The sequence below is a fragment of the Hydrogenophaga sp. genome (genome assembly GCF_025699295.1).
GTDB lineage: Bacteria > Pseudomonadota > Gammaproteobacteria > Burkholderiales > Burkholderiaceae_C > Hydrogenophaga.
This window is the reverse complement of record NZ_JAILWB010000002.1, coordinates 112,663-170,333: the sequence shown is the minus strand read 5'-3', so window position 1 is coordinate 170,333 and position 57,671 is coordinate 112,663. Positions and strand designations below refer to the sequence as shown.

Below are 57,671 nucleotides of genomic sequence, written 5' to 3'. Positions count from 1 at the left end.
AGAGAGTGCACACGGCGATTGCCGGCAAGGTCGTCAAGATGCTGGACTGGATGGCGGCCAAAGACGCCGTCTGAGGAACACGCTTGGGCACTCGCAAGACCTACGCGCTGGACCAGTGCCCCCTATACAAGCTTTCCAGCCGCAGACGGTTGGCACAAGATGTCTTCAACGTTGACTTGCCGTTCCTGGAGCGCCTCGCGGCCAATGAATGCAACTTCCGTGTCTTCACGATAAAGCAGGGTGAGAAGGACCGCCAAGTCGAAGTTCCCAAGGTCGTTCTGGAGCGAATCCACCGCCGCCTCTTTAATCTCCTTGAGCGCATCGAAAAGCCTGACTACCTCCACTCTGGCGTTCGAGGACGTTCGTACATTTCCAATGCGAAGGTCCACGTTGGTGCTGTTCCACTTGTAAAGTTGGATCTGAAGAGGTTCTACCCGTCAGTTGATGGCGCGCGCGTTTCAAGGTTCTTCACTGGCACTTTGCGTTGTAGTCCTGATGTGGCTGCACTACTGACGCGTCTATGCACATTCGAGAACCATGTCCCCACCGGGAGTTGCGTCAGCCAGTTGCTGGCGTTCTTCGCTGCGAAGCCACTGTTTGATGAACTGCACGCGCTGGCAGCAAGCGCGGGCGTACGAGACAGTTGCTACGTTGATGACCTAACTTGGTCCGGCCACGGGGCGACACCAGCCTTCCTTTGGGCAGCAAAGCAGGTGGTGCACCGCCACGGATTTGAGTACCACAAAGACCGCTGTTTCGCCGCTGGAGACCGAAAGCTCGTAACTGGAGTGATTTTGGACGGCAACCGCATTGCTGTTCTTCCCAGCAAGGAATTCGATCTTTGGAAGAACACTCAGGCCCTTGGTGGTTTTCGACCCCATGAGCGGATCTTGGCCGTCAACAGCCTTATCGGTTCGGCGGTAGCGGCTGGACAGATTGAGGCTCGGTTTCTGCGGCGACTACTGCGTCTGCGTCAAGTGAAGGCTGCGGCAATCGCCGAAGCTGCCCTGCCCTAAGCTGACTGTCGCAATCGGCGGCTTTTGGCCGAATCCTCCAATTCGCGGACGGCTCTGGAAGCAGCCGTTGGTCGGTGATGCGGTTAAGTCCAGGAGACCGCTGACGGGGTGCGCTGTGAACTCACAGAACCGGCCAGGAGCAGTCGCTCGTGACCGGCCGCTCTACTGCCGTCGATTTGACCTGCTCCCCACCAGCCGTACCAGCTTGAAGTTAGTGAAGTCCGTCAACCACCAGGAGAATGACGGACATGAAGAAGAGCAGATTCAGCGAGGAACAGATCATTGGCTGCCTCAAGCAAGCCGAAGCCGGCATGCCGATCAAGGAGCTGTGCCGCAACGGCGGCTTCAGCGATGCGACGTTCTACAAGTGGCGCGCCAAGTTCGGCGGCATGCAGGTCTCGGAGGCCCAGCGCCTGCGTGAGCTCGAATCCGAGAATGCCAAGCTCAAGCGGCTGTTGGCCGAAGCCCACCTGGACATGCACGCGCTCAAGAGCGTTCTGGGTGTAAAGCGCTAGCCCCACAGGCCAGGCGCGAGGCGATCCGGATCATGGTCAGCGAACACGATTTGTCCGAACGCCGAGCGTGCCGTCTTGTGGGGCTCTCCCGCGACAGCTACCGCCATCCACCGAAGACCGATCATGCCACCGTGGAACTGCAAGAGAAGATCGTGGAGATCGCCCACGTGCGTCGGCGCTTTGGCTACCGTCGTATCCACGACCTGCTGCGCCCGCAGTTTCCCGGCGTCAATCACAAGCGCGTGTATCGCCTCTACCGGCAGGCCAACCTTGCCGTGCGCCGACGCAAGAAGGTCAAACGGCCCGTCAACGAGCGGGTACCGCTGCAACTGGCACGCACGGTCAACGAGGTGTGGAGCATGGACTTTGTGTGTGACAGCCTCTCGGGTGGCAGACGTCTGAAGTACCTCACCGTGGCCGATGACTTCAGCCATGAGAGCGTTGAGATCGCCGTGGACTTCGGTATCTCAGGTCAGTACGTGACCCGGGTGCTGGACCGCGCTGCGCTGTTTCGTGGGTATCCGCAGGCGGTACGAACCGATAACGGCCCGGAGTTCACCAGCCGCGCCTTCATGGCCTGGGCGCAGGCGCATGGCATCCGACACATCCTGATCCAGCCGGGGCGCCCCATGCAAAACGGCTACATCGAGAGCTTCAACGGCAAGTTCCGTGATGAGCACTTGAACGAGTGCTGGTTCGAGACCTTGTACCAAGCCCGGGCAGCCGTTGCCATCTGGCGTCAGGACTACAACGAGGTCAGGCCACACAGCAGTCTGGGTCGCATGCCACCGGCTCGCTTCGCCGAGCTGCATCGCCAGCGCGCTGGCGATGCAGCTCAACTCACATCAACCCCCAAACCCATCGAGTAATCTTTAACCCGGACTTCCACTTTTGATTGGTACGTCTACAGGGGGCAGGTCAGATTCAGATGACCAGGCCGGTCCATCGGTCGGTCCAATGGGTGCCGGTTTGCGTCCCGCAGCCTTTCCCCGGATGTTCTATGTAGACCACTGGTCGTCACATGATGTCCTGAATCAGATCGCACGCACTCTATGCTCATCCAATCATTGCCGCTGCGCGCAACGCTGCGATGGCGAAGCATGCGCCGGCCAGACGATGTCCACGATGTCGCACGGTTTGCCTGATGATGGTGCCCTTGTGCTGATCCACAGGCTGGATCAGCAACTTCCACCGCCTGTTCAATCTGAAGGATCCAATGTCTGATTCAGTTCAAGCCTTCGCAGAGCTTCTGCACGCCGGATCACCGATTAACCCTAGGAGCTTGCCGCTAACCAACGTCACATTCTTCCTCGGTGCCGGGTTCTCCAAGTCATGGGACGAGCGCTTTCCGGTTGGTAACGCGTTGTTCTCGTTCACCTACAAGGAGTGGCAGAAGCTAGATGGACCCCTCGAGGAGTTTCTAAACCTCATCAACTACCGGGTCCTCAATCTCGACATCGACGCCTCGATGTTCAAGGACATCGTCTACCAGATCGGCATGATGAAGAAGTACCCGGATATGCGTCCGCGGTACATCGACGACCAGAACCTGGCGCTGGTCGAGAAGCATCTGCGCTTCATGGTCCGGAAAAAGTTCGAGGCGACCGCCCCCCTTTACTTCGAGCAGGAGGAGAAGCTGCATCTGCCGGGCAAGCGGACGAAGGACCAATCAAAGGTCCTGAAGTTCTTCAGGAAGATGGAGCAGGCGAGCGATGGTTCGCGCGGGCTCCCGGAGGGCTTGCGGGCGAATTACTTGACGACGAACTATGACTTCGTCATCGAGGCCATTCTGGATGCCACCGTGGGGAACGACGACAGCTACCGGCTCTACAAGTACCGCGGCATCACACCCACGCACTATTGCGGCCGGGTCCCCGAAACGGCCGTCCACGACAACTTTCTTGTGGGAAACCTGCTCAAGATCAACGGGGGGTTCGAGATCTTCAAGACGAGCGAGGGTTTCGAGTTCGACTACCGCAAGTCGTCAGACGAGCGCAGGTTGCGCGAGAACCCGCCGCAACTGATGCTTGCGTCCCGTGAGCAGGACTACACGCAGGCATACTTTCGGGCGATGTTTCCGAAGGTGATTCGGCTTCTGCAGGAAACTCGCCTACTGGTGGTGGTCGGCTACAGCCTCCCCGAAGAAGACGCGCTGCTTCGACTGATCCTGAGGCAGTTTGCCGAGGATCGCGCCGATGGGAGCCTTAAAGCGGTCTTCTACATTGACCTATCCACCAAGGTCGAACAGGCGGCGAAGGTCAAGGGCGTCTTTCCGCACGCTGAAGAGTTGCACGGCCTGACGGTGTTCCCTTACTCGGGTTCCTTTGCAAGCTGGTGCGGCAAGGTCGTCGCGGCGGTAAGCAAGATGGACAAGGCGCTCTGAGAGGGGCACTAAGCGCGTGGGGTTTCTTCTGTGTTCGGACGGTGATCCATGAAGGTGCTCGCTTGAGAACTTCCCGGGTCTCGACGGCTTGCCAACACGACCATTGCAGCCGCCACGATGTCTTTACCACGCCGGCGCAGCTTGTGGCTGACCGCTCCGCGTCGGCGAGTTCTGAACTTTGTGCGGCTACAACGGGTCGAAACTTGCTGCTCGCGTCAGAAGTGAAGCTGTCACCGGCCGATGGCCGCCTGCAGCGCCCGGTAAGCAGCGAACGCAGCGAGTGTGGCTTGGTCGGGTGCACCGTAGTCGATAACCTTCAGGGGCGTCTTGGCCAACCAAAGCGATTGCGCCGTCAGCGTTCGATCCGGGTAGTTGAGCAGTCCGACTTGAAGCTGAAATGCCAAGTCGTTGAGCGATCCGAGGACTCTGCGATTTGCCGTCTTTCCAACTGCCCAACGTTGCATCGCATAGCGCTCGGCAGCGGCCTCGTCCGCTGAAACGCCGATTTCGGTGAGGATCGGCTCCAGGACCTTGCACAGTCGCTGAACGAGGGTTCGACTATCCCGTGCTGGTACCACTACGGGCAGCAAGCTTCGTTCGCTGACAGCGAGCACAACCTGGATTCGGCCAACGCGCCCTGATGGCCACCCCAAACTGCTCCACTTATGGCCAGTCAAACTGCTCCAGGCAGGACGGTCGGATGGGAACTATACGGGCGCGACGGCGATGCGTGAGGCGGCCTCCTTCAGTCGGTAGCTCTTGCCCTCGAACTCCAGCATCGCGCATCGGTGCATGAGACGGTCCAGGATGGTGGTGGCCATGGTGGCGTCACCCAGGTATTTGCCCCAGTCCTGCACCACGCGGTTGGATGTGATGACGATGGCGCGGCGCAGCTTGTAGCGCTGGTGGACGATGACCTGCAAGAGTTCGGCACTGATGTCGGCGATGCGCCGGGCCAGGAACAGATCGTCTAGCACCAGCAGGTCCGGCTCGACCCAGGCCTTGAGCTGCTCAGCCTGCTCTTGTGTGCTGGCCAGCCCGTAGCGGGCGAACTCGGTATCGGCCTCCACGTAGCGCACGTCGTAGCCTTGCAGCGTGGCCTGGTAGGCCACGGCCTTGGCCACATGGCTCTTGCCGGTGCCGGGCTTGCCGATGATCAGCGCGTTGGCGCCCTCGCCGATGAACTTCAGGGTGTGCAACTCGAAGCAGGCGCTGCGCGGCAGCTTTGGGTTGAAACGCCAGTCGAAGTCCGCCAGCGAGGGGCGATCATCCAGACCCGAGCGTTTGAAGCGGCGCTCGGTCAGGCGAGAGCGGCGCCGGTCCAACTCATCTTGAAGCATGGCGGCGAAGGTCTCCAAGAAGGGTTGCTGGGCGGCCTGTGCCTGCATCACACGGGTGGACAAGGTCTCGGCGATGCCGGAGAGGCGCAATTCGCGCAGGGCGCGTTCGATCTCGTTCATGTTCATGGCTGGGTGCTCTCGCAGGATTGGGTGGCGGTGGCGGCGTGCGTGAACAGGTCGCCGTATTCATCGGCACTGCGGATGAGTGCGTGTTGCTGGGTCAGCGTTGATGCCGAGGCCGACGGTGCTGGGCAGACGGCTTCCAGGGCCGCCAGGGCATCGGCGACGAGCCGCTCGGTCAGCGCCTTGACGTGGCGGTAGCTGTGAACCCCTTGCTCCATGGCGGCGCCACAGGCCGCGTCGATGAAACGGTGCGGGTAGCGACGCGCCAGGTTGACGACGCCCCAGAGCTTGCGCTGGCCGACTCGGCCTTCGATGGCGAACAGCATCTCGCACAGCCGTGCTGCCTGGGGGCCGATGGCCCGCGCCTGGCTGAGGATGAAGCGGGTCTCGCGCGAGGGGTTGAACACGCGCTCGGCCATGGGCAACACCACAGTGCCAGGTCGCTCCACGCGGGCGTGGGTGCGCAGCAAAGCCTGGGTGCGCAGGTCACGGACCTCGATGCGCCGCTCAAAGATCCGCACCAGCACCTTGGTGCCAATCACCGCCGGGCGGGCTGCGTAGCTGCTGTGGTCGATGCGCACGCAACTGTCGTCGCAGACCGTGCGCTGCACCTCGCTGAAGTACTGCATGCCGGTCAAGGGCAGTGGCTGCAGGTGGGCGCGCTCCTCCTCGAACATGGCCTGCACCTGGCGGCGCTCGGCGCCATGGATGCGAGAGGCCGCCCACTTCGCTTCCCAGTGCTCCAGAAAGGCGTTCTGCTCTTCGATCGTCTCGAAGCGCCGGCCCTTGAGCGCGGTGGCCTGGGTGTGCTGAATAGCGTTCTCCACCGTGCCCTTGCGGTTGGGGTCACGCACCCGAGCCGGGTCGGCCACCACCTCGTAGTGGGCCAGCGTGGCGGCATAGACCGGATTGAGTGAGGGCTCGTACAGGTCGGGCTTCAAAACACCCTCCTTGAGGTTGTCGAGCACCACGTACCGGGCAGAGCCACCGAAGTAGCGCCAGGCCTGCTCGTGCAGCTCGGCCCAGACCTGCTGGCCGGAATTCCAGACCACACGGCGGAAGCTGCGCCGCGAGTAACGCAGCGTGGCCACAAACAGGCGAGGTTTGCGCCAGCGCTCGGTGCCGGGCACGCGGGTGGGCGCGCCCTCGCCGTAGTCGACCTGCATCTCTTCGCCGGGAGCGAACGAGAGGCGATCGAACTGCTCGGGCTCCTTATGGCGCAGTCGGGCCACGAAGCGCTTGACGGAGTTGTAGGCGCCATCGAAGCCGTGCAGGTCCACCAGGTCCTGGTAGATGGCGGTGGCATTGCGCCCCAGGCGCAACTGGGCATCGATGAAGGCGCGATGGGGTTCGCACCGGGAGGTGGCCACCGGTGTTGCAACCGGCGTCGGGGTCGGTGGCCAGGGTGGAGCAGTTTGACTGGGAGAGTCGGTGGCCACCCCGGGGCAGTTTGCAGGATCGGCGGCAAAGCGCTGCTGATACGAGCGGATGGTGTGGCGCGAGATGCCGGTGATGCGTTCGATCTCGCGCTGTGTGGCGCCGCCCTTGAGCAGCGTCCAAATGGTGGTTTGTAGATGTGGCTTCAAGACGTTCAACCTCGGGCTCCCTCGGGATAAGGGAGCAGAAAGTAACGTCCTGCCTGTCGGGCCTCACGGCGCCCGACGCACCGGGCTCAATGCGTCAGATCACCGCGGCCAGGTGGAGCAGTTTGGGTGGCCATAAGTGGAGCACTTTGGGTGGCCGCCGGGGAACGCGGATCAGATTGGCGTACCAATCGCCGAGGACTGTGTCCGGCGGTGCCGTCTCAGGATCAGGCTTTGAACTCAGCCGGTCAAGTAGCTTTTGGGTGCAGCGAAGGACAAACACAGTGCAGAGACGGAGAGAAAAATGGAAAGTATCGAGGCTGACCAATGTTTCCTTTCGGCGGTAGTGCAGTCGTACCTTTCCTGGAGCATCGAATGGCTGCTGATGAACGTCACCACCGCACATGACTCAACATCGAGTGGCCCAGTACAGCCTCAAGCCGGCATAGCCAAGTCATCGGCCGCTCCGCAGCGATTGCTGTCGGTCGACGGAGGACGCCAATTGCGAGGTCTCGACTTCAATACGGTCATTGAGCTATCTGCGCATTCCACTGATGGCGGACAGTGATTCCATTCCCATCGCGGACAGCGTTCCATGCGATGGCGGACACGTTGCGCGGGTGTCCTGAGTGACGCTACAAATCGTAGCCGAAGTGTCCGCCATCAGCGTGGAACGGCGGTCGGCGCGGCCGGCTCAAGCGGTCTTGGCGAGCTTTCTCATCGACTCGCCCTTGAGGGCTATCTTGTGCGAGCCGTGCACGATGCGGTCCAGGATGGCGTCGGCCAGCGTAGGCTCGTCCAGCCAGGCGTGCCAGGCCGTCACCGGCAACTGGCTGGTGATGAGCGTCGAGCGCGTGCCTACGCGGTCGTCCAGCAACTCCAGCAGGTCGTTTCGCTCGTGCGCGGCAATCGGCGCAATACCGAAGTCGTCCAGGATGAGCAGGTCCAGCCGCGCCAGTTGCGCCAGCCGTTTGCCCAGGCTGCCATCGCCATGGGCCACGTGCAGCTCCTGCAGCAGCCGTGGCGCGCGGGTGTAGAGCACCGAGAAGCCCAGGCGCGCAGCCTGCTGCCCCAGTGCGCAGGCCAGCCACGTCTTGCCGCAACCGGTGGCGCCGGTGAGCAGCACGTTGTGACCATGGCGCAGCCAGTCCCCGCCGGCCAGGCTGGTGATGACCTCCCGGCTCAGGCCCCGGCTGGTGCGCCAGTCGATGTCCTCCAGGCAGGCACTGGAGACCTTCAGGCGCGCGGTCTTGAGCAGGCGCTCCAGGCGCTTGCTGTCGCGCCAGTCCACCTCGCGCTGCACCAGCAGCGCCAGGCGTTGTTCAAAGGGCAGTTCGCTGGCTGTGATGTGGGTGGCTGCGTCGTTCAGGGCGGCCACCATGCCGTCCAGGCGCAGGGCGCGCAGTTGGTTCAAGGTCTGTTCGTTGAGCATGGTCGTTGGTGCTTTCTTTGTCTGTATCGGGGTGTCAGTGGTAGTAGCCCGGCCCGCGCACGTTCTCGTGCAGCGGCAGGTTGGCTTGCGTGGCGATGGGCGCATCCAGCGGCCGCTGGTCCAGGCCGCAGCCGAGGATGGAGGCGATGCTCTTGTAGGACGGTGAGCGAATCGACTGCGCCCGCGCGCAGGCCGCCTCCAGCCGGTCAGCTCCATACTCACGGCCCAGCCGCATCAGGCCCAGACAGGAGCGGTAGCCCTGCTCGGGGTGCTGGCGATGCTCCATCTGCCAGCGCACCACGGCGGCGGTGGCCGCACCCACACGCTCGCCCCAGGCGATGAGCTTGGCCGGCGTCCACTGCAGGTGCGCCCGGTGCGAGGCCGGCATGTGCTCGGGTGTGGTGGTGTGTGCACCCCGGCGGGGATTGAGGGCGTGGGCGGCCACCCGTTTGCTGGCGTGCAGCACTTCCACCGTGGTGGCGGTGATGCGCAGTTCCACCATCTGGCCGACCAGGGCGTGGGGCACCGAGTAGTAGTGGCCATCGAGCTCGACGTGGTAGTCGATGTTGACGCGGGCGGGTTTGAAGCGGGCGATGAGCATGCGCACCGCCGGCAGGGGGCGCAGGGCTGGCCGGTCGAGCTCGGCAAAGGCGCTGGCGCGGTTGCCCGGCAGCTTCTTGAACGCGCGCTGGTTCAAGTCCACCAGCAAGGCGGTGATGGCCCGGTTGAGCTCGGCCAGGCTGAAGAAGCTCTGGTGGCGCAGCCTCGCCAGAATCCAGCGCTCGACCACCTGCACGGCGACTTCGACCTTGGGTTTGTCGCGTGGCTTGGCCGGGCGTGCGGGCATCACGGCCAGGCTGTAGTGCGCCGAGAGTTCTTCGAGCAGGCGGTGCGCGGTGGGCTCGTAGCGGTCGGGGCGGGCCATGAGGGCGCGCGGCTGGTCGGGCACCAGCAGGCGGGGCACGCCGCCGATGAACTCCAGCGTGGCGATGATGCTAGCGGCCCAGTCGGTGGCCTTCTGGCTGGTGGTGGCGCAGGCATAGGTGTAGTTCGATGCGCCCAGCACGGCCACAAAGACCTGGGCCTGGCGTATCTCGCCGGTCTGGGCATCCACGACGGGCACCGTCTGGCCGGCGTAATCCACAAAGAGCTTGTCACCGCCCGTGTGGGTCTGGCGCATGGAGCGCTGCAGGCGCCGGGCCCAGGCCTTGTACTTCTCGCAGAAGGCGCTGTACTTGTACGCCTGCCCGCCGTGCTGCTGCTGGTATTCCTCCCAAAGCAACTGCAGGGTCACGCCGGGTCGGCGCAGCTCGCGGTGGATGTGGGCGTGGTCGGGTTCGAGGTGGCGCGACTCGCGTGCCACCGGTGGCCGGTACAGCCGCGCCTGCAGTTCTTCGTCGCTCAGGCTCTGGGCCAGCGCCCAGTCCACGCCGGCGGCGCGGGCGTAGCTGGCAATGTCGCTGACGGTGGACTTGGAGATGCCGAGGGCGGCAGCGATTTGACGGGTGCTCAAGGCCCCGCCGTGCAGCAGTTGCAGTGTGTGTCGTAGTTTGCTCATGGTGACCCTGGGTGTGGGCATCGCTGGTTCCGGTCAAAAAACCGGGCAGCGTATGCCGCGTTCGGGTCACTCAGAACACCCCGCAGGTGTCCGCCATCAGTTTGGAATGCTGTCCGCCTTCAGCGTGGAACGGTGTCCGCCATCACGCTGGAACACTGTCCGCCATCAGCATGGAATCGTGTCCGCCATCGCGTGGAATACGCAAGCTATCCACCCAATTGCGGTGCCAACAACCGGAATCCAAGGTGTTACCGACATTGCCCAAGTCGGCGTGCGGTAGCCGACATGGAGCGCGACCGTACCAAAACAAAGACAGACTCGGTCGCTTGCGCTTTCCTCATATTCTCGTCTGCTCTGAGATCTCAAGAGCATCATCGACATCGTTGCCGAAGTACCTTACCGTCGAGTCCAGCTTGGAGTGCCCGAGGAGCAGTTGCACGGCGCAAGGTTCTTAGTGCGCCGATAAATCAATGTCGCCTGCGCCCGGCGGATCGAGTACATGCCATCGTCGGCGCGGTCCAATCCTAGGTCATCAACCCAGTGGTGAAGGACCCTGTGCGTACTGCCGGATTGCGAGATGAGGCGAATCGTGGAGCCCGCTGGGGAAGAGAAATCGAACTGCAGGGGGCGCTGTGTCTTGTGCTGCATGACAGTAGCGCGCGTCGCCCCCATCTCCAGGCAGGCATCGACCCGAGGTGAAAGTGGATTTGCACCACCTCCAAGCCCTGAGAGGCCGCATCGCTGGCGCGCGCTCTGGAAGAAGAACTCTCTGTGGATGCCGCTCGGGTAGCGCACCAGCACGCACGGCCGGCCCCCGCGCCACGCAAGTCACCGTCGGCCACCGCAATGTGGTAGCTCACAAGCTCCAGCTTGGTGATCGCCGCGCCTCCGGATCAAAGCTTGGTACTGTTTGTCACGCGAAGTCGCGGCCGTTGACACGTCACGTCATCTTGGGCGTGTGCCATTTACACAAGCTTCGCATCTGCCGAGCGCACAAGCGTAAGGCAATGTCGCCACTGGGCACATCGCCTGCCTACCGCAAGTAGAACTCCGGCTCGAGCGCGGCAACGTGCAATCTCTATGCATCCGCAATCATCCTCTCACGAGCTGAGGGAGCTTTCGCTTCAGAACTTCAACAACAAATCTCGCTGAGAGCGTGCACGCGGTGGCGTGTAAAGCATCCGCCTTCCCTTGGTCGCCCATATCCACGACTGCTTTCGCGCCAAAAAATAGCGGCTCGACTACCGATTGCGAGGCAGCCTCGTACAGAGAGTACATCTCCATTTCGAGGGCTGCCCATTTCCTGTGCTGCTCACCAATCTCTGTCATGCGCGCAGAATCTGCGATCACTACTGAGCCGGACGATATTGGAGCAACATGGACTCCGCTTTCTTTAAGTTCCGTGTCGAATAGCCCCTGCTTCAACCCGGTAACGAAAGCAGGCTGCTCCGCTAGCTGTTCGAGTTCGGTCTTGAATAGCGATTTCATGGGGACTTGATAAGGCTCCTGCTTGAACTTCCCGTCCTTGAATTTGCCGGTCTGATATTCCCAGCATACTTGGCCTACAACAATGTCCAAGTATTTTGACTCGCCTAAAACCCCCGCACAAATGCCGCTCATTGCAACAATCTTTGGGCGGAAAAGTTCGATCGCTTTAGTGCACGCGATGGCCATGTTTACCAGTCCCATACGCGACGGCGTGATGCACATGCCTTGGTAGTTACCCACCGAAAGCTCCTGGCAGTTCAAGCCGCCGATCTGCATGTGCTCACCGAGGTCGGCTTCTGTATTTTGATAAGCGCTGCGCTCCTTGGTCAAGGCGCAGAAAACAATAAAATCCAATCTTCGAGAAGACTGAATCTTCCTCACTTTCTGAAGAAGACTTTCGCGCCATTGCCCATCCGATTCCGAGAATTCCACAACGGTCACGCCGTTGTCATTAAACAGTCGAGATCGCTGCAGACCCCGGTCGGAGTACTTCGTAACAGCAATAGCCTCAGCGTGATAGTTTCTGCTGCGCGCAAAATCCGCAAGGATTTCACTCGAGACGTCTTGCTCCGACTCCCCTTTGGTCAACGGTAAATAGATGTCAAAAATGATGAGTTCGTACTCATTGACCAAGAGGCGATGTCGGGCTTCGCCAAGGTTGTCGACGCGATCTATCTGCGCCGCGTCGTCAATACTTCTTAAATACGCTGAAATCTCGTCGGCCTTTGCGTCGAGATCTTCGATTAGCAAGTACTTCATATCGGTAGCAGCGCTCCTCTAAGTTTTACGCTCCAATCTGCTGACTCATTGTCGTAGTATATGACTTCTATGCGCTCCATTCCATAAAGCTCGCGTATAAGTTCTTGGGACTGCGGTATTGAATAATATTCATCCTCGATCTCAACGTTTGGATATTGAGTGAGAACCACTATGTGAATATCGGTCTTGCCTAAGAGTTTGAGTTCCATGATGACTTCGATGCCACCCGCAGGCATGGAGACGGGACTACCCTGGCCGGCCACCAGAGAATGGCTTGGGAGCGACATGTCTAGGATGACTAGATCTGGTTTTTCGCTTCGTAAGTAAAGTACAGCGCCATGCACACTATCCTTGTGAATGAATTCACTCTGGGCAATCAGATCCTGCAGGAATGCCCGGACCTTTGAGTACTTATAAGAATCGTCTTCGACGATAAGTATTTTCATCTAGTAGTCCAAGGCAAAGGAAAATGAGGCGATGACCGTGCGGGGAGAGAAGGTATACGATACGTTCCTGATGTAGCCCGCTTGCTCCATCCGGCGGAGCTTCTTTATGCCGCTGCGGCCCTCAATAACTAGCGCATCCTCGCAATCCTCCTGAAGCGCCGCATTGATGGAGTGTGCTACTTTGCTGATCTCTTCACCAGGCATGAGCTCGGACTCCACCCTGATATTGATCAATTTCTTCCCATCCGCTTCATTCAAGTCGAGATCCATTTTTAAGGTGCCGTCGGCCTTGCCCTTTTGCGCGGCATTATAGATTAGGATAAACAGCGCGTCGTAAATCACATGGTACACGCCCCCATTTAGCATGAACCCCTGGTCATCCACGGCGAGTGCTGGGTGGAAATCGGGAAACTGGCCTTTGATCTCCGAGACGACTGCCTTGAACAATAAGGCGATGTCCGCGCTCGGGGAGGCAATGGATGGTTTGTTGAACCAGAGTTCAATCGTCCGAAATCGTTCGACAGCTACCGAGTTGAGTTCTTGAGAAAAGTCCTGCAAATCACGATGTCTGATCTTCTGAGACGCTGCGATCGGTGCCCTGAACACTCCATACTGCGCCTTCTTTTCCATGACAAACTTACGAATTGCGGCGAGATCTTCCTCGACAATTCGCCAACAGTACTCCAAGATGATGTACGGCAGTTCTACAGCAGAGTTGTTCACCGCGAAGGACTTCAGGATGTCATGCAAGAGATGCGTCGCTGCGAGCCGCTTTCCGCTTGAGGGGAAGTCGAGGAAAATGAGACCGTCCGGTTTGGTCTTGGTGTGGATATATAAGTATTTGTCTCGAAGATCATCAAGAACTTGTTCGTAGTTCCGGAGCCAGTCACGATAAGCAGATGCAAACTCATGTACCTCGAAAAGCTTTGCAAACCTCTCGTCGTTCTGAAATTTGACTACATCGTTGTAGCTGGTGTTCTTTAAGGTGCCGTGGCGAATACGTCTCCCAAGGTATGAAGAAATCCCGTGTACCTTGTTGGAGCAAAACTCCTCGTAGCACTGAACAATAAGGCTGCCCAGCTGCTCGTATGTCGTAACTCCTGTCTTTACCTTGTCCCATGCCAAGGGCACGAGCTGTGGCTCGATCGGCTTGGGGAGGGATTCAAGCAAGATCGCGAACTGATCTAGAACCTGATTGCTGACCCACTGGGTAAACTTCAACGGGTCGACGTATATTCTGGAGTCATCAATTGTCCCGCGCTCCTTGTTAATCTGCACGTCAATGCGCAGGTTTTTCGCGCGGTCTAAATACCCCGTGTCTCCTGTCTTATTTCCGTACCACTCCAAGATGCTCGCCCGCTCTTCAATTGCGGCATTAGGGCTCCCCATAATCTGAAAGAGCTTACTCAAGAACGTCTCGTCGCTAAATTGCACGAGATGCTCGGCAACTGCGGGGGAGATGGCATAGACATGATTGAGCAATGCCGTGTATTTACCGGAAAATTGGTTCGCTGCAGCAGCCTGGAGCACAGCCCGAAGTTCGTGTTCCTTGAGCTGACTCCGCTGCTTAATGTGCGAAAGGGCGCACGCAACAATCTTCAACTCTGCCGTTTGTGCATTGAACTTAATATTTTCAAGATGCTGCTGCGGGCAAATGATCCCGATATCTCTCGTTCGCGACATCAGTCTGACGAAATCTACTTCATTGTGATTTATGTCGCCATCTTGCCGTTCAAGCAAATAAATCAAGGCAGTCGAATTTTGAAAGTGGCAGGCCTCCGTTCGAACATATCTGTCCGTGCGGAAATCTGGAGAGACGGTTTCGCTCCCGATGTCGGCGATGGTGTTTACTGCTGCGAAATAATTAGCAAGCAGTCGCCTCTCATATGTGGTGCGGGCGTCCTCCTTCCGCTCTACCGTGTTGAATAGAGCACCGTGCACGGTGCGGTAGAGGAATAATGCGTTTAATTCCGGCAGTAGAAAACTCTCCCGGAAGAGATCCAAGCCTGCCGCCAATTGATCGTCCTTGAATAGCTGCGTGACGTCGAGCTGTATTTCGTTCAGGGCGAGAAAGCGGTCGAATAGCGACCCATTCAAACCGGGGCTGAATGAGAGTTGCAGCTGCTGAAGTCGAGCCATGTACAGAAACGCGTCGAACAGAGACACGTAGTAGTAGCTATTGAGCGCGGCCTCAAATTCGACGGGAGATCTCGGTATCGGATCGATAAAAGTGCGAGCGATAGTGACGCTGACGCTCAAGTCTGCCTTCCGGATGCGATTCGTGATGTTAAAGTAGTCTGTCTTGCTGCTGCTCAGCTCTCGAATGACTGTGGCGATGTATTTGACATTTTCAATTGAGGCGTCGAGAAGGATCTCATCAACGTGCTGCATCAGATCTTGATTCGAAACAACGCGGTTACGGATGAAATGAAGGTACCGTAGGGCGGCGACTGAGGCGCCCCCGTTTTTAAAGAGTTTGCGGCATTGCTTGATTGCACCCGAATAATCGTGGGCAGAGATGAGGCGGAGGATGTCACCAGAAATGCTCACAAGCTCTGCAAGCCGGCTAGCTTTCGCCCCGATCTTTGACAAAACATCTGTCGGTTTGATAGTTGAGGCGACAGCTCCATTCACTAGCCGTGGAAATTCGCGATTGAAGTCGCGTCCAATTGCGCTCTGGCGAAAAATCTCGCTTTCGCGGAGCACTAACAAAGCTTGGCGAAATTCGGCCTCCGAGCATTTCGACCGGATTTTCTCGAGTGCTCGCAAGACGTGCGCTGGATCGGGGTTGGAAATCATCCCTCGCACCAGATTGCGCGCCTTCGCAGTTGCCAGACTAGCTATCTCAGTATTGCTCTTCACCACGTGTCCTTCTTATGAACTTCAGCTGACGCTGCATTATGTGGCCGGTGTTAACGAGCAGTACCGCTCAAGCGAGAGGGCGGCGATGAGTACCTTCGCCGAGACTTCACCTCGCGGCATTCGATTTCTGAGTCGGCGCTCTAGTGTCCGGGATGCTGCCTGTTGGCCGCCGGGCGGCACCACCCTGAACAGACCTATAGGCCTGCTGCAGCGTCCGCATCTAGCTTGCCCCGGCGAAGATGGACACGATGACGACGGCTTCTGGCCAGTCGCGATCACTCACCTCGCACGTTGGCCAATGTCAGCTATCGGCGACTTCCGTCATTGGGTGGCCCAACCTGACCGACAGCACCCAGCCTAAACCGGACTCACTGCCTCACATCGACCAAATCTCTCAGCTGCATATCTGGGCGGCATTTCACCAGCCAAAAGAAAAGTGATCCAAAGATTTTTCAGACACATATCACGGCAATGAGTCTGAACAACTCTCCTGCTTGCTCACTCTTTACGAGCATCTTCCAGCAGACTCATCACGACCTCGTGTGAAACCCGAGGGTTTAGCAGCATTGCCCACAAAGGCATATTCAGTGCCTCTGCCAATTTCTCCATGTTGGACAGCGACACATTCCAGCGGCACCTCTCCACAGCAGAGACGTATGTGCGATCCAGTTCGCACTCCAGAGCTAGCCGCTCCTGCGACCACCCCTTCTGCACCCTCTTGAGCCGGATCCAGTAGGCAAGCACCTCCCGGGTGCTTGCCTTGGCACTGGGCAGGTGATCGGGTCCGACGGGTTTTCTTGACACCACCTCATGGTGTCTTTTTGATATATTTACATCTACGGAGTTTGCTTCACATATTGATTCCCATCTGTATCTCTCATCTCAACCTTTATCCACAACCAACAAACCCAATGATTTGCTCACCATGACAGAAAACCAACGTTTCGCCCTGATCTGGGGCTCAGTCGCCTTCGCCATAGGCTCCTTCATGATGATCTTCAACGAAGCTCCACGGGTCTTACTGGCCAGCTTCTTCACCAAGGCCTTTGCGGTGCTCCTCGGCACCGCGCTGGGCATCGTCGGCGCGGCCATTGGGGAGTCCATTCGCCGCTTTGCCCTGCCCAGTGGTTTCTTCACCACCGGTGGAATGACCTCGATCATCAAAACCAAGCTGTTCTGGATGATCGGCCCTCAATTCATCGGTATGTTCATCGGCATGGGCCTGGGCATTGGCTTCGTGATGAGGTGAGGATCGCGATCATGATGACCCCACAAGCTGCCGCCTCCCGCTGGCCCAAGCTCGTATTGCCCGTTGCGCTCTCTTTGACCTTGCTGGCCTGCAGCAGCCAGGAAGATCGAGAAGCCAAGCTGATCATGAGCCAGATCAAGAATGGCTGTACACAAACCGGCGCTCCCAAAGCCATGTGCCAATGCGTGGTCGAAGAGCCCAGGCTGATCCGATCAGCCAAGCTGCTCGCAAGCAACCCAAGCGATGAAGAACGGCGCCTGACCTTCGTCAGCCAGGTCCACGCCCAAACCATCCACTGCGCTGAGAGCGTGCTGGGCATCAAGCCCACCAACAGGGAGTTGCCGCCAGAGGCGCAGCGCCTGTTTGACCAGCTCGTTCCTCGGCAATAACTCCCGGGGACATTCCCCGCTGGGACACATACGCCTCGCGTCTGTCCCTCCCTCCGCAAAGGCCCTTCATGGGCCTTTTTTCATTTCTGTTCAGAAAGGATCCCCATCCATGCACAACATCCCCTCCCCACTGGATCACCTGGCGGCCTTCGTCATGGTTTTTGGTCTGGGCGTGCTTGCGGCCTGCCTCTGGCAAGCGAGCTTGCGTCTGCGCAAACGATCAGCGTGCACAGACAGCATGGCGCCAACAGCGCCCGCGCCAGCACATTGCCCTGCCCTATGAGCACCGGTGATGGCCTTCTTGAGCGACCGTCATCCAAGCCCGCCTGCGTCTTGGCCCGATACCCCCTGCCCTCTGTGCAACAGCCCCCAGACCTCACCCCGGTACATCGCCCGACGTGTCGGCGGTGCGCTGGGGGCTATGGCCGGCGCGGCCTGTGGTGCAGCGGCTGGCTGCGTGAACGGGCAAGCTCGATCCGAGAGCGAGCTTCCCAGCGGCTGGCTGGCGGTGCAAACCGTCGCTGGCGCCGTGATCGGGGCGTTGGCCAGTGCAACAACGGGTTGCCGCATCGGCTCCGCGCTGGGTCAAGAGCTCGATGACCGCGTGCTGCAGCGGTGGCTTTGCCACTCCTGCGGCTTCAGTTTCGGGAACAGCGCCAGATCTCCACCATCGATGGACAGCCTCGATGACGAGGACGGCACCAGACAAGGCTGGTCAGACCATCGCGCCGACCAGTTCAGCGAGTGATGGGCCCTACAGGCGTAGCCCCCTGCCCTCGCTTCACATCTCAGCTTCAACAGGCCTCTTCGGAGGTCTTTGTCGTTTCTGGGGCCTTGTGACTGCCATTTCCGCTCTCTCGCTCACCCCTTTCCTTCATTGCGGTGCATCCGCTCTATCCGCTCTTTCTCCCCCCTCTTCTCAGCAATTTTCAACATCCAAAGGAGTTCTTTCTCATGGCTCATCAGATCCATTCCATGGCCTATGTCGGCCAAGCACCCTGGCACGAGCTGGGTCACCAATTGCCCCCCAAACAATCCATCGACGTCTGGGCCGAGAAGGCCGGCATGAACTGGTCCATCTGCCAGACACCCGTGCGCTACATGGCCCAGGAAGCGGGATCGCTGGGTTCGATCATGTCCTTTGACGATCAGAAGGTGCTCTACCGCAGCGACACCAAGTCGGCCCTATCCGTGGTCAGCGACCGCTACCAGGTGGTGCAGCCCAAGGAGGTGTTGGAGTTCTACCGCGATCTCACCGAAGTCTCGGGGTTTGAGCTGGAGACCGCCGGCGTGCTCAAAGGTGGACGCAAGTTCTGGGCACTGGCGCGCACCGGCAAAGAAACCGCGCTCAAAGGCAACGACGTGGTCAAGGGCTATCTGCTGTTGGCCACTTCGTGCGACGGAACGCTGGCCACCACCGCAACGCCAACCACGGTGCGCGTGGTGTGCCACAACACGCTGTCGGTCGCCCTCAACGGCGCAGCCCAGGCGATCAAGGTGCCACACAGCACGAGCTTCGATGCGCAGGCGGTCAAGCGCCAGTTGGGCGTGGCCGTGACGCAGTGGGACAGCTTCATGTACCGCATGAAGACGCTCTCGGAACGCAAGGTCAAGACGCACGAGTCGATGAACTTCTTTCTGAAGGTGCTGTGCCAGCCCGAGTTGCAGACCGATCCGAACGCACGGCTGACCAACGAGCGGGCACTCAAGAAAGTCCAGGCCCTTTTTGATGGGCACGGCCGCGGTGCCGAGCTGGCGGCTGCGCAAGGCACCGCCTGGGGGCTGCTCAGCGCGGTCACCGAGTACGTGGATCACGAGCGCCGCGCCCGCAACGCCGAGTACCGGCTGGACAGCGCCTGGTTCGGCCAGGGCTCGCTCATCAAGCAGCGCGCCCTCGATCAGGCCTTGCAACTGGTCAGTTGAGCACCGTCACTGGCCACTGAAGACCGGCCTACGGCTTGAGCCGGCACAAACCCCATCCGGCCGGTGCAGGGCCGGATGGGGGCTCTCTCTCGTCTGACCCATGACGCCATGGGTCGTCCTTTCTTCATCTTCCTTTCTTCAGCTCACCCCTTTCTTGTCTGCGCTCTGTGTGCAGCGTTCTTTTCATTCACAGCCTTCGATGCGAGGGCATCCACCGAGGAGTTCTCTCATGCCATATCCCGACCCACACGGATCCCCCGATGTGCAACCCCGTCCTGCGCGCAGCCGAGCGGCGCTCAGATTGGTCAAGACAGATCAGATGCCCCGTGAACAATGGTTGCAGGTGCGTCAGCAAGGCATTGGCAGCTCCGACGCCGCCGCAGCCGTTGGCCTGCATCCCTACAAATCGCCCCTGCAACTGTGGCTGGAGAAGACAGGACGATCTGCCGGCAACGCATCGGCCAACACCTCGGACCGTGCATCAGATGCCACTCCAGGTAACGCACCATCCGACGAAGAGGGTCCGCTGTACTGGGGCACGCTGTTGGAGCCCATCGTCGCTGCCCACTACACCAAGCGCACGGGCAACCGGGTGCGCCGTGTCAACGCGGTGCTGCAACACCCAGACCACCCCTGGATGTTGGCCAACATCGATCGTGAGGTGCACGGCGCCCCGGATGTCCAGATCCTGGAGTGCAAGACCGCGGGCATTCAAGGCTCGCGCCTGTGGCAAGACGGCGTGCCCGAATACGTGCAATTGCAAGTGCTACACCAGTTGGCCGTCACAGGCAAACAAGCCGCGGATGTGGCCGTTCTGCTCGGCGGACAGGAATTGCAGATCCATAGGATAGAGCGCGACGAGGTAATGATCCGCCACCTGATCGACCTGGAGGCCGGTTTCTGGCGCCATGTGAAGGAAGACCGGCCTCCGCCTGCGGATGGATCCGAATCTTCGGCCCATGCCTTGCTGACGATGTTTCCCTCGGACCGTGGTGCGACGCTGGATCTCTCCGGCGATTTGGTGTTCTCAGCGTTGTTCTCGGACTTGCTGGCCGCGCGCCAACAGGTGGGCAAGTTCGAAGCACTGGAAGCCCAACTGCGCCAAAGTTTGCAGCAGCGCATGGGCGAGGCCACCAAGGTGCTGTTCGAACAAGGTTCTGTCACCTGGAAGAAGACCAAGGACAGCTCCGTGATCGATGCGCAGCGCCTGGCACGCGAGCACCCGCAGATCGCCCAGCGCTACCGCAAGCCCAAGGCGGGTGGGCGGCGCTTCATGGTGCAGGCCCATGGCCTCTCACCCGAGGGCACAGAGACGCAGGTGTCACAGTCTGAAAAGACGGAGGTCATGGGCGAAGCGAAGACAGGCGTCTCGCAAGGGGCAACCGATACCGACGCACCCATGCCGCCAGCGTAACCACTGGCGACACAGATGAGACAGCTCCGTTGGGACCACTTGCGAGCCGGCTGACACGTTGAGCCACGGTCGTGGGGTTCTATTCACAGTATGGGGATGCAACAGTAAAAATTTCCCGACAAAGCCTGAGCGCCACCCTCGGTGTTCGCCACCAACGGCTGCTTCGATCTTCCCTCTCAATCCACCGCCATCCCGTCACACCCGCCCTGCCCCCGATCTCCCCGTGTGGAGGTCGGGGGTTTTCTTTTGTTGTTCCCACCTTCGGCCTGGCGTTCACGTGCTGGGCCTCCTAAGTTTTTTTAAGGATTTTTGTCATGCTCAAGGGTCTCGCCCTCACACCCCCCATCCTCGGCCGCATCAGCATCGGCCACGTCCTCGAGCGCAACGGCAAGCGCCTGCCGCAAAAGGACGACGGGTTCACCATCACCACCCAGATCCAGGGCAAGGACGGCTGGCTGCTCCATCCGCTGGACACCAGCTTGCGCAAGACCCCGGAGCACAAGCTGCGCAGCATTCCCATCCGGCTGCTGTTCGACAACCCGGACCTGAGCTTCCGGGCCAACTACACCCTCTTCGATCGGCGTTCAGGCCGCCCAGTGTGTGTCGGGGATGGGCAAACCTGCCGGCGCTCCAGCTCCGCCGGCATTCAGTCCCTGCCCTGCCCGACACCAATGGGCTGCCCGCTGGGTGTCGAGGGCAGTTGCAAGCCCTACGGACGGTTGCATGTGCGCATCGGCGATGACGATGACCTCGGGTGCTTTGTGTTCAGAACCACCGGCTTCAACAGCATCCGCACCTTGATGACCCGCCTGCGGTATTTCCAGGCGGTCTCGGGCGACAGACTCTCGTGCATGCGGCTGGAGTTGAAGCTGCGTGGCAAGAGCACCGCGCTTTCGCACCGGGCTCCGATCTACTACGTGGATGTGACGATCCCCCAAGGCAACACGCTCATGGAGATCGTGCAGGAGGCTTGTGACGAGAAAACACGGCGCGTTCAGGCGGGTCTGCGACAAGACCTGCTCGACCAAGCTGCACTTGAGGGCCTAGCGCTGGGTGCGTTTGAGGAATCCGAGGAAGAAGGCATGGCCGTTCTCGAAGAGTTCTACCCCACCAGCGAAAAACCTGAGCAAGAAGATCGAGCCGCATTCAGCAACGACTGCGAACAAACAGTCCTGGCTGGGCAAGCAGTCCTGGCCAACAAGCTGCAACGCAAACACCAGCAGGTGAACACGCGCCCCTGATGCTCGTCCAGCGAACCTCGTTCATTGTCGCGAGGAATTGCTCCAGCCAGAAGCTACGGACTTTATAGATCCATCTGATTTCACCGCAGGGGCTGTCTTTTCAAGACAGCTCACTGCTGAGTGACAGATATTTTTTTTGGATAAATTCACCGTGAATTAATCGCCATAGGCTCTCAATTCGAAAACCCACCATCAATACTATGCGTCATAAATACGCACAACAACCCAGAACAAGGATTCTCAACAATCAAAGACTATTACTCACAGCAGTTCTTTTTAAACAACAACCATGACGATCGATTCAATATTGCTTTATATGAAATACAAAGAACATCAAGAATAAACGAACCCAAAGACTCCAAGACAAGCATCAACCTAAAGAGCCATAGACGCCACCCATATCTTAAACACCTTACAAAGATTAAAGTTCAATACACAATTTATCATGAAAAGCAAGAAAGAAATTTCGGATTTCTACATCAGTCTTCAAGAAGATCATCACGTTGAAAAATCAACAGTCAACGAAAAAAACAGGATCATCATTCATGAATCCAGACACCCTATTTCCGCACTCTCTACCATTGAATCCTTTGTGGATGAAATCAATCAATCCAACAGCGTGGCTTTTGATGATTCAAGTACAATCATAAAAACAGCTCCAGCACGAGGCAACCGTCTGGAAGGCTACTACTGGAAAATCAACGAATGCCTTGATGCCTACTCAGAGAGATTCGTTTACAGCCCGAAGGTGGAGGCTTTCTATCAAGCTTGCGAGAAGATCGGCATAGACCCTCGATTCATGAGCTTTGGAAAATCCACTGAAGTCTGTCTTCCTGATGGCAAGACAACGAATGCTCAGGTCTTTAATGAACTGATCAAGGTAATACGCAGCATCTGCCATTCGAATTCGTACCAAAGAAAGCTACAAGGACATCAGCGCAATGCTCTTCGAAGAAAGGCAAAGGTCCTGACATGGGAGTCAGAACTGTTCAGATGGCGATCTCGGCATTTAGTGATTTCATTGACCCTGAGCTACAAAGAGCAGTTTAGATCTGTGACCACATTGGAGTTGATACAAGAGCATCTAAAAAATCTGCTGAACAACAGACGAAACAATAAGCTTCTGAAAGGCATCAACGGGTATGTTTGGAAAATTGAAGATGGAATTTCCGTGGGGCTGCATGTTCATCTGTTGATCGCTTACTCAACACAGACCAATCAAGACATCTTAGTCGCAGAGAAGATTGGTCAATATTGGGAAGCTTTCATCACAGATGGTCAAGGGCAGTACTGGAACAGCAACAAGAACCCCAAAAGATATGAGACACTGGGACACGGCATCGGCGTTGGACAGATCAATCACAACGACGCCGAGAGGCGCGATGCTTTGAGAAAAAACCTTGAATACCTGATGAAGGCAGATCAGCATCTCAAGCAAAAGGGCTGCGCGAGAACTCACACAATAGCTATGAGTCGAATACCAGAAAGATCTAATGCAGGAAGAACTCGAAAGGATATAAACCCATGTCAGGAAGCACGATAGAAATCGATTCAATCAACAAACTTTATCTGGAAAAAATCGAAGAGATCCGGGATTTCCTTCTTCGAATTGAATTGATTTCAAAAATTAATGACAAGCATTTCGGAGTGACTTTTAGCTACTCTGCAGATCCTTTCGAGCCAGCTATTGATTTAATCAATATTGAAAAAGAAATTGAGATTTTTGAGAGCTACAAATCAGGCTATCACTGGTATCGATCGAAGAAATCCGTTTTTAGAAACGTACCTGACGCCATTGCAAGCGCTGCACGGCTCAGTCGATATTACTGCCTCCACAAAGTTGATCACAAGGAAGCCTTGCGTTGGCTTCTTCAAGCTCACGAGAAGAAAGGAATAGTTGAATACCAACTAACACGAACTCAATCAGAAAAATATAAAGATGCCTTCAAAAAAACCTCACAACTCTCAACAGACTCGACCAAACAGGCTGTTCTCCTTGGAGTTTACGGGTTCACCCCTTCTGAGCAACATATGTCACGATCAAAGATTGTTGATGCATGCATACCAGAAATACAAAAAATCATAGAGGATGGAAGAATTCAACCATCATGCGAAATAGAATCCATCATCAATAATGTCAATCTTTGGATTCACAGGGATGATGAGTTCAAGAAACACTTTTTAGCGCTCGAGGAAGTTATAAGAAGAGGAGAATCCCCAAAAAAATCGGGTTTTAACGTCCCATTTCTAGAGGTATTTACACCGGCAAACAGTGAGGAGGAAGAGAGTGACGAAGAAGACGATGATGACTTTTAAATCTCGTGGATCAACCCCAGTCACTCCCATCTGAGAAATTCATAGGCTCGATATAATCTGCCGATGAGGCAAATGGTCCAACCCGTATCGTTCTCGTTACGACAGATCGAGGGCCCTTGCAACTTGCAGCGTCTTCCGGATCGGCTTGTTCAAGTGACTTCATTTTCAACGACTGCCTGAGTTTCGCATCAGGGGTCTGCTCCAGGTAGCGCTCTAGGGATGTCATCCGTTTTGCAGGGCGTTCAACCTTGGACTGTGAGTGCCCAAAATTGCGTCCTCCACGGATGACGTCTGGCCGCAGCACAGAGTCCAAGAGCAAGCGGCGACCAATGGACCTCCAAAGCAGCCGCCTTTTCGTATCAGCATCATTCGACAAATAGCCGATACCATTTTCGAGAACACGGCCTTTTATGCGGTTGAGGCACATATAGACCCCTTGCCCATTATTTATAGCATCTACCCATATCTGCCCCATCGCCATTCCATCTATAACGTCACCAATACCTGAACGTGCATGCAAGAACACATGTACATGAATCACATAACCTCGCTGTGGAGAGTACTCTATTCTCCAGAGGCAACCAATCCATTCACCTCGATATTTGGCCTTTATTTTTCTTACCCATTTTTCACGATCAGCCCGCACAGTATTTTCGTTCAACCCACTTGCATTCAACTTTCCTTGGGTGTTCAGGGATCGGTCAGGATCTGGGTTTTTATACCCCAACTCCAACTGAATAACTTGCAGATTGTTCAGGCTCAATTTATTTACAAAATACCGAGCTGACCTGATATTTTTCTTTGCAGCAGATAACCAGTTTTTGTCTGATCTCTGAACTGAAATTTCGCTCAGTTCATGCCGGATTTTATCCAGCTGTTCGTTCATCCGCCTGACATTCGACAGCACTGCGTCATGCGGCAAATATGCACCTGTCAATGTGAAATATCCACTCATATTACTGGAGATTTTTAGAAACCTCTCCACAAGTGGAGAAAACTCGCAACCGCCAAAAATTCCTCTAATTCTCTCCAAGGTGTACACATCCAACCCTAGAACATTTTTGATCAAGTCCGACGCCAAAATTCTTAATACAGGTCGCCGACCATACCCTCTTATTTCTTCGCATCCTACTTTTTCATACTGACCATGCTTCAGAAATTTCCTTAAATTATTATCTACGTGCTCAACCGCGTTCCAATAGTCAAACTCTTCTGATATTTGACACATGAACCCACCATGATCGTTCATCTCGTAATACGCACGTTTTTCTTCAATTGCTTCCCTAAGAGTAATCGACCCAGAAAGGCTGAGGGGAACTCGTAGAAAAGCACTACCGTCTTTAGATCGACGCCAATGGGTACGGCTATTGCTATTCACTTTGCCCTCTCTTTAACGGTTCTTTTGGTCGGCAGTTTACGCTCGGTTTTTTGACGCTTAATCTGCAACCACTCGTTGAGTTCACACTCCAAAAAGCCCGTCGCTCGCGCAGAAAGCTTGATCGGCTTGGGAAAGTCTGGATCAAACAAAGGGTCTGCGGGACTGAGCTTTCTGTAAAGCAGCTGTCGCGAAATCCCCAGATGTTCGGCGGAGGGGGTCACACGCAAGATTCGATTTTCAGAGGTGTCCGGGGGCCGCCGGACTGGTGAGCTGGACATTTTTTTGAACTCCTTCATCACCCCACCATGGGGTGCCCCTGAACTGTAGGGAGCTCAGCACAGCCACGCGATTTCAAGCTGCTGTTTTTTTTTACATTGGGATGAAATATAATGGTTTACCATTGTTTTTATTTAACATTTTCTCTTTCACCAAAGAGACCCCGTGAACTGCTGTGACATCACTCCTGATCGACTCCAGCACGTCGTCCATCACACTGCAGCGAGGCCCGGTCGCTGCCGTTTAGAGCGGTGGTCGCGACTTATGCCCAAACAGACAAGCCAATAGAAGCACCGCCGTACTCCGTCACCAGCGATGCACTGATGCACTCGCAGCCGTCGCATGTGCAGACGAGGCATAACTTCTTGCCTTGCATAGCTTTTTTTCCAACCCGAGGAACCAGCAGAACCAAGTCGACCCAGACGGGGGACTTATGTCGAGGTAATGCGCATGTGATTTAGAGTCCGGCAACCAGGTCGATTGTGAGCGCCGTGCATGCTTGCCATCAGCAAGAGACCTCTATTGCCACATACTGGTACGCTGCGCAATACCAGCCGCTTTTCGCCGAAAAAGAGAGAATTGGGTACGCGGGAAGTTTTCCACTTGACCCCTCTTCGCCAGCTATTGCCCGAACTATCAGTACTTCGGTCCTCCGTGTGCCACCAAGAAAACTTATGAAGTTCCGCACCCAAACGCTATTACCAAGAGCGATGCTCAACAGTCCAGAAACTCACGCCGCAGGTGCAGGGGATAACTGCGCTTGGCAGCATTGCTCCACGGCCCACTCACGAGTGAATTAGCCCCCCAAGAACGCACCGCTAAACGTTTAGGTAATTTGTCTTTATCAAATTCAGTTTGAAGCTCACAAGAGATGGCCTCTGGAAGCTCAATCCTTTGTATATATCTTATTTATGCACTCACTCAACGGACCTACGCGCATCGAGAGAAAAAATGAGTTGATATATTAGGCATCTTGCGCCTTGCAGAATTTGGGCAATGCAATATCGAAAAACCTGGAAATCTTCGATGAGTACAGCAAGGCACACCCACACCAATCCTTGAGTGCGCTTTATTCAGAAATGAAGTCACTCCTCTTTCCCTTCGCGCCTCCCCTAACCAAGGACATCGAGTTGCATGAATAAATGAGTCAAAGAGTCGAGGGGTTATCAATTTTTCTGAACGCTGCAATCTATCCGGCTCGCGCAAGTAGCGGAACAACGGTCGCCCCTACACGCAACCTATCCAGGTAGTCAGCCCACTGCTGGATCTGCGAGAAGCGCTTTTTTAGGTACTGAGTGCGGTTGTAGCTCCGACCATTGGAGTCTTTCACAGCGTGGGCCAGATTCGCTTCAATCGCGAGTGGATCAAGATCCAACTCGTCAACCATCATCGTGCGAGCACTGGCCCGAAAACCATGCCAACTCTGATCCTTACCGAAGCCCAGGCTATAGAGTGCACTGCGAACCGAGTTATCGGACATGGGACGGTCATGATCACGCTGCCCGGGAAACACAAAACGGCCATGACCAGTCAAAGGCTGCAACTCTCGCAAAAGCGTCACGACCTGGATTGGCAGGGGCACCACGTGCGGCTCGCCATGCTCCTTTTCATCAACAGTCCGCTTCATCTTGACGCTGGGAATAGTCCACACCGCGGCATCCAGATCCAATTCGGCCCACTCCATCATCCTCAAGTTGCCTGGGCGCTGGTACAGGATGGGGGCAATCAGCAACGCCGTGCGCACGACCAACCCGCCTTTGTAGGCATACATGGCCCTCAGCAACTCACCAAAGCGTAAAGGCTCCACGATGGCAGGGAAATTGGTTCCTCTGTACGGAGTAAGGCGCTTCTTCAATCCCTCGGTGATGTTGCGCTGCTCTTTGCTGGCGGTGGGCAGCCAGTACTCGTAGATCTGCCGGACCAGCATCAAAGCTCTATCAGCAGTCTCGACCGCACCACGTCCCTCGATTTTCTGCAGCACCGCCAGCAGTTCCATGGGCTCGATAGCAGCCATGGGTCGAGCGTTCAGCCAGGGGAAAAGATCACGCTCCAGCTGTCGCTTGGTTCGATCCGCATGACCTGGACTCCATTTCGGAAGCTGTTTGACATGCCATTCAAGCGCAACTTCTTTGAATGTTGCTCCGTCCAGGCTCACACCTTTGAGCCTTTCGATCCTTCGGGCTTGTACTGGATCAACCCCATCAGCCTTTTGCAGCCGGGCAGCATCCCTTGCTCGCCGAGCAGCCATCAAACCAACGTCTGGATAGCTCCCCAGAGCCAACTGCTTTTCCTTGTTCTGCATACGGTACTTGTAGAACCATCGCTTGGAGCCAGCAGGACTGACTTGCAAGTACAGCCCACCAGAGTCAGTGAAGCGCGCCTGCCTGCGATCTGGCGGGCACTTGGCATTACGGCATTGCATGTCTGTCAGCACGGGGAAAGCTCCAAAAAAGGGGGTACATCTTGGTGGATCTGGAAGCGTATCGCAGTTTGCACCCCCTGTCACACCCCCTTCAAGCCATAGCTCTCATTGGACATCCATGGACAAAAAACACAGTAAATTGTTGATTTTCCTAAGAAAAAAGGCGTTCACTGGACTTCAGTGAACGCCTTTGGACGTTGTAGTGGTGGAGCTGGGGGCATCGCGATCGCCATCGGTGCGATGGTGGACGCTGCGGTGGTGATGATCGAGAACGCGCACAAGCACCTGGAGCGTTGGGGCCATGAGCACCCGGGGCAGGTCCTCTCGGGCGAACCGCGCTGGCGCGTGATTGGTGAGGCGGCCGCAGAGGTCGGGCCCGCGCTGTTCTTTTCTCTGCTGATCATCACGCTGAGCTTCATCCCGGTGTTCACGCTGCAGGCGCAAGAAGGAAGGCTGTTCGCTCCCCTGGCCTACACCAAGACCTATGCCATGGCGGCAGCGGCAGGGCTGGCCGTCACGCTGATCCCGGTGTTGATGGGCTACCTGATACGGGGCCGCATCCCCGATGAACACTCCAACCCCTTGAACCGGCTGCTGATCGCGCTCTACCGCCCCTGCCTGAACGCGGTGTTGCGGGCACCGAAGCTGACGCTGGTGGTGGCCACCGTGCTGCTGCTGGCCAGCCTGTGGCCGCTCAAGCACATCGGTGCCGAGTTCATGCCCCGGCTGGACGAGGGGGACCTGCTGTACATGCCGACCGCGCTGCCCGGTCTGTCGGCCGGCAAGGCCGCCGAGTTGCTGCAGCAGACCGACCGACTGATCAAGACCGTGCCCGAGGTGCTCAGCGTCTACGGCAAGGCGGGCCGCTCGGACAGCGCCACCGACCCGGCACCGCTGGAGATGTTCGAGACCACCATCCAGTTCAAGCCGCGCAGCCAGTGGCGCGCCGGCATGACGCCCGACAAGCTGGTCGAAGAACTGGACCGCACGGTGCGTGTGCCCGGCCTGTCCAACATCTGGGTACCACCGATCCGCAACCGCATTGACATGCTCGCCACCGGCATCAAAAGTCCCGTGGGCGTGAAGGTGGCAGGCACCGACCTGGCCACCATCGACCGCCTCACAGGTCAGATCGAGGCCGCCATCAAGCAGGTCCCTGGGGTCAGCAGCGCGCTGGCCGAGCGCCTGACCGGCGGGCGCTACATCGACGTGGACATCCGGCGCGATGACGCGGCGCGCTACGGCCTGAACATCGCCGACGTGCAGGACGTGGTCGCGGGTGCGGTGGGTGGCATGGAGGTCGGACAGACCGTCGAAGGCCTGCAGCGCTATGCCATCAACCTGCGCTACCCGCGCGAACTGCGTGATTCGCTGGAGGCCCTGCGCGCCCTGCCCATCGTGAGCCCCAGGGGCCAGCGCCTGGTGCTGTCGGACGTCGCCCGCATCGCCATCTCGGACGGTCCGCCCATGCTGCGCAGCGAGAACGCCCGGCTGGCCGGTTTCGTGTACGTAGACATCCGTGGGCGCGATCTGCGTGGTGCAGTGAAGGAGATGCAGCACGTGGTGGCCGAGCAGGTGGATCTGCCGGCCGGCTATTCGGTGTCGTGGTCGGGTCAGTTCGAGTTCCTGGAGCGGGCCGCCGCCCAGCTCAAGCTGGTGGTGCCGTTCACGCTGCTGATCATCTTAGTGCTGCTGTACCTCACCTTCCGGCGCTTCGACGAAGCGCTGCTGATCATGACCACACTGCCGTTCGCGCTGGTGGGCGGCGTGTGGCTGCTGTGGGCACTGGGACACAACCTCTCGGTGGCCAGCGCGGTGGGCTTCATCGCGCTGGCCGGCGTGGCGGCCGAGTTCGGCGTGATCATGCTGCTCTACCTGAAACAGGCCTGGGCGGCACGCGAGGCCGTTGGTCAGGACACCGATGCCGATCTCCTGGACGCAATCCGCGAGGGCGCGGTCCTGCGAGTGCGCCCCAAGGCCATGACCGTGGCCGTGATCGTGGCGGGCCTGCTGCCGCTGTTCTGGGGCAACGGCACGGGCAGCGAGGTGATGCAGCGCATTGCCGCACCGATGGTGGGAGGGATGATCAGTGCGCCGCTGCTGTCCATGCTGGTGATACCGGCGGTGTATCGGTTGATGCGGCGGCGCGGGAGGTAGCCGACTCGGTTGTGCGCGAGCATCACTTGAGTCTTGATGGCATCGAGTTTGATGCGCGCGCACCACAGGTTTTTGCACCCTGAACAACTGGCTTTCTCCAGGAGAAACAGAGCACCAAAAAGGTCATCGTCCGCTATAGAGTGGCGACTCTTGTCGTCAAACCACACGCAAGGTTTGACCAGAGCGGGCTCTATTTACTGTCGAGTGTTCACAAAGGACTGATCATGATTTCTGGCTTCACGAAGGCCGCCATCCTCAGAGCCGTACTAAACGGATCGACCCTTGCAGAAGCAGCTCGTCAAGAGCACATCACAACCGCGCGCGGGCGCTCCGCCCTCCAGCAACTGTGCCGCCGACTTCGTTTACCTGCCGAGGCCTCCGAGATTCAAGCGCACGTTGTCTGTGATTTCACAATGGTCTCTGAAGGGTTGAACAGTCCCTTGAGCATCGACAAAACGGTGGAAACCCCTGACGCATTCAAGGCAAGTATGTGTCCAACCCAGTCGCCCCGAGGCGTTAAACCGGGTGTTGCTTCAGCCTACAAGTTCATACCTTCTGCATCGTGCGCCGCGGCATCGATTTTCACCTTGCCCCTGACGATGACCTCCCTCGCGGTTTCGCCGCGCATCCAGCAGTCCACCATGTCCGCCCATACCTGCATAAGGACCCGCCGAGGCCCGGAAAATCGAGCATGGTTGTAGGCGGCAGCGACTTGGTCCTTTTTCTGGTGGGCCAGGCAGGCTTCGACCAAGGCCTCCGGGAAGAGCGCGTCGTTGAGCCGTGACGAGAATGTTCGGCGCAGATCGTGCACTGAGACCGGCAGAAACAGATCCTGACTGGGTGTTCGATCCTTGTTGATCCGATCCACCGAAGCGGCGATCGTCCGGTTCAGCGTTGCCTGGCTGATCGGCTCGGCGGAGTCATACCGGCTTGGATGGAGAAAGTTGCTCGACGGGAAGCAGGTTCGAAGCGTTGTCAGGATGTCCAGGGCCTGCTCTCCCAAATACACCGTGTGCGGCTTGCCAGCCTTCATCCTCTCAGCTGGGATCAGCCACTGTGCCCGTTCCCAGTCCACTTCCGCCCAAGTAGCTCCGATGAACTCACCTTTGCGCACACCCGTCAGCAGCAAGAACCTGACTGCCAGCCGTAGTGTCGGCGCAGTGCCAGTCATCTCCAGACCGTCGAGCAACGTCTTGATTTCATGGCGGTTCAAGTTGCGCTCGCGCGGGACAAACGTCGCGTAGGCCTTCCGAGCGAGCGCTTCCGCCGGATTGGCGATATCGACGCCTTTGCCGTTGGCAAACCGGTAGACCTGCAACACGAGTTCCCTGGCGTGCACAGCCGGTCCTGGGCCTCGTTCAGTCTTGACGCGGTCGAGCAACTCACCCAGCGCGACCGGCTTGATCTCGTCGAGGTTCAGCTTCCCGAACGGACCGACCAGGATGCGGTCATAGATCGAACGCCGCAACGCCAGCGTGCTGTCGGCCAGCCGCTCGGCGCCGCTTTTGGCGTCGGACTTGAACTCGAAGTACCGTACCGCCCAGCGCCCAAAGCTCATGGCGTCTGCAACTTCATTGCGCCGCTCAACCTTGGCTCGAGCGGGAGATCGCCCGGAACTGACATCGACACGCGCCCGAGCCAGCAGCAGGCGCGCCTCTTCCAGCGTCACATCCATGCCGTAGGCAAGGTGAGATCGCTGGGCATGGCGGGCAACCGGTTCATGTCGTCCGATGGTCAGCGTCTCGCGTCGGCCGCTCAGTCGATAGTCGTAGCGGAAGGACCTGCTGCCACTGGGTGAGACGACGACGTAGAGACCATTGCCTCCGTCGCTGACCTTGTAGGCCCGCTCGCCCGGCAGTAATTCTCGCAGTTTGGCTTCCGTCAAACCGTGGCGTGTTCTCGCGCTCGCCAGCCCAACCCGCGCCCGTTCCATCAAGGTGTTCATGAGATCTCCGATCCGTTGCTTGTCGCAGGACCGAGGTACCGTCATGGGGTCTGACGGTATCGCTGCAGGCCTGCCAGCTTAGGTGCCCGGATACCGTCAGGTCAACCGTCAGAACGCATGGGACGCCCTGGGATTCGATGGGACGCCGTGGGACGCTAAGTCATTGTCCCCACAGCAAAATCGGGTTTTCCTGGGATGTTCCGAAACACCTTGGGACGATCTTGACTCATTCCCACTCGATCGTCGCCGGCGGCTTGGAGCTCACGTCGTAGGTCACGCGGTTGATGCCGCGCACCTCGTTGATGATACGGCTGCTGACCTTCTTGAGCAGCGCGTACGGCAGCTCGGCCCAGTCGGCGGTCATGAAGTCGCTGGTCTGGACCGCGCGCAGGGCGACCACGTAGTCGTAGGTGCGGCCGTCGCCCATCACGCCCACGCTCCTGACCGGCAGGAACACGGTGAAGGCCTGGCTGGTGAGTTCGTACCAGGTCTTGCCCGAGTTGGGCTCGATCGTCGAGCGCAACTCCTCGATGAAGATCGCATCGGCGCGGCGCAGCAGATCCGCGTATTCCTTCTTCACCTCGCCCAGGATGCGCACGCCCAGACCCGGGCCGGGGAAGGGGTGGCGGTAGACCATGTCGTGCGGCAGGCCCAGCGCCACGCCGAGTTCGCGCACCTCGTCCTTGAACAGGTCACGCAGCGGCTCCAGCAGTTTCAGGCCCAACTGTTCGGGCAGGCCGCCCACGTTGTGGTGGCTCTTGATGGTCACGGCCTTCTTGCTCCTGGCACCGCCGGACTCGATCACGTCGGGATAAATTGTCCCTTGCGCCAACCACTTGGCGCCTTTTGTTGATGCACCACTTGAAATGAGTTTGGCTGCTTCGGCCTTGAACACCTCGACGAATTCGCGGCCGATGATCTTGCGCTTGGCCTCCGGCTCGCTCACGCCGGCCAGGTGGCCGAGGAACTGGTCGGCCGCGTCCACCCGGATCACCCTGGCGTGCAGCTTGCCGACGAACATGTCCATCACCATGTCGCCCTCGTTCAGGCGCAGCAGGCCGTGGTCGACGAAGACGCAGGTGAGCTGCTCGCCGATGGCGCGGTGGATGAGCGCGGCAGCCACGGACGAATCCACCCCGCCGGACAAGCCCAGGATCACCTCCTCGTCACCCACCTGCTCGCGAATCTTCTGCACCGCTTCCTCGATGTGGTCGCGCATCACCCAGTCGGGGCGCGTGCCGCAGATCTCCAGCACGAAGCGCTCCAGCAGCGCGCGGCCCTGTACGGTGTGCGTGACCTCGGGGTGGAACTGCACCGCGTAAAAGTGGCGCGCCTCGTCGGCCATGCCGGCGATGGGGCAGGAATCGGTGCTGGCCATGAGCTTGAAGCCGGGCGGCAGCTCGGTGACTTTGTCGCCATGGCTCATCCACACCTTGAGCATGCCGTGGCCCTCGGGCGTGTGGAAGTCGGCGATGTCCTTGAGCAGCGCGGTGTGGCCGCGGGCACGCACCTCGGCGTAGCCGAACTCGCGGCTGTGCGAGCCTTCGACTTTGCCGCCGAGCTGCTGGGCCATGGTCTGCATGCCGTAGCAGATGCCCAGCACGGGCACGCCCAGTCCGTAGACCGCATCGGGCGCCTTGTCGTCCACCTCGTACACGCTGGCGTGGCTGCCTGAGAGGATGACGCCCTTGAGCTGCCCGTCGGCCGCGAATTCGCGCACCCAGTCGCTGCTGACGTCGCAGGGGTGGACCTCGCAGTAGACGTGCGCCTCGCGCACACGGCGCGCGATGAGCTGGGTGACCTGGGAGCCGAAATCGAGGATGAGGATTTTCTGGTGCTGCATGGAAAAGTCTCGGGAGCGTCGGGCGATTGAAAAGAAAAAGGCCGTCTCGCTGGACGGCCTGTGGGGTGGACCTGCTCAGTCCGCCCGGTAGTTCGGGGCTTCCTTGGTGATCTGCACGTCGTGCACATGGCTCTCGCGGATGCCGGCCGAGGTGATCTCGACGAACTCGGCCTTGTGGCGCATGTGCTCGATGCTCGGGCAGCCGCAGTAGCCCATGGCCGCGCGCAGGCCGCCGGCCATCTGGAAGATGATGGAGACCACCGAGCCCTTGTAGGGCACGCGGCCTTCGATGCCCTCGGGCACCAGCTTGTCGGCGTTGGGGTTGCCGGTGCTGCTTTCCTGGAAGTAGCGGTCGGCGCTGCCTTGCTGCATGGCGCCGATCGAGCCCATGCCACGGTAGCTCTTGTAGCTGCGGCCCTGGTACAGCACGATCTCGCCCGGCGCCTCTTCGGTGCCGGCGAACATGCCTCCCATCATCACGGTGTTGGCGCCCGCCGCGATGGCCTTGGCGATGTCGCCGCTGTAGCGGATGCCGCCGTCGGCGATCATGGGCACGCCCGTACCCTGCAGGGCACTGGCCACGTTGTCGATGGCCATGATCTGCGGCACGCCCACGCCCGCCACGATGCGGGTGGTGCAGATCGAGCCCGGGCCGATGCCGACCTTGACCGCATCGGCCCCAGCCTCCACCAGCGCCATGGCCGCGCCACCCGTGGCGATGTTGCCGCCGATCACGTCGATCTGCGGGTAGTTCTGCTTGACCCAGCGCACGCGGTCGATCACGCCTTTGCTGTGGCCGTGCGCGGTGTCCACCACGATGGCGTCCACACCCGCCTTGACCAGGGCTTCCACACGTTCTTCCGTGCCCTCACCCACGCCCACCGCCGCACCCACGCGCAGGCGGCCGGCCGCGTCGCGCGCTGCATTGGGGAAGTTGAGCTGTTTGGTGATGTCCTTGACCGTGATCAGGCCCTTGAGCTCGAAAGCGTCGTTGACCAGCAGCAGGCGTTCGAGCTTGTGCTTGTTCAACAGCGTCTTGGCTTCGGCGGGCGTGGTGCCATCGGGCATGGTCACGAGGCGTTCGCGCGGCGTCATGATCTCGCTCACCGGCAGGTCGTAGCGGGTCTCGAAGCGCAGGTCGCGCCCGGTGACGATGCCGACCACCTTGCCGCCGTCGACCACCGGGAAGCCGGAGACGCCCAGGTCGTCGGAGAGCTTCATGACCTGGCGGATCGTGGTCTGCGGGGAGATCACCACCGGATCGCGCAGCACGCCCGACTCGTAGCGCTTGACCTTGGCCACCTGGGCCGCCTGCTCGGCTGGCGTGAGGTTCTTGTGAACGATGCCGATGCCGCCTTCCTGGGCAATCGCGATGGCCAGGCGTGCCTCGGTCACCGTGTCCATGGCCGCGGAAACCAGCGGCAGATTCAGCTTGATGTTGCGGGAGAACTGGGTGGCAAGCGAAGTGTCCTTGGGCAGGACCTGGGAGTACGCTGGCACCAGCAACACGTCGTCGAAGGTGAGCGCTTTGCCGAGGAGGCGCATGGGTAAAGCTCCAAAAGCGGCAATTGTAGCCGGGCCTCCCTGGGGCAAACCCGCGCGCGGACTCTTCGTCGGTGTACCGCTCAGACTGCAAAAGCCACCGTTCCAGCGGCTTGTGGGGGCCGCTGGCGAAGATGCCTCATTGGCGGCCCCGGCCCGCCGCTACACTCGCGAAATGGCTCAAAAATCCTCCTCCATCCCGCTCTGGCGCGCCGCCGCCCTGACAGGTCTGCTGCTGACGACCAGCATGGCCGCCATGGCGCAATGGCAATGGATCGACAGCACAGGCCGCAAGGTCTTCAGCGACACGGCACCGCCTGCCAGCGTGCCCGACAAGAACATCATCAAGAGCCCGGGCGCACCCCGCACGCCGGTCGCTGCGGCGCCAACCGCGGCCCCTGAAGGGGACGCCGCACCTCCTGCAGCCATTGCAGCGGCACCGGCACCTGCAGCGCCCCAGTTGCCCGCGGTCGACAAGGAACTGGAGGCGAAGAAGAAGCAGGCCGAGCAGGCCGAAGAAGCCCGCAGGAAGGCCGAGGAACAGCGCATTGCCAAGGCGCGGGCCGACAACTGCGCGCGTGCCCGCAAGGCCAAAGGCACCATGGACTCGGGTGTGCGCCTGGCCACCACCAATGCCAAGGGTGAGCGTGAGGTTATGGACGACAAGACACGCGCAGCCGAGACCCGCCGCATGGAAGAGATCATCCGCAGCGACTGCTGAGCGGCGCGCTCAGTAGCCCGCCTTGGAGCCCGGCCGGCGGCGGGCGAACAGCCCCGTGGCGCGCGCGCCCTGCCCCACGAAGCGCTCACGCCGCGCCACCTTGGGATCCACCCGAAGTCCGCGCAGCACTTCCACCCGGTCGTTCTCGCGCAGCACCCGATCCCAACCAGCCTTGCGGCCCCAGACACCCAGCGCGAGTGGCTCGGCCTCGATCTCGGGAAAGCGCCGCAACCAGCCCGCCTGTTCCAGCGCGGCGCGCAGCGTGCAGCCTTCGGCCACGTTCAGTGCCGTCTCGAATACTTCGCGAGGGGCGCTTGCGTACATCAGGATGACCTTCATGGGCAAGAGGCTCAGTCCACGCCGTAGACCTGGTCAGCGCGCTTCACGAAGGCGTCCACCAGGCTGCCGGCAATGCGGTCGAACACCGGGCCCACCAATGCCGCCAGCGCGGAACTCGAAAAGCCATAGCTCAACTCAAATTCCACCTTGCAGGCGCGCTGGGTACCGTCCCCCAGGGGCGTGAATTGCCACACCCCGTCGAGCCGGGAAAACGGCCCGTCCACCAGTTCCATGCAGACTTTGCGGTCCTCTTCGTGGGTGTTGCGGGTGGTGAAACTCTGGCGCAGTCCACTGATGGCCATGCCCACCCGGGCGACCATGCTTCCGTCCACCTGTTCAAGCACCTCACCCTGGTCGCACCAAGGCAGGAACTGCGGATACCGCTCGATATCGGTGACGAGGGCGAACATCTCGTGTGCGCTGTGCCAGAGCAGAACGGACTTGTGGATGGTTTTCATACAATCGAAACCATTGTATTGGCCTCAAACGGCCGCATCTCACGCCCCATGGCCACCAAAAAAAGCACAGAAGCATCCGGCAAAGGCGTTGACAGCCGCATTGCCGACAACAAGAAGGCGCTCTTCAACTACGCGATCGAGGAACGCTTCGAGGCGGGCATGGTGCTGCAGGGATGGGAAGTCAAGGCATTGCGCGAGGGCAAGGTGCAGCTCACCGACGGCTACGTGGTGATCCGCGATGGCGAGATGTTTCTCATCGGCTGCCAGATCAACCCTTTGCACACCGCCTCCACCCACGTCAGCCCGGACTCGGTGCGCACCAAGAAGTTGCTGCTGCACAAGGAGCAGATCCACCGCCTGACTGCCAAGGTCGAGCAGAAGGGCTTCACCCTGGTGCCTCTGAACCTGCACTGGAAGACCGGGCGCGTCAAATGCGAGGTCGCGCTGGCCAAGGGCAAGGCCGAGCACGACAAGCGCGACACCATCAAGGACCGCGAAGGCAGGCGCGAGGTGGAGCGGGCGATGAAGTCACGCAGCCGCTGACGGCGCGCAGCCGGGCCGTTCTCAGCCCAGGCTTCGCAATGGATGCGCATCCGCCGCCCAGGGGCTTTCGAAAAATGCCGCCACCTGCTCGGGCGTCACGTCCTCGATGCGGGCCGGATTCCACTTCGGCGCATGGTCCTTGTCCACCGCGAGAGCGCGGATACCCTCCACCGTTTCGCTGGCCGCGCCGGGGCGCAGGTGGAAGCAGCGGTGCACCATGTCGCGCTCCATGCGCAGGTCATCGGCCAGGCCCATGCCGCGTGCACGGCGGATCTGCTCCAGCACCACGTGCAGCATCAGCGGTGAGCGCTGGCGCAGCGTGGCGGCAGTGTGGCGTGCCCAGTCGCTGTCGGTGGCTTCCAGCGCGGCGATGATCTGTTGCACGTCGGGCAGGCCGAAAATGCGTTCGACGTCTTTGGCGGGCCAGGGCGCAGGCGCGGCAACGGTGTTCAGGTGGCTCGCGCACCAGCGTTCCACCGAGGCGCCGTTCTCGAACGGAGTTTTCTCCAGCGATGTCCACAGACCGGGCAGGCGGCCCGAGTCGATGAAGCCGTCGGCCAGGCCTGCCGTGAGCGCTTCGCGCCCGCCCAGCACCAGACCGGTAAGGGCCAGGTATTCGCCCAGGCGACCGGCGCAGCGGCTCAGGAAGTAGCCGCCGCCCACATCAGGGAACAGGCCGATGTGGGTCTCGGGCATGGCCAGCTTGCTGCGCTCGGTGACGATGCGCAGGCTCGCGCCCTGGCTGATGCCCATGCCGCCGCCCATGACGATACCGTCCATGAGCGCGATGTAGGGCTTGGGATAGGTCTGAACAAGGTGGTTGAGCGCGTATTCCTCGGTGAAGAAGTCTTCCAGTGCGGCATCGCCCGCGAGCGCGGCCTGGTGAAAGAAGCGGATGTCGCCGCCCGCGCAGAAGGCACCGAACGGCCCCTCCTTGCCGACACCTCGGATCACGACCGCCAGCACCGCATCGTCATCCTTCCAGGCCCGCAGCGCCCGCGTGAGGTCGCGGATCATGCCCAGCGAGAGCGCGTTCAGCGCCTTGGGCCGGTTCAGCGTGATGCAGCCCACGCGCCCCCGGAGTTCGGCAATCACATGGGTTTCTTCGGCGGCGGGGGCGTTCATCGTCGTGTTTCCGTTTCAATCGGTCATTGTGGCTGTTTGTCCACCGTCTGGATACGCGGTGTGCCGGCGCGCGAGCGCCAGCCCAGCAATTCGTTGAGCATGAGGGCGGTGATGACCACGCTGCCACCCATGAGTACCTCGGTTCCCGGTGCCTCGCCCGCGCCAATCCACGCCAGCAGGATGCCGAAGATCACTTCCAGCAGCGCCAGCAGCGACACCTCGGGCGCCGTGAGCGAACGCGCGCAGACCACCGCCAGTGCGCAGGGAATGGCCAGCTGCACCAGGCCGAGCAGGGCGAGCCAGGCAACGTCCGTGGCGGTGGCGGCAAACGGAAGGGCCAGCGGGAGCGTCATCAGCGACGACAGCACGCCGCCGAGCAGCACCGAGGGAACGAGGTCGATCTTCTCGCCGAGCGTCTGGCCGCGCTGCACCACCGTCCAGTTGATCGCGCCGGCCACCGGCACGCAAAGCGCCACCAGCGAGCCCGCGATCAGGCCGCCGGCTTCCAGATCAGGACGGGAGAACGCCTGCAGGAACTGGCTGCCGTACATGTACACGATGCCCGCGCCGGCGGCCAGGATGGCCAGCCAGGTGCGCAACGCCAGTTGCTGGCCGATGGCCACGCGCGCCACCAGCGCGGTGAACAGGGGCCCCACCGCCATGATGATCAGCACGTTGGCCACGGTGGTGAAGGTCAGCGCCAGCATGAAGGCGGTGAACATCACGCTCCAGCAGGCGCCGGAGATCCAGAACGCCGTCGAGCGCACAAGCACGCCCCAATGGCGCTCCAGCGGCCCTTGCGTGAGGTCGTCGGCGATCTGACCCGTCGCGCGGTCGGCGGCGCGCCACCAGGGCAGGAGCACCAGCAGCGAGATCGCGGTGAAGGCGCTGCGCCAGAAGGTGATCTCGAAACGCGCGGCCGATTCGAGCTGGCGCGCCACCACCCCCGCAATCGACCACATCAGGGTCGCCGCGATCATCACGAACACCGCCTGTGTATGCGTCAGGCGGCTCAGGGCACGGAATGGCATGGGCTCCCTTACCGTTCGGGCCGAGCTTGTCGAAGCCTTGGCCTACGCCCTGGCGAGCCCTTCGACAGGCTCAGGGCGAACGGAGATGGTTGGTGGCGGAAACGCTGAGGGCACTTCAGGCCTCGCGGCTGGCGCGCTTGCGGTCGTGTTCCTTCAGGTGGCGCTTGCGCAGACGCACGCTCTTGGGCGTGATCTCGACCAGTTCGTCGTCTTCGATGAATTCCACGCCGTACTCCAGCGTGAGGTCGATCGGGGGCGTGATCTTGATCGCGTCTTCCTTGCCGCTGACGCGGAAGTTGGTGAGCTGCTTGGTGCGCGTGGCATTGACGACCAGATCGTTGTCGCGGTTGTGGATGCCCACGATCATGCCCTCGTACACCGGGTCGCCGGCGCGCACGAACATGCGGCCGCGGTCGTCAAGCTTGCCCAGGGCGTAGGTGAAGATTTCGCCATCGTCCATGGAGATCAGCACGCCGTTCTTGCGGCTGCCGATGTCGCCCTTGTGAGGCTCATAGCCGTCGAAGATGTTGGCGATCAGGCCCGAGCCGCGCGTGAGGTTCAGGAATTCGTTGGTGAAGCCGATCAGGCCGCGCGCCGGAATGCGGTACTCCAGGCGGACCCGGCCGCGGCCATCGGGCTCCATATTCACCAGTTCACCCTTGCGTTCGCCAAGCGCCTGCATCACGCCACCCTGGTGCTGCTCCTCGATGTCGGCCGTCACCATTTCGATGGGCTCGTGGCGCACGCCGTCCACGTCGCGGAACACCACGCGCGGCTTGGACACCGCGAGTTCATAGCCTTCACGGCGCATGTTTTCCAGCAGGATGGTCAGGTGCAGTTCGCCACGACCCATCACCTCGAAGATGCCGTCTTCATCGGTCTCCTTCACGCGCAGCGCCACGTTGCTCTGCAGTTCCTTCTGCAGGCGGTCCCAGACCTGGCGGCTGGTCACGAACTTGCCTTCGCGTCCGGCCAGCGGGCTGGTGTTGACGCAGAAGTTCATGGTCAGCGTCGGCTCATCGATCTTGAGCATGGGCAGCGGAGCCGGGTCGAGCGGGTCGGTCACGGTCACGCCGATGCCGATGTCGGCAATGCCGTTGATCAGCACGATGTCGCCGGGGCCGGCCTCGGTCACCTGCACGCGGTCCAGGCCCTGGAAGGTCAGGACCTGGTTGATGCGGCCCTTGATGGACTTGCCGTCCGGACCTTCCATCACCAGCACGTCCATGCTGGGCTTGATGGTGCCGGCGCTGATGCGGCCCACGCCGATACGACCGACGAAGCTGGAGAAGTCCAGCGCGGAGACCTGCAACTGCAGCGGCGCGGCCGGGTCTCCCTGGTGGGCCGGCACGTGCTTGAGCACGGTGTTGAACAGGGCCGACATGTCCGGGCCCCATTGCTCGCCCGGCGCACCCTCTTCCAGCGAGGTCCAGCCGTTGATGCCCGAGGCGTAGACCACGGGGAAGTCCAGTTGTTCGTCGTTGGCGCCGAGCTTGTCGAACAGGTCGAATGCCGCGTTGATCACCTTGTCGGGGTTCGCGCCCGGCTTGTCCACCTTGTTCACCACCACGATGGGCTTGAGGCCCAGGGCCAATGCCTTTTTGGTCACGAAGCGGGTCTGGGGCATCGGGCCTTCCTGCGCGTCGATCAGCAGCACCACGCCGTCCACCATGGAGAGGGCGCGCTCCACCTCGCCACCGAAGTCCGCGTGGCCCGGGGTGTCTACGATGTTGATGTGCGTGCCTTCCCAGCTCACGGCACAGTTCTTGGCCAGGATGGTGATGCCGCGCTCGCGTTCGATGGCGTTGTTGTCCATCACCGTGTCGACCACCTTCTCGTGTTCGGCGAAGGTGCCCGACTGGCGCAGCAGCTGGTCCACCATGGTGGTCTTGCCATGGTCGACGTGGGCGATGATGGCGATGTTGCGGATTTGTTTGCTCATGTTGCGGGTTCCGGTGAGGTTTCCAGGATTTGCTGTATTTCGGAGGGGCTCAGCAGACGCCCCGGGATGAGTTCGCCGGCCATGGTGTGCGCGCTGCCGAGCAGCACCGGCGGCACAGTGGGGGTATCCGCGTTCTGGCCCGGCACGGGTCCGAACACCGCCACGCGTTCCTTGTCGGCCCAGTCGCCGCGGCGGCGCAGGCCGCTGAGGAAGCGGCCCGCATGCTCGGCGTCGAGCATGACGGCCTCGTGTCCGTCGAGCAGCGCCTGCACCGGCAACAGCCGCGCCAGGCGGCCTTCTTCGTCCAGGGCTTCGAACGCGTCCAGTGCGATGCACTGCGTGGCGTCGAACGGGCCGGTGGCGGTGCGGCGCAGCGCGGTGAGGTGGCCACCGCAGCCCAGCGCTTCGCCGATGTCTTCGCCCAGCGTGCGGATGTAGGTGCCCTTGCTGCAGCGCACCCGCAGACGCAGGTGCGGCGCCTCACCCTGCAACTGCATGTCCAGCAGTTCCAGGTCGTGGATGACCACGTGGCGCGCGGCGCGCTCCACCGTCTGGCCATCGCGCGCGTATTCATAGAGCGCCTTGCCGTCCTTCTTCAGGGCGCTGTGCATGGGCGGCACCTGCTCGATGGGGCCCATGAAGCGGTCCAGCACCTCGACCACCTGCCCCGCCGTGCAGTCCACCGGGCGCGACTCGACAACCGGGCCTTCCGCATCGCCGGTGGCGGTCTTCAGCCCCAGGCGCACGGTGGTCTCATAGGTCTTGTCGGCATTCAGGTGAATCTGGCTGAACTTGGTGGCGGCACCGAAGCACAACGGCAGCACGCCGCTGGCCAGCGGATCGAGCGTGCCGGTGTGGCCCGCCTTCTCGGCGCGCAACAGCCACTTGGCCTTCTGCAGGACCTGGTTGCTGGAGAGACCCAGCGGCTTGTCAAGCAACAACACCCCATGCACAGGGCGCCGCTGCACCCTGGTGCGTGGCGCGTGCATGGTCATTCTTCCTTTGAACGGGAGGAAACCGCCTTGGAGATCAAGGCGTTCATGTCGGCCGCACGTTCGGTGGTGCGGTCGAACACGAAGTGCAGCGTGGGCACGGTGTGGATGTGCAGGCGCTTGAACAGGCCACTGCGCAGAAACCCGGCCGCCGCGTTGAGTCCCTCAAGGGTCTCGTCGGGGTTGCCGGTGAGCAGGCTGAAGAACACCTTGGCGTGCGCGTAGTCGGGCGTCACCTCGACCGCGTTGAGCGTCACCATGCCCACCCGCGGATCCTTGAGTTCGCGCGCGATCAGCTCGGCCAGATCGCGCTGGATCTGGTCGGCCACGCGGAAGCCGCGGTTGGGGGTGGAAGACGCTTTGCGGGGCATGACGGGTTTACAGCGAGCGAGCCACTTCCTTGACTTCGAAGAATTCGAGCTGGTCGCCTTCCTTGATGTCGTTGTAGTTCTTCAGCTTGATACCGCACTCGAAGCCTTCCTTGACTTCGCGCACGTCGTCCTTGAGGCGCTTGAGCGAGTCGATCTCGCCGGTGTAGACCACCACGTTCTCGCGCAGCAGGCGGAAATGCGCGCCGCGCGTGACCTGACCGGAGGTGATCATGCAGCCAGCGACCGTGCCGATCTTCGACGCCACGAACACGGTGCGGATCTCGGCCGAGCCGATGACCTCTTCGCGTTTCTCGGGCGCCAGCATGCCGGACATGGCCGCTTTCAGATCGTCCACGGCGTCGTAGATGATGTTGTAGTAGCGCAGGTCGACGTCATTGCCCTCGGCCAGCTTGCGCGCGCCCACGTCGGCGCGCACATTGAAGCCGATGACCACCGCCTTGGAGGCGATCGCCAGGTTGACATCCGACTCGCTGATACCACCGACGCCGGCAAATACCAGTTGCACCTTGACCTCGTCGGTCGAGAGCTTGAGCAGCGAGGCCGAAAGCGCTTCCTGCGAGCCCTGCACGTCGGACTTGACGATGATGGGCAGCAGCTTGACCTCGCCGGCCGACATGTCGGAGAACATGTTCTCCAGCTTGGCGGCCTGCTGGCGGGCCAGCTTGGTGTTGCGGAATTTTCCTGCGCGGTAGGTCGCGATCTCGCGCGCACGGCGCTCGTCGGTCATCACCATGAAGTCATCGCCAGCCTGAGGCACTTCGGACAGACCCTGGATCTCGACCGGGATCGACGGACCGGCCGCCTTGATCGGCTTGCCATTCTCGTCGAGCATGGCACGCACGCGGCCGGATGTCTGACCCACCAGGATCACGTCGCCGGTCTTGAGCGTGCCGCTCTGCACCAGCACGGTGGCGACGGCGCCACGGCCCTTGTCGAGGCGCGCCTCGATCACCAGTCCCTTGGCCATGGCCTCGACCGGCGCCTTCAGCTCCAGCACCTCGGCCTGCAGAAGCACCTGCTCCAGCAGGGCGTCCACACCTTCACCGGTCTTGGCCGACACGCCCACGAACGGGGTATCGCCACCGAACTCCTCGGGAACGACTTCCTCGGCCACCAGTTCATTGCGCACTTTCTCGATGTTGATGCCCGGCTTGTCGATCTTGGTCATCGCCACCACCATCGGAACACCTGCCGCCTTCGCGTGCTTGATGGCTTCCTTGGTCTGCGGCATCACACCGTCGTCTGCCGCGCACACCAGGATCACGATGTCCGTGGCCTGGGCGCCGCGTGCTCGCATGGCGGTGAACGCCTCGTGACCCGGGGTATCGAGGAAGGAGATCATGCCGCGCGGGGTTTCCACGTGGTAGGCGCCGATGTGCTGCGTGATCCCGCCAGCCTCGCCCGCAGCGACCTTGGCGCGGCGGATGTAGTCGAGCAGCGAGGTCTTGCCGTGGTCGACGTGGCCCATGACGGTGACGACCGGCGCGCGGGGCACGGCCTCGGCTTCGTTCTGCGAAGCCTCCTCGTCGGTGAAGGCCTCCGGGTCGTCCAGGGCGGCGACGATGGCCTTGTGGCCCAGTTCTTCCACCACGATCATGGCGGTGTCCTGGTCCAGCGGCTGGTTGATCGTGACCATCTGGCCCAGCTTCATCAGCTGCTTGATGACCTCGGACGACTTCAGGCTCATCTTGTGCGCCAGCTCGGCCACGGTGATGGTCTCGGGCACATGCACCTCGATCACCTTGAACTCGGTCGGGGCCACGAAGCTGCCCGGCCCGCTGTCGCGCGCGTCGCGGTCATTGCGGCGGCCACGCGGACCACCGCGCCAGTTGGAACGCCCGGCACTGGTGTCGCCACGGGTCTTGATTTCCTTCTTCTTGGCCGCGTCGTCCTTCCAGGTAGAGGACAGGTTCTCGGACTTGATTTCCTTCTTGCCAGCAGCGCCAGCCGCGCCGGCGGCAGCGGGTGCCTTGGTTGGCGTGCCCGCAGGCTTGTGCAAGGTGCCCTTGATGCCGGTCTTCGGATCGGTGCCAGGGGCGGGCTCCGGCTTCTTGGCCACCATCGTCTTGGCAGGCGCCGACATCATGGCCCGGATATTGGCGGCCTCGGCCTCTGCCTTGCGGCGGCGCTCCAGCAAGTCCTGGGCGCGCAGGTCCTCGGCCTTCTTCGCCTCAGCGTTCTTGTCGACGATCACGCGCGTGGCCGTCGTCTCCGGCGCTGGCGCGGCAGGCGCCTTGGTCTTGGCGTCCTTGCCGGCCTTGGCCGCCGGGGCATCCGTCTCGGGCGCGGAGGCTTGCGAAGCGGCGCGCGCGGCGTTCTCGGCCGCCTCGGCAGCGGCGCGCTCCTTCTCTGCCTGTGCTTCGCGGGCCTCTTCGGCCTCGCGGGCCTGGCGCTTCTGGGTCAGTTCCTCTTCCTGGCGACGCAGCAGCTCGGCCTGGCGGCGGGCGTCCTCCTCGCGGCGGGCCAGCTCCTCGGTGTCGATGAGCGGGGCAGCGGGCGCGGTTTCGGCAGCGGTCTCGGGCACTGCCACATCGTCGTCGCGTTTGATGAAGGTGCGCTTCTTGCGCACCTCCACCTGGATCGTGCGGGCACGCCCGGTGGCGTCGGCCTGCTTGATCTCGGAGGTCGACTTCTTGACGAGCGTGATCTTCTTGCGCTCACCACCGGCCGTGCCGTGACTGGCCTTGAGGTGGCCGAGCAACGACTGCTTGTCGGATTCGGTGACCGCATCGGTCCCGGAAGTCTTGGGCACCCCCGCCGCGGAGAGTTGCTCCAGCAGGACGGTGGTGGGCTTGTTCAGCTCGGCAGCCAATTCGGCGACGGTGGTACTGGTCATGGGTTCTTTTCTCCGCTCGGGCCTCCGCTGGTCAGTTTGTGGATTGCGCTTCGTCACCGGCGAACCAGTGCGCGCGTGCCAGCATGATCAGCGCCGTGGCCTCTTCAGGCGTCTGTGCGGTGATGTCGGTGAGTTCATCGGTGGCCAGGTCGGCCAGGTCATCGCGGGTGTGCACACCGGCATCGGCCAGCTTGGCGATCAGTTCTGGGGTCATGCCCTCGAGGTCGCGCAGGTCCTGCGAGACCTCTTCGACGCTCTCTTCCCGCGCGATCTCCATCGTCAACAGGGCATCCTTGGCTCGGGTTCGCAGCTCGTTGACCGTGTCCTCGTCGAACGACTCGATCTCAAGCATTTCCTGCAGGGGCACGTAGGCCACCTCCTCGAGGCTGGTGAAGCCTTCCTCGATCAGGATATCGGCAATTTCCTGGTCCACGTCCAGCTTGGCCATGAACACCTTGCGGATGCCGTCGGCCTCTTCGGCCTGCTTCTGCGCCGACTCGTCGGCCGTCATGATGTTGATGCGCCAGCCCGTCAGCTCGGACGCCAGGCGCACGTTCTGTCCGCCCCGGCCGATGGCAATGGCGAGGTTTTCCTCGTCGACCACCACGTCCATGGCATGGCGCTCCTCGTCCACCACGATGGAGACCACGTTGGCCGGCGCCAGGGCACCGATGACGAACTGCGCCGGGTCTTCGGACCACAGCACGATGTCCACGCGCTCACCGGCGAGCTCGTTGGTCACGCCGTTGACGCGCGAGCCGCGAACGCCGACGCATGTGCCGATGGGGTCGATGCGGCGGTCGTTGCTGTGCACGGCGATCTTGGCGCGCGAGCCGGGATCGCGGGCGCAGGTCTTGATCTCGAGCAGGCCCTGTTCGATCTCGGGCACTTCCTGGCGGAACAGCTCGATCATGAACGCCGGGGCGGAGCGCGAGAGCAGGATCGGCGCGCCGCGCAGCGTCAGGTCCACTTCCATGATCATGGCGCGCACTCGGTCGCCGGTGCGGAAGTTTTCCTTCGGGATCATCTCGCCACGCTTGAGGCGGCCCTCGACCCGGCCACTCTCGATGATGAGGTCGCCCTTGTCCATGCGCTTGACGGTGCCAACGAATATCTTGTCGCCGCGCGACATGAAGTCGTTGAGCAGCATCTCGCGCTCGGCGTCGCGAATCTTCTGCAGGATCACCTGCTTGGCGGCCATCGCGCCAATGCGGCCGATCGGCACGCTTTCCACCGGCTTCTCGATGTAGTCGCCTTCCTCGATGTCGGCGAGTTCCTCGCGTGCGTCGGTCAGCAGCTCCTCGGCATCCGGGTTCTGCAGGCCCGCCTCGTCGGGCACGACCAGCCAGCGGCGGAAGGTTTCGTACGCGCCGGTGTCCGGGTCCATGGCAACACGGATGTCGACCTCGCCCTTGTAGAGCTTCTTGGTGGCCGAAGCCAGCGCGAGTTCCACGGCGCCGAGCACCACGTCACGCTCGACGTTCTTCTCGCGTGAGATCGCATCGATCAGCATCAACATTTCGCGGTTCATTTCACTCGCCCACCTTTCCGAATAGCTTGTTCTGGGTCACAACGGTTGCTCTCATTCATCGCCGGGGGCCACTGCCGCGCCGGGGGCCTGACGGCCCTTGAAGTTCACGATCGGCGCCAGGCGCGCCTGCTGGACGTCATCCAGCAAAAAAGTCATGGCCTGCAGTGGCGCGGGCGCGCGCTTCTTGCTCACGCGCTGCCCCGGCTTGGGTTCTGGCGCATCGCTCCACACCACCTGCCACTGCACTCCATCGGCGGCACGTTCCAGCGTGCCGCGAAATTTCTTGCGATTGGCCGCCACGTCGGTCCCGGTCACGCCGATCGGCGCCTTCAGAGTGAGGTCCACCACATGGCCCTCGAACCGCACGTAATCGGCCTCGCTCCTGAGTAGCCGGTCGATGCCCGGTGAACCGACCTCGAGTCGCCGGTATTCCAGACCCTCAACCTCCAGCAGGTACTGCAGCTGCCGCGTGATCTTCTCGCAATCTTCCACCGTCACAAACCGCTCGGCGGGCACCGGCTGACCTGCATCCGGCGCCTGCCAGGGCCAGTCGATCGTGACCCGCAGCAAGCCACCGGCAGAGCGTTCGAGCTCCACCAGATCAAAACCCAGTCCGGTGACGGTTTGCTCTACGGTGTCTTGCCAAGCCATTGCGTGTGGTGTCTTGCCCTGTGTTCCTGCCGCCCCGTGGATGACCACGGGCCAAAAGCGTTCAGCCAAAAAAAATGGGCCGGTAGTTACCCGCCCATTTGGTCGTGAAGCTCGCATTGTAACGCTTCTGCGCGTCACTGCAAGCCAGACCCTAGATGTTGAGCACCCACTGGATCAGGTTCTTTGCCAGAAATCCCAGCATGCCGAATGACAGCACCAGGAAGAGCACGAAGGTACCGAATTTCCCCGCCTTGGACTCGCGGGCCAGGTTGAACACGATGAACAGCATGTAGAGGATGAACGCACCGACACCGAACGTGAGGCCGAACTGGGCGATCTGGCTCTCCGTGAAGCCGAAAACGGTGGGCTCCATCGCTCAGGCACCCGCCCGTCGGCCGGTGCTGGCATCGAGATCGCGGTAGGCGTGCCAGCTGGCGTGACCGACCAGCGGTATGGTCATCACCAGGCCCAGCAACGCCGTGAGCATGCCCACGCCGACCAGCACCACGATGAGCACGGCCCATACGGCCGTGGGGCCGGGATGGCTGGCCACGGCGCGCCAGCTTTGCGCCACGGCCTGACCGACCGGCAAAGGGGTGTCCACCAGCAGGGGCAGTGCCACCACTGTGGAGGCGTAGACCGGCGCCGCCAGCAGGGCGCCGAGCAGCAGCCAGGCCTCGAACAGGCCCAGTCGGGGCTCCAGCACCACGTGACGCAGGAAATCCAGCGGCTTCTGAATGGGCACGGGCGACCACAGGGTGATGAGGCCGGCCGAGGTCAGCACCCAGCCGGTTCCAGCCAGGCCCAACAGCAGGCCGAAGCGCACCAGCCGCCCATCACCCGAGCGCCAGAGCGCGAGCACCTCGGCCAGGCCGACGCTGCGTCCTGCCTCGCGGGCACGGCTGACGGTGTACAGCCCTGTCGCCAGAACGGGAGCAACGATCAGAAAGCCGGAAAAGGCACCGGCCAGCAGCCAGAACCGGTCGCGTGCTGCCCAGAGCAGCACGCCACCGAAGGCGGCGATCAGCAGTCCGTGCATCAGGCCAGGCAAGGGGTTGCGCCACAGGTCGGCCCAGCCCAGGGCCAGCCAGCGCAGTGGCGATCGCAGTGTGACGGCTTGTGTCGGTGTCATGGCGCGTCTTTATAACGCTGCGCCCGCACGTGGCCCCTGATGCAGATCAAGCGAAGGGGGACCTCAGGCCGCGGCCTGCACCAGCACGCGCGTGTACGGATGCTCAGGGCGCTGAAGCACCTGCTCGACGCTGCCGCTCTCCACCACCACGCCGTCCTTCATCACCACGACCTGGTGGGCCATGGCGCGGATCACATCCACGTCGTGCGTAATCAGCAGGTAGCTCAGGGCGCGCTCGCGCTGGAGCCGTTGCAGCAGGGCCAGCACCTGCTTCTGCACGGTCACGTCCAGCGCACTGGTGGGTTCGTCGAGCACCAGCAGGCGCGGCTCCACGATCAGCGCCCGGGCAATGGCCAGGCGCTGGCGCTGCCCGCCGGAGAACTCGTGCGGATAGCGCTGGAGCCAGTCGCCACCCCGGGCCGGATCGTCCACCAGGCCTACGTCGGCCAGCGCCCGCACCACGCGTTCGCGCCGCTCGAGCACCGACAGATCGGGCTGGTGCACCAGAAGCCCTTCGCCCACGATCTGTTCAACGGTCATGCGCGGCGACAGGGAGGAAAACGGGTCCTGGAACACCACCTGGATGCGCTGGCGCAGGGCGCGGGACTGACCACTTCGTTGGGCCTGTTGCCAGTCAGTGCCGGTCACGCTCAGGCTGCCCTGGTGCGGCAACAGGCCCAGCGCGGCCAGCGCCAGGGTGGACTTGCCCGAGCCCGATTCGCCGATCACGCCCAGGGTCTGACCCGGGGCGAGGTTCAGATCGGCGCCCCGCACCGCCACGAATTCACCCTTCTTGAACCAGCCGCGCAGGCCGGGCACGGGCACCGGATAACTCACGCGCAAGCCCTGGGCCTGCAGCACGGGCGTGGCGTCGACTGCGGGCGCCAGGGCGGGCACCACGTCCCGTTCGGGTTTGCTGGCCAGCAGCATCTGCGTGTAGGCATGTTGCGGCGCTGCAAACACGTCGGCCACCGTACCCTGCTCCACCAGATGGCCTCGCTCCATCACGGCCACACGGTCGGCAAAGCGGCGCACCAGGTTCAGGTCGTGCGTGATCAGCAGCACCGCCATGCCGTGCTGGCGCTGCAGGTCGGCCAGCAGGTCCAGGATCTGCCCGCGCAGACTCACGTCCAGCGCGGTGGTCGGTTCGTCGGCCAGCAGCAGCTTCGGCGTGCTGGCCAGCGCCATGGCGATCATGGCCCGCTGACGCTGGCCACCACTGAGCTGGTGCGGGAAGGCATTGGCACGTCGCGCCGGCTCCGGAATGCCCGTGGAGGCCAGCAACTCGACCGCCGCTGCCTGGGCCTGTCGGGGCGTGAGGCCCTTCTTGAGTTGCAACACCTCGCGGATCTGGTCGCCTACGGTATAGAGCGGGTTGAGCGCGCTCATGGGCTCCTGGAACACGATGGCAACCTCATCGCCGCGCACGCCTCGCAATTCGTGCTCGGTCATGCCGAGCAGGTCCCGCCCGTTCAGCCAGGCCTCGCCAGAGACCTCCGCGTTGTGTACCAGCCGCAGCAATGAGAGCGCCGAGACGGTCTTGCCAGAACCCGATTCGCCCACCAGGGCGAGCTTTTCGCCCGCGCGGATGGAGAAATTGACACCGTGCACCACGGCGTGTTCACCGAAGCCCACGCGCAGGCCTCTGACGTCGAGCAACACGGGCGCATTGGTCATTGGTCAGCCTTGCGGGGATCGAGCGCATCGCGCAGGGCGTCGCCCATGAAGGTCAGCAGCAGCAACGTGAGCACGAGCACGGCAAAGGTGGACAACGAGATCCACCAGGCGTCAATGTTGTTCTTGCCCTGGCTGAGCAGCTCGCCCAGCGAGGGCGTGCCCGGTGGCACGCCCAGGCCCAGGAAATCGAGCGAGGTCAGTGCCAGGATGGCCGCGCTCATGCGAAAGGGCAGGAACGTCACCACCGGCGTGAGGCTGTTGGGCAGCACGTGGCGCCAGATGATCTGCCAGCTGGACAAACCCAGCGCGCGCGCCGCGCGCACATAGTCGAGCTGTCGGTTGCGCAGGAATTCGGCGCGCACGTAGTCCGACAGACCCATCCAGCCGAAAAGACTCAGCAGGATCAGCAGCAGGCTGATGCTGGGCGCGAACACGGCCGAGAAGATGATGAGCAGATACAGCTCCGGCATGGAGCCCCAGATTTCAATGAAACGCTGGAAGGCCAGGTCGGTCTTGCCGCCGAAGAAGCCCTGAATGGCGCCGGTGATCACCCCCAGCACCACGCCGATGGCGGTAAGCGCCAGCGCGAACAGCACGCTCACACGAAAGCCATAAAGCAGCTGCGCCAACAGGTCACGCCCCCGATCGTCGGTGCCGAACCAGTTGGCCATGCTAGGCCCCGAGGGGTTGGGCATTTCCGCGAAGTAGTTGATGGTCTGCGAGCCGTAGGGGTTGGGCGCGTACAGGGCCCAGTTGTCGCCCCGGGTGATCTGCTGGCGGATGAAGGGGTCCAGGTAGTCGGTGGTGGTTTCGAAATCGCCACCAAACACGGTTTCGGGATAGTCCTGCACGATGGGAAAGTAGGTCTTGCCCTCGTAGCGCACGACCAGCGGCCGGTCATTGGACAAGACCTCGGCGAACAGGCTTGCCACCACCAGCACACAGAAGATGACAAGGCTCCAGTAACCCAGCCGGTTGCGTTTGAAGCGTTGCCAGGCACGCCGGCCGGGGCTCATCGACGCGGCGGCCATCAGTCGAACTTCACGCGGGGGTCGACCCACACGTAGCAAAGGTCGGAGATCAGCTTGGTCACCAGGCCGATCAGCGTGAAGAGGAACAGCGTGCCCATCACCACGGGATAGTCCCGCCGGATCACGCTCTCATAGCTCAGCAGGCCCAGGCCGTCGAGCGAGAACAAGGTTTCAATCAGCAACGCGCCTGTGAAAAAGGCGCCAATGAAGGCCGACGGAAAGCCGGTGATGATTGGAATGAGTGCGTTGCGGAACACGTGCTTCCACAGCACCTGGCGCTCGTCCAGACCCTTGGCGCGCGCGGTCATCACATACTGCTTGCGAATCTCCTCCAGGAACGCGTTCTTGGTCAGCATGGCCGTCACCGCAAAGCTGCCCAGCACCATGGCCGTGACCGGCAAGGTGATGTGCCACAGGTAGTCGACGATGCGTGCGCCCCAGCTCAGTTCGTCCCAGTTCGACGAGGTCAGCCCGCGCAACGGGAACCACTGGAGCTGTCCACCGAAGATCACCAGCAGCGCCACGCCCAGCACGAAGCCCGGAATGGCATACCCCACGAGCACCAGCAGCGTGGTCACCAGATCGAAGCGGGAGCCCGCGCGCACCGCCTTGGCCACCCCGAGTGGCACGGCCACGCCGTAGCTGATGAGGAAGGTCCACAAGCCCAACGTGATGGACACCGGCAGCTTCTCGATGATGAGTTCGCTCACCGGCTTGTTCTGGAAGAAGCTGTTGCCCAGGTCAAACCGCGCAAAGCGGCCCAGCATCTCGAAGAAGCGCTGGTGGGCGGGTTTGTCGAAGCCGTAGAGCGCCTTGATCTGCTCGAGCCGCTGCGGGTCCACACCCTGCGCACCGCGGTAAACCGAGCCGCCCTCCGCCCCTGTGCCGGCACCGGCACGTGCCTCGGCCAGGTACTGGTCCACCGGACCGCCCGGCACGAACTGGATCACCACGAAGGTCAGCAGCAGCACACCGAACAGTGTCGGGATCATGAGCAGCAGGCGTTTGAGGATGTAGACCCACATGGTGCTCAGGGCTTCCTGGTATGGATGGGATTTCGAGCCCACCAGGTGTCGATGGCCCAGGTCTCGCCCGCGGCGTAAGGCGGCATGTCCCTGGGCCGGTCCAGGCGCCACGCGTTGTAGGCCATGCGGTGCGTGGTCGCCGTCCACTGCGGGATCAGGTAGTGGCTGTGGGAGATGACGCGGTCGAGCGCGCGGCAGGCGGCGAGAAACCCGTCTTCGGTGTCTGCCTCCGTCATGCGCCGGATGATGGCGTCCACCGCCGGACTGGCGGCGCCCGAGAAGTTGCCGGAATCCGCCGTCTTCGCCGCCTGGCTGCCGAACAGGTCGGCGTATTCGGCGCCCGGGTTGTTCGTGCCGCCGTAGGCGATCGACACGATGTCGAAGTCGAATCCGCGCAGGCGTTGCTGGTACAGCGCGAAATCCACCGGACGGAAGCGCAGCTCGATGCCCAGTTTTTTCAGGTTGCGGATCCAGGGTGTGACCACGCGCGCACCGGTTTCCGCGCTGTCGAGGTATTCGAGCGACATGGCCTCGCCTTGCGCGTTGCGCAACCGCCCGTCCCGCACCGTCCAGCCCGCCTCCCTCAGCAGTGCCTGGGCCCGCTTGAGGTTGTCGCGCAGGGATTGTTCGCCATCGGTTCGCGGCGGCTGGTACATCGGCCCGAACACCGCGGGCGGCAGCTGTTTGCGCCAGGGCTCGAGCAGCGCCAGTTCGTCCGGCGCGGGGCTGCCTTGCGGCGCGCAGTCGGTGTTGCCGAACAGGCCCTGCACTCGCTGGTAGGCGTTGTAGAACATCTGCCGGTTCATCCACTCGTAGTCCACCGCCAGGCCCAGTGCCTCGCGCACGCGGATGTCGTCCAGCGGAGCCCGTCGCGTATTGAGCACATAGCTCTGGAAGCCCATGGGCAGGCGGTGGCTGAACTCACCTTTGACCAGTTCACCAGTGTCGAAGCGCTTGCCGTTTACGCGTCGCGCCCAGTCACCCGCCGAAAAGAAGCGCATCAGGTCGAACTCGCCGGCCTTGAGGGCTTCAAGCCGTGCGGTGTTGTCCTTGTAGATCTTGACCGTGATGCGGTCGAAGTTGGCTGTGCCCCGGCGCACGGGCAGATCGCGCGCCCAGTACGCCGGATCGCGCACATAGGTGATGTCCTTGCCGAACTGCACCGGGCCGATCTTGTACGGCCCGCTGCCGATGGGCACGTCGGTCACGACCTTGTCGAAGGTCTTGCGCTTCTCGGTCTGCGGATCGATCTGGTCGCCCCAGGCCCGACTGAACACCGGCAGGCCGCCCACGGTGAGCGGCAGTTCGCGGTTGGGACGCCTGAAGCGGTAGCGCACCGTGCGCTCGCCGAGCACATCCAGGCCGGCCACGTCCTGCAGGATGGTCTTGTAGGCGGGCGAGGTGTAAGGCCCCAACAAGGTGTCGAAGCTGTGCTTGACGTCTGCAGCAAGCACAGGATCACCGTTGTGGAATTTCGCCGTGTCGCGCAGACGGAAGGTGACCGAGAGGCCGTCGGATGCGACGCTCACATCATCTGCCAGCAAGCCGTAGCCCGCGCCGTTCTCGTCCAGCGAGCCCGCCAGCAACGAGTCGAACAACAGGTTGGACAGGTAGGCAGGCGCGCTGCCGCGCAGCGTGAACGGGTTGTACTTGTCGAAGGTGGAGATGCGCTGGTTGCTGACCAGCCGCAGCTCGCCCCCCTTGGGCGCGGCGGAGTTGACGTAGTCGAAGTGGGTGAAGCCGTCGGGGTACTTGAGCTGCCCCCACAGCGCATACCCGTGGGCCGCCCAACTGGCCGGGCTCAACGTCACCAGCGCCGCAGCCACGCAAAGCGTGGCGACGAGGCTGTGGGGACGGGGAGCAGATAGGCGCATGCGACAATTCTGCTGGATTTTTCTCTGGAGACTGAAAATGGGTTTTCTCACTGGCAAGAAGCTGCTGATCACGGGTGTGCTGTCCAACCGGTCCATCGCCTACGGCATCGCAAGGGCTTGCCATCAGCAGGGCGCCGAGCTGGCATTCAGCTACGTCGGCGAGCGCTTCAAGGACCGCATCACCGAATTCGCCGCGGACTTCAACTCGACGCTGATCTTCGACTGCGACGTGGCCGACGACGCTCAGATCGACAAGATGTTCGCCGACCTGGCGCAGACCTGGCCCAGATTCGACGGCTTCGTGCACAGCATCGGCTTCGCCCCGCGTGAGGCGATCACCGGCGACTTCCTCGAAGGCCTCTCCCGCGAGGCCTTCCGTGTCGCGCACGACATCAGCGCCTATAGTTTTCCGGGCATGGCCAAGGCAGCCCTGCCCTACCTGAACGACAAGGCTTCGCTGCTCACGCTGAGCTACATGGGCGCAATCCGTGCCGTCCCGAACTACAACACCATGGGCCTGGCCAAGGCGAGCCTGGAGGCCTCGGTACGCTACCTCGCGGAGTCGCTCGGCCCCAAGGGCATGCGCGTCAACGGCATCAGCGCCGGCCCGATCAAGACGCTGGCGGCCAGCGGCATCAAGGACTTCGGCAAGCTGCTCAACCTGGTGGCCAGCGCGGCCCCGATCCGGCGCAACATCACCATCGACGAGGTGGGCAACGTCGCCGCCTTCCTGCTGTCGGACCTGGCCTCGGGCGTGTCTGCCGAGATCACCTATGTGGATGGTGGCTACGCGCAGACCACCGGCGTGAGCCGCGACAGCCAGGCCATGCTCTGAGGTCCCGCGTGGGCCTGCAGCGGCGCAAGCTCCTGGGCGGGCTGGTGCTGGCCCTGGCCGGCGCCGCCCTGCCGCCGGCGGCCCTGGCTGCCGATGCGCCGGCGCTCATGCTGGCCGGGGTCTACCGCCCGGGCATTGCGCTTGACGCCTACTGGCTCAGCGAAAAATACGACGGCCTCCGCGCCTTCTGGGACGGGCAGCGGCTGCGCACGCGCGGCGGTGAAATCATCGCCGCGCCGGCGTGGTTCACCGCGGGCTGGCCCGCCGAGGCCATGGACGGCGAACTCTGGGCTGGGCGCGGCCAGTTTGAGGAAACGCTCTCTACCGTGCGGCAGCAGACGCCCGACGACAAGGCCTGGCAACGCATCCGCTTCATGGTGTTCGACTTGCCCGCGCATCCTGGCCTGTTCACCGACCGCATCACGGCCTACCGCGCGCTGGTCCTCTGGCTGAACAAGCCCTGGGTGCAGGCCGTGCCGCAGGAGCGTGTGGCCAGCCACGGCGAGCTCATGGAACGCCTCGACCGCATGGTGAAGGACGGCGGCGAGGGCCTGATGCTGCACCGCGGTGACGCGCCCTACCGGGCTGTTCGCAGCGACGACCTGCTGAAGGTCAAAACCCATGAAGACGCCGAGGCCCGCGTGATCGCGCACCTGCCGGGCCAGGGCCGCCACGCCGGCCGCATGGGTGCCCTGGAGGTGCAAACGCGTGATGGCGTCCGGTTTCGACTGGGGACCGGTTTCACTGACGCCCAGCGGGAGAAACCACCCGCCGTGGGCGAGTGGGTGACCTACCGGTTTCGCGGGCTCACCGCCAGCGGCGTGCCGCGCTTTGCCAGCTTCGTGCGGGTGCGACCCGACGCCGCGCGCTGAGCAACGGCCTCAGGCCTTCACGCAGTCGGCGAAGTAGCTCTTGCGCCCGTCCACATCCACCACCTCCACCAGGCCGTGGATGTCGGTCTCGAACCCCGGGCACTGCAGGTTGAATTCGCGCGCGAACTTCAGGTAGTCGACGATCTTGCGGTTGAACACCTCGCCCGGGATCAACAGCGGAATGCCCGGCGGGTACGGCGTGACCAGGCTGGTGGTAATACGGCCTTCCAGCGCGTCGATCGGCACGCGCTCGGTGGTGCGCTGCGCGATGTGCGCGAACGCGTCGGAAGGCTTCATGGCCGGTGTGAGGTCGCTCAGGTACATCTCGGTCGTCAGGCGGGCGATGTCGTGGCGGGCATACAGGGCGTGCACGTGGTGGCACAGGTCGCGCAGGCCCATCTGCTCGTAGCGCGGGAATTTCTGACAGAACTCGGGCAGGATGCGCCACATCGGCTGGTTCTTGGCGTAGTCGTCCTTGAATTGCTGCAAGGCCGTGAGCAAGGTGTTCCAGCGGCCCTTGGTGATGCCGATGGTGAACATGATGAAGAAGCTGTACAGGCCGGTCTTCTCCACCACCACGCCGTGTTCCGCCAGAAACTTGGTGACGATGGAAGCCGGGATGCCCTCGGGCTCGAAGCGACCGTCCAGGTTCAAGCCCGGGGTGACGATGGTGGCCTTGATCGGGTCCAGCATGTTGAACCCCGCGGCCATGTCCCCGAAGCCGTGCCAGTCCTTGCGACCGGGTGCGTCGTTCGGATTGAGCATCCAGTCGCTGGTCTCGCCCATGCCTTCCTCGGCGAGGTCATCCGGACCCCAGACCTTGAACCACCAGTCGTCGTTACCGAACTCGGCTTCGATCTTGCGCATGGCGCGCCTGAAGTCGAGGGCCTCGAAAATGCTCTCTTCCACCAGCGCGCGGCCTCCGGGCGGCTCCATCATGGCCGCAGCCACATCACAGCTGGCGATGATCGCGTACTGTGGGCTGGTGCTGGTGTGCATCAGGTAGGCCTCGTTGAAGAGATGGCGATCGAGTTTGACGTTCTGCGAGTCCTGCACCAGTACAT

At 61.3% G+C, this 57,671-nt stretch carries 48 protein-coding genes and 2 pseudogenes (2 of these 50 only partly in view); 17 read left to right on the top strand and 33 right to left on the bottom strand.

Features of this window, described 5'->3' with window-relative positions; translation table 11 throughout:
* The 4 genes from K5880_RS02370 to K5880_RS02355 all read left to right on the top strand — a co-directional run.
* Positions 1-74, top strand: the 3' portion of a protein-coding gene (locus tag K5880_RS02370) for a helix-turn-helix transcriptional regulator (protein WP_297648229.1). It extends 259 nt beyond the left edge of the window; the window shows 74 of its 333 coding nt (coding positions 260-333); its start codon lies off the left edge, out of view; it ends in the stop codon at positions 72-74.
* Positions 75-83: 9 nt separating this feature from the next.
* A complete protein-coding gene (locus tag K5880_RS02365; protein WP_297648226.1) occupies positions 84-1,016 on the top strand; it encodes a reverse transcriptase family protein in 933 nt (310 codons plus the stop codon).
* 248 nt (positions 1,017-1,264) lie between these two features.
* Positions 1,265-2,400 (top strand): IS3 family transposase gene (locus tag K5880_RS02360; RefSeq protein ID WP_297648224.1). Its coding sequence is split into 2 segments (ribosomal slippage): positions 1,265-1,526 and positions 1,526-2,400, totalling 1,137 coding nucleotides; the frame shifts between segments, so codons are not numbered across the junction.
* 413 nt (positions 2,401-2,813) lie between these two features.
* Positions 2,814-3,914 carry a hypothetical protein gene (locus K5880_RS02355; RefSeq protein ID WP_297648222.1) on the top strand — a complete coding sequence of 367 codons (1,101 nt, stop codon included), beginning with the start codon at positions 2,814-2,816 and terminating at the stop codon, positions 3,912-3,914.
* A gap of 230 nt (positions 3,915-4,144) precedes the next feature.
* Here the strand turns inward: K5880_RS02355 and K5880_RS02350 are convergent, their stop codons facing one another.
* From K5880_RS02350 to istA (K5880_RS02340), 3 genes are all read right to left on the bottom strand, one after another.
* A complete protein-coding gene (locus K5880_RS02350) occupies positions 4,145-4,528 on the bottom strand; it encodes a hypothetical protein (protein ID WP_297648219.1) in 384 nt (127 codons plus the stop codon).
* Between the two features lie 93 nt (positions 4,529-4,621).
* A complete protein-coding gene (gene istB, locus K5880_RS02345) occupies positions 4,622-5,380 on the bottom strand; it encodes an IS21-like element helper ATPase IstB (RefSeq protein WP_297648217.1) in 759 nt (252 codons plus the stop codon).
* Complete coding sequence (istA, locus tag K5880_RS02340) at positions 5,377-6,972, bottom strand: IS21 family transposase (protein ID WP_297648215.1); 1,596 nt, start codon at positions 6,970-6,972, stop codon at positions 5,377-5,379. The genes istB (K5880_RS02345) and istA (K5880_RS02340) overlap by 4 nt, the downstream gene beginning before the upstream one ends.
* 292 nt (positions 6,973-7,264) lie before the next feature.
* Here istA (K5880_RS02340) and K5880_RS02335 point away from each other — a divergent pair, with 292 nt between their 5' ends.
* Entirely contained in the window at positions 7,265-7,528 is a 264-nt protein-coding gene (locus K5880_RS02335; protein ID WP_297648212.1) for a hypothetical protein, read from the top strand.
* Between the two features lie 126 nt (positions 7,529-7,654).
* On the opposite strand, the gene istB (K5880_RS02330) is transcribed toward K5880_RS02335, so the two are convergent.
* The 7 genes and pseudogenes from istB (K5880_RS02330) to K5880_RS02300 form a co-directional block, all read right to left on the bottom strand.
* A complete protein-coding gene (istB, locus tag K5880_RS02330; protein WP_297648210.1) occupies positions 7,655-8,392 on the bottom strand; it encodes an IS21-like element helper ATPase IstB in 738 nt (245 codons plus the stop codon).
* A 34-nt stretch (positions 8,393-8,426) separates the two neighbouring features.
* A complete protein-coding gene (gene istA / locus K5880_RS02325) occupies positions 8,427-9,971 on the bottom strand; it encodes an IS21 family transposase (protein ID WP_297648207.1) in 1,545 nt (514 codons plus the stop codon).
* A 316-nt stretch (positions 9,972-10,287) separates the two neighbouring features.
* Positions 10,288-10,664 (bottom strand): annotated as a pseudogene (locus tag K5880_RS02320) (integrase); the annotation flags it as partial.
* A gap of 378 nt (positions 10,665-11,042) precedes the next feature.
* Entirely contained in the window at positions 11,043-12,197 is a 1,155-nt protein-coding gene (locus K5880_RS02315) for a hypothetical protein (RefSeq protein ID WP_297648204.1), read from the bottom strand.
* A complete protein-coding gene (locus tag K5880_RS02310; protein ID WP_297648201.1) occupies positions 12,194-12,643 on the bottom strand; it encodes a response regulator in 450 nt (149 codons plus the stop codon). Before K5880_RS02310 ends, K5880_RS02315 begins: the two co-directional genes overlap by 4 nt.
* Positions 12,644-15,505 carry a hypothetical protein gene (locus K5880_RS02305; protein ID WP_297648198.1) on the bottom strand — a complete coding sequence of 954 codons (2,862 nt, stop codon included), beginning with the start codon at positions 15,503-15,505 and terminating at the stop codon, positions 12,644-12,646.
* Between the two features lie 498 nt (positions 15,506-16,003).
* Positions 16,004-16,279, bottom strand: a complete 276-nt coding sequence (locus K5880_RS02300) for a helix-turn-helix transcriptional regulator (RefSeq protein ID WP_297648496.1) — start codon at positions 16,277-16,279, stop codon at positions 16,004-16,006.
* 151 nt (positions 16,280-16,430) lie between these two features.
* Between K5880_RS02300 and K5880_RS02295 the strand changes: the two genes are divergently transcribed.
* The 7 genes from K5880_RS02295 to K5880_RS02265 all read left to right on the top strand — a co-directional run bounded on the left by K5880_RS02295 (position 16,431) and on the right by K5880_RS02265 (position 24,037).
* On the top strand, positions 16,431-16,754 hold the full coding sequence (locus K5880_RS02295; protein ID WP_297648195.1) for a hypothetical protein: 324 nt from the start codon (positions 16,431-16,433) through the stop codon (positions 16,752-16,754).
* Between the two features lie 11 nt (positions 16,755-16,765).
* On the top strand, positions 16,766-17,143 hold the full coding sequence (locus K5880_RS02290) for a hypothetical protein (protein WP_297648192.1): 378 nt from the start codon (positions 16,766-16,768) through the stop codon (positions 17,141-17,143).
* Between the two features lie 954 nt (positions 17,144-18,097).
* Positions 18,098-19,066, top strand: a complete 969-nt coding sequence (locus K5880_RS02285) for a DUF932 domain-containing protein (RefSeq protein WP_297648189.1) — start codon at positions 18,098-18,100, stop codon at positions 19,064-19,066.
* Positions 19,067-19,385: 319 nt separating this feature from the next.
* Positions 19,386-20,480: a lambda-exonuclease family protein gene (locus K5880_RS02280; RefSeq protein ID WP_297648186.1), complete on the top strand. Its 1,095-nt coding sequence runs from the start codon at positions 19,386-19,388 to the stop codon at positions 20,478-20,480.
* Between the two features lie 314 nt (positions 20,481-20,794).
* On the top strand, positions 20,795-21,721 hold the full coding sequence (locus K5880_RS02275; RefSeq protein WP_297648183.1) for a hypothetical protein: 927 nt from the start codon (positions 20,795-20,797) through the stop codon (positions 21,719-21,721).
* 445 nt (positions 21,722-22,166) lie between these two features.
* Complete coding sequence (locus tag K5880_RS02270) at positions 22,167-23,264, top strand: hypothetical protein (protein ID WP_297648180.1); 1,098 nt, start codon at positions 22,167-22,169, stop codon at positions 23,262-23,264.
* Positions 23,246-24,037, top strand: a complete 792-nt coding sequence (locus tag K5880_RS02265) for a hypothetical protein (RefSeq protein WP_297648177.1) — start codon at positions 23,246-23,248, stop codon at positions 24,035-24,037. Before K5880_RS02270 ends, K5880_RS02265 begins: the two co-directional genes overlap by 19 nt.
* A 10-nt stretch (positions 24,038-24,047) precedes the next feature.
* Here the strand turns inward: K5880_RS02265 and K5880_RS02260 are convergent, their stop codons facing one another.
* The 3 genes from K5880_RS02260 to K5880_RS02250 all read right to left on the bottom strand — a co-directional run bounded on the left by K5880_RS02260 (position 24,048) and on the right by K5880_RS02250 (position 28,125).
* Positions 24,048-25,415 (bottom strand): hypothetical protein, encoded by a 1,368-nt coding sequence (locus K5880_RS02260; RefSeq protein ID WP_297648174.1) that lies wholly within the window; start codon positions 25,413-25,415, stop codon positions 24,048-24,050.
* Positions 25,412-25,711 carry an AlpA family phage regulatory protein gene (locus K5880_RS02255; RefSeq protein WP_297648171.1) on the bottom strand — a complete coding sequence of 100 codons (300 nt, stop codon included), beginning with the start codon at positions 25,709-25,711 and terminating at the stop codon, positions 25,412-25,414. Before K5880_RS02255 ends, K5880_RS02260 begins: the two co-directional genes overlap by 4 nt.
* Positions 25,712-26,880: 1,169 nt before the next feature.
* A complete protein-coding gene (locus K5880_RS02250) occupies positions 26,881-28,125 on the bottom strand; it encodes an integrase arm-type DNA-binding domain-containing protein (protein ID WP_297648168.1) in 1,245 nt (414 codons plus the stop codon).
* 201 nt (positions 28,126-28,326) lie between these two features.
* On the opposite strand from K5880_RS02250, the pseudogene K5880_RS02245 reads away from it, so the two are divergent.
* A pseudogene (locus K5880_RS02245) lies at positions 28,327-30,270 on the top strand (CusA/CzcA family heavy metal efflux RND transporter); the annotation flags it as partial.
* 538 nt (positions 30,271-30,808) lie between these two features.
* On the opposite strand, the gene K5880_RS02240 reads toward K5880_RS02245, so the two are convergent.
* The 3 genes from K5880_RS02240 to guaB all read right to left on the bottom strand — a co-directional run bounded on the left by K5880_RS02240 (position 30,809) and on the right by guaB (position 35,603).
* Positions 30,809-32,215 (bottom strand): site-specific integrase, encoded by a 1,407-nt coding sequence (locus tag K5880_RS02240; RefSeq protein ID WP_241559593.1) that lies wholly within the window; start codon positions 32,213-32,215, stop codon positions 30,809-30,811.
* A 226-nt stretch (positions 32,216-32,441) separates the two neighbouring features.
* Positions 32,442-34,058, bottom strand: a complete 1,617-nt coding sequence (gene guaA / locus K5880_RS02235) for a glutamine-hydrolyzing GMP synthase (protein WP_297648162.1) — start codon at positions 34,056-34,058, stop codon at positions 32,442-32,444.
* Positions 34,059-34,133: 75 nt separating this feature from the next.
* Positions 34,134-35,603 (bottom strand): IMP dehydrogenase, encoded by a 1,470-nt coding sequence (gene guaB / locus K5880_RS02230; RefSeq protein ID WP_297648159.1) that lies wholly within the window; start codon positions 35,601-35,603, stop codon positions 34,134-34,136.
* Between the two features lie 172 nt (positions 35,604-35,775).
* Between guaB and K5880_RS02225 the strand changes: the two genes are divergently transcribed.
* Positions 35,776-36,321, top strand: a complete 546-nt coding sequence (locus tag K5880_RS02225; RefSeq protein WP_297648157.1) for a DUF4124 domain-containing protein — start codon at positions 35,776-35,778, stop codon at positions 36,319-36,321.
* Between the two features lie 9 nt (positions 36,322-36,330).
* Here the strand turns inward: K5880_RS02225 and K5880_RS02220 are convergent, their stop codons facing one another.
* Both K5880_RS02220 and K5880_RS02215 read right to left on the bottom strand, forming a co-directional pair.
* Positions 36,331-36,660 carry an RnfH family protein gene (locus tag K5880_RS02220; RefSeq protein WP_297648155.1) on the bottom strand — a complete coding sequence of 110 codons (330 nt, stop codon included), beginning with the start codon at positions 36,658-36,660 and terminating at the stop codon, positions 36,331-36,333.
* An 11-nt stretch (positions 36,661-36,671) separates the two neighbouring features.
* Positions 36,672-37,118 (bottom strand): type II toxin-antitoxin system RatA family toxin, encoded by a 447-nt coding sequence (locus K5880_RS02215; protein ID WP_297648153.1) that lies wholly within the window; start codon positions 37,116-37,118, stop codon positions 36,672-36,674.
* A 48-nt stretch (positions 37,119-37,166) separates the two neighbouring features.
* On the opposite strand from K5880_RS02215, the gene smpB reads away from it, so the two are divergent.
* Positions 37,167-37,661 (top strand): SsrA-binding protein SmpB, encoded by a 495-nt coding sequence (gene smpB / locus K5880_RS02210; protein WP_297648150.1) that lies wholly within the window; start codon positions 37,167-37,169, stop codon positions 37,659-37,661.
* 21 nt (positions 37,662-37,682) lie between these two features.
* Here smpB and K5880_RS02205 read toward each other — a convergent pair whose 3' ends face one another.
* From K5880_RS02205 to K5880_RS02140, 14 genes are all read right to left on the bottom strand, one after another.
* Positions 37,683-38,786: an enoyl-CoA hydratase/isomerase family protein gene (locus K5880_RS02205; RefSeq protein WP_297648148.1), complete on the bottom strand. Its 1,104-nt coding sequence runs from the start codon at positions 38,784-38,786 to the stop codon at positions 37,683-37,685.
* 23 nt (positions 38,787-38,809) lie between these two features.
* A complete protein-coding gene (locus K5880_RS02200; RefSeq protein ID WP_297648145.1) occupies positions 38,810-39,817 on the bottom strand; it encodes a DMT family transporter in 1,008 nt (335 codons plus the stop codon).
* A 115-nt stretch (positions 39,818-39,932) separates the two neighbouring features.
* Positions 39,933-41,759, bottom strand: coding sequence for a translational GTPase TypA (typA, locus tag K5880_RS02195; RefSeq protein WP_297648143.1), 1,827 nt, complete (start codon positions 41,757-41,759; stop codon positions 39,933-39,935).
* On the bottom strand, positions 41,756-42,748 hold the full coding sequence (truB, locus tag K5880_RS02190; protein ID WP_297648140.1) for a tRNA pseudouridine(55) synthase TruB: 993 nt from the start codon (positions 42,746-42,748) through the stop codon (positions 41,756-41,758). Before truB ends, typA begins: the two co-directional genes overlap by 4 nt.
* Before the next feature lie 2 nt (positions 42,749-42,750).
* A complete protein-coding gene (gene rbfA, locus K5880_RS02185; protein WP_297648137.1) occupies positions 42,751-43,122 on the bottom strand; it encodes a 30S ribosome-binding factor RbfA in 372 nt (123 codons plus the stop codon).
* 7 nt (positions 43,123-43,129) lie between these two features.
* Positions 43,130-45,979, bottom strand: a complete 2,850-nt coding sequence (gene infB / locus K5880_RS02180; protein WP_297648134.1) for a translation initiation factor IF-2 — start codon at positions 45,977-45,979, stop codon at positions 43,130-43,132.
* Between the two features lie 31 nt (positions 45,980-46,010).
* Complete coding sequence (gene nusA / locus K5880_RS02175; RefSeq protein ID WP_297648131.1) at positions 46,011-47,510, bottom strand: transcription termination factor NusA; 1,500 nt, start codon at positions 47,508-47,510, stop codon at positions 46,011-46,013.
* A 51-nt stretch (positions 47,511-47,561) separates the two neighbouring features.
* The gene (gene rimP / locus K5880_RS02170) at positions 47,562-48,161 is read right to left on the bottom strand and encodes a ribosome maturation factor RimP (protein WP_297648129.1); all 600 of its coding nucleotides are present in this window, start codon (positions 48,159-48,161) and stop codon (positions 47,562-47,564) included.
* A 151-nt stretch (positions 48,162-48,312) separates the two neighbouring features.
* Positions 48,313-48,534 carry a DUF2788 domain-containing protein gene (locus tag K5880_RS02165; protein ID WP_297648127.1) on the bottom strand — a complete coding sequence of 74 codons (222 nt, stop codon included), beginning with the start codon at positions 48,532-48,534 and terminating at the stop codon, positions 48,313-48,315.
* 3 nt (positions 48,535-48,537) lie between these two features.
* Positions 48,538-49,293, bottom strand: a complete 756-nt coding sequence (locus tag K5880_RS02160; RefSeq protein ID WP_297648125.1) for a DUF2189 domain-containing protein — start codon at positions 49,291-49,293, stop codon at positions 48,538-48,540.
* A 63-nt stretch (positions 49,294-49,356) separates the two neighbouring features.
* Positions 49,357-50,970 (bottom strand): ABC transporter ATP-binding protein, encoded by a 1,614-nt coding sequence (locus tag K5880_RS02155; protein WP_297648123.1) that lies wholly within the window; start codon positions 50,968-50,970, stop codon positions 49,357-49,359.
* Positions 50,967-52,001, bottom strand: a complete 1,035-nt coding sequence (locus K5880_RS02150; protein WP_297648120.1) for an ABC transporter permease — start codon at positions 51,999-52,001, stop codon at positions 50,967-50,969. The genes K5880_RS02155 and K5880_RS02150 overlap by 4 nt, the downstream gene beginning before the upstream one ends.
* Positions 52,001-53,026 (bottom strand): ABC transporter permease subunit, encoded by a 1,026-nt coding sequence (locus tag K5880_RS02145; RefSeq protein ID WP_297648117.1) that lies wholly within the window; start codon positions 53,024-53,026, stop codon positions 52,001-52,003. Before K5880_RS02145 ends, K5880_RS02150 begins: the two co-directional genes overlap by 1 nt.
* Positions 53,027-53,031: 5 nt before the next feature.
* On the bottom strand, positions 53,032-54,900 hold the full coding sequence (locus tag K5880_RS02140; protein ID WP_297648114.1) for an extracellular solute-binding protein: 1,869 nt from the start codon (positions 54,898-54,900) through the stop codon (positions 53,032-53,034).
* Between the two features lie 37 nt (positions 54,901-54,937).
* On the opposite strand from K5880_RS02140, the gene fabI reads away from it, so the two are divergent.
* On the top strand, positions 54,938-55,735 hold the full coding sequence (fabI, locus tag K5880_RS02135) for an enoyl-ACP reductase FabI (RefSeq protein ID WP_297648111.1): 798 nt from the start codon (positions 54,938-54,940) through the stop codon (positions 55,733-55,735).
* A gap of 14 nt (positions 55,736-55,749) precedes the next feature.
* On the top strand, positions 55,750-56,607 hold the full coding sequence (locus tag K5880_RS02130) for a DNA ligase (protein WP_297648494.1): 858 nt from the start codon (positions 55,750-55,752) through the stop codon (positions 56,605-56,607).
* Between the two features lie 9 nt (positions 56,608-56,616).
* On the opposite strand, the gene K5880_RS02125 is transcribed toward K5880_RS02130, so the two are convergent.
* On the bottom strand, positions 56,617-57,671 hold the 3' portion of the coding sequence (locus tag K5880_RS02125; protein WP_297648109.1) for an arginine/lysine/ornithine decarboxylase. Its footprint extends 1,219 nt past the window's final position; only the last 1,055 of its 2,274 coding nucleotides appear in the window; its start codon lies beyond the right edge, outside the window — the gene reads right to left on this strand; the stop codon is at positions 56,617-56,619.

Coding starts and splice junctions, on each gene's coding strand:
- istB (WP_297648217.1), bottom strand. CDS start 5,380: ATGAACATGAACGAGATCGAACGCGCCCTGCGCGAATTGCGCCTCTCC.
- K5880_RS02335 (WP_297648212.1), top strand. CDS start 7,265: ATGGAAAGTATCGAGGCTGACCAATGTTTCCTTTCGGCGGTAGTGCAG.
- istB (WP_297648210.1), bottom strand. CDS start 8,392: ATGCTCAACGAACAGACCTTGAACCAACTGCGCGCCCTGCGCCTGGAC.
- istA (WP_297648207.1), bottom strand. CDS start 9,971: ATGCCCACACCCAGGGTCACCATGAGCAAACTACGACACACACTGCAA.
- K5880_RS02315 (WP_297648204.1), bottom strand. CDS start 12,197: ATGAAGTACTTGCTAATCGAAGATCTCGACGCAAAGGCCGACGAGATT.
- K5880_RS02310 (WP_297648201.1), bottom strand. CDS start 12,643: ATGAAAATACTTATCGTCGAAGACGATTCTTATAAGTACTCAAAGGTC.
- K5880_RS02295 (WP_297648195.1), top strand. CDS start 16,431: ATGACAGAAAACCAACGTTTCGCCCTGATCTGGGGCTCAGTCGCCTTC.
- K5880_RS02290 (WP_297648192.1), top strand. CDS start 16,766: ATGATGACCCCACAAGCTGCCGCCTCCCGCTGGCCCAAGCTCGTATTG.
- K5880_RS02285 (WP_297648189.1), top strand. CDS start 18,098: ATGGCTCATCAGATCCATTCCATGGCCTATGTCGGCCAAGCACCCTGG.
- K5880_RS02280 (WP_297648186.1), top strand. CDS start 19,386: ATGCCCCGTGAACAATGGTTGCAGGTGCGTCAGCAAGGCATTGGCAGC.
- K5880_RS02275 (WP_297648183.1), top strand. CDS start 20,795: ATGCTCAAGGGTCTCGCCCTCACACCCCCCATCCTCGGCCGCATCAGC.
- K5880_RS02270 (WP_297648180.1), top strand. CDS start 22,167: ATGAAAAGCAAGAAAGAAATTTCGGATTTCTACATCAGTCTTCAAGAA.
- K5880_RS02265 (WP_297648177.1), top strand. CDS start 23,246: ATGTCAGGAAGCACGATAGAAATCGATTCAATCAACAAACTTTATCTG.
- K5880_RS02255 (WP_297648171.1), bottom strand. CDS start 25,711: ATGAAGGAGTTCAAAAAAATGTCCAGCTCACCAGTCCGGCGGCCCCCG.
- K5880_RS02240 (WP_241559593.1), bottom strand. CDS start 32,215: ATGAACACCTTGATGGAACGGGCGCGGGTTGGGCTGGCGAGCGCGAGA.
- guaA (WP_297648162.1), bottom strand. CDS start 34,058: ATGCAGCACCAGAAAATCCTCATCCTCGATTTCGGCTCCCAGGTCACC.
- guaB (WP_297648159.1), bottom strand. CDS start 35,603: ATGCGCCTCCTCGGCAAAGCGCTCACCTTCGACGACGTGTTGCTGGTG.
- K5880_RS02225 (WP_297648157.1), top strand. CDS start 35,776: ATGGCTCAAAAATCCTCCTCCATCCCGCTCTGGCGCGCCGCCGCCCTG.
- K5880_RS02220 (WP_297648155.1), bottom strand. CDS start 36,660: ATGAAGGTCATCCTGATGTACGCAAGCGCCCCTCGCGAAGTATTCGAG.
- K5880_RS02215 (WP_297648153.1), bottom strand. CDS start 37,118: ATGAAAACCATCCACAAGTCCGTTCTGCTCTGGCACAGCGCACACGAG.
- smpB (WP_297648150.1), top strand. CDS start 37,167: ATGGCCACCAAAAAAAGCACAGAAGCATCCGGCAAAGGCGTTGACAGC.
- K5880_RS02205 (WP_297648148.1), bottom strand. CDS start 38,786: ATGAACGCCCCCGCCGCCGAAGAAACCCATGTGATTGCCGAACTCCGG.
- K5880_RS02200 (WP_297648145.1), bottom strand. CDS start 39,817: ATGCCATTCCGTGCCCTGAGCCGCCTGACGCATACACAGGCGGTGTTC.
- typA (WP_297648143.1), bottom strand. CDS start 41,759: ATGAGCAAACAAATCCGCAACATCGCCATCATCGCCCACGTCGACCAT.
- truB (WP_297648140.1), bottom strand. CDS start 42,748: ATGCACGCGCCACGCACCAGGGTGCAGCGGCGCCCTGTGCATGGGGTG.
- rbfA (WP_297648137.1), bottom strand. CDS start 43,122: ATGCCCCGCAAAGCGTCTTCCACCCCCAACCGCGGCTTCCGCGTGGCC.
- infB (WP_297648134.1), bottom strand. CDS start 45,979: ATGACCAGTACCACCGTCGCCGAATTGGCTGCCGAGCTGAACAAGCCC.
- nusA (WP_297648131.1), bottom strand. CDS start 47,510: ATGAACCGCGAAATGTTGATGCTGATCGATGCGATCTCACGCGAGAAG.
- rimP (WP_297648129.1), bottom strand. CDS start 48,161: ATGGCTTGGCAAGACACCGTAGAGCAAACCGTCACCGGACTGGGTTTT.
- K5880_RS02165 (WP_297648127.1), bottom strand. CDS start 48,534: ATGGAGCCCACCGTTTTCGGCTTCACGGAGAGCCAGATCGCCCAGTTC.
- K5880_RS02160 (WP_297648125.1), bottom strand. CDS start 49,293: ATGACACCGACACAAGCCGTCACACTGCGATCGCCACTGCGCTGGCTG.
- K5880_RS02155 (WP_297648123.1), bottom strand. CDS start 50,970: ATGACCAATGCGCCCGTGTTGCTCGACGTCAGAGGCCTGCGCGTGGGC.
- K5880_RS02150 (WP_297648120.1), bottom strand. CDS start 52,001: ATGGCCGCCGCGTCGATGAGCCCCGGCCGGCGTGCCTGGCAACGCTTC.
- K5880_RS02145 (WP_297648117.1), bottom strand. CDS start 53,026: ATGTGGGTCTACATCCTCAAACGCCTGCTGCTCATGATCCCGACACTG.
- K5880_RS02140 (WP_297648114.1), bottom strand. CDS start 54,900: ATGCGCCTATCTGCTCCCCGTCCCCACAGCCTCGTCGCCACGCTTTGC.
- fabI (WP_297648111.1), top strand. CDS start 54,938: ATGGGTTTTCTCACTGGCAAGAAGCTGCTGATCACGGGTGTGCTGTCC.